This is a genomic window from Actinokineospora sp. NPDC051303, from assembly GCF_055586285.1.
Genome location: NZ_JBVJIN010000035.1, coordinates 1 through 57,671 on the forward strand (window position 1 = coordinate 1; position 57,671 = coordinate 57,671).

The following is a 57,671-nucleotide window of genomic DNA, read 5'->3' on the forward strand; positions in this document are numbered from 1 at the left end:
GTGGGATGCCTTCGGCCTCACACGTGCGGAGCCAGCTTAGCGATCTTCCTTCTCCCCCGAAGAAACCACTCCACCCCATCGAGCACCTGGCAGGGGTGGTTCGGCCTGGCAGGAACGCGGGTTTGTTGTCTCCGGTCCCACAGAGTGTCTGGCTGGGGCGGGTGCGGTTGGCAGGAATGCGGGTTCGCTGCCTTTGCTCCGCCCATCGGGCACGCTGGATGCGGTGGGGCGACACAACGCAGGCCTGCCACACCGCACCCAGGCCGGGGCGCGGCCCTCCCGCCAACCGCAGTCCGACCATGCCAGGCGCCAATTGTGAGCGGAGCGGCAAACCCGCCCACTTGCCGACTAAACCCAACCATCCAGCAGCGCGTGCGGGGTCGGGATGTGGTCTGGGTGGGTGACCGGGTGTGTTGGCGTCCCCGTGAGTGCTTGGGTGAGCTTCGACGGTCAGGTGTTCCGGTCGGTGGCTAGCCAGAAGCCCGCGCCGGAGGTCTTGGCGGTGCGCATTGCCGCTTCTGCTTGGAGTTCCAGCCTGCTCAGGCGGACGTCTTGGCCGGGGGTGAACAGGGCCGCGCCGATGGAGATGGACAGGCCGGTGACCAACTCGCGGCCGTGCTCCGTTTGGACCTGCACGACCAAGCCCGCCACGCGCCTGCGGAGCCAGCGGGCCTTTTCCTCCGCTGCCAGGCGGTCGGCGCCGCGTAGCCAGATTAGGAACTCGTCCGCTGCTCCGCCGCATCTGCTGACCAGGTCGGCTGGGCTGGTGCCGGTGCGGAGGATTTCGGCCACCGCGCGGAGAATGGTGTTTCCGGCCGCGTGGCCGTGGGTGTCGTTGACCCGCTTGAACGCGTCCAAGTCCAAGTAGAGCACGGCTCCTGGCCTGCCCTCGTGGTCTGCCTGCCGCAGCTCTCTCGGCGCCTTGTCCGACCATGACCAGTGGTCGTACAGGCCGGTGATCAAGTCACGCGTCGGGCGACCGCACGTGGTGCACCACGGAACGTGCTCCGGGTCGAATGAGTCGGTGACTGAGGTCGGTGGTGTGTGTTGCTCTTGCACGTACATCGGGCCCCCTTCTTTCGTTCCCCTCCCGAGTTCGGCGAAGAGCACCGGCCGACCCCTCGTCCGGCTGGTGCCCGCCCCCCAAAGTGCCGCGTGGCGCTTCCGTTTCGCAGCGATTCCCTTACACTCTGCAAGCATAGGGCCGGACACCGACGATATCAACCAGACTTGAGAAGCGTTGGGTCCGATGCTAAATTCTGGTTGCTAAACGTTGGGGGGCAACAGGTTTTTGCGAAGCTGGGTATCCGACCTGCGGAAAGGGGGCCTGTGAGCGGCACCGAGCGTCCCAGGTTCTGGCAGCTCCTCGACCGACTCTGCAAGGAACGCGGCTTCGGCAATGTCGCGCTCGCCGCCGCGTTGGGCGAGGTGAACTGCCAGGTCACGCCGCAGTACCTGTCGGCGTTGCGCTCCGGCAAGAAGGACAACCCCAACTACGCGCTGTTGCACGCGCTTGGCCGCGTCCTCGACGTGCACCCGGCCTGGTTCCTCGGCGGCCGTCGCGACCGGGCGCCGGGGTCGGTGACCACCGACAGCTTCGCGGTGCGGCTGCGCGCGCTGTTCGAGGCCATCCGGCCGGCCAACGGCGCGCCCTACAGCATCCGGGAGATCGTGAGCCGGGTCCCCGAGCGGGTCGCGGCGCTGCCCGGCGACGGGTGGACGCTGTCCGCGCCGACGCTGACCGAACTCTACAAGGGCGCCAACGACAATCCCGGGCTGCGGCAGATCCTGGTGATCGCCGTCGTGTTCGGCGTCGAGCCCTGGTACTTCTTCGATGACGACTACGCCCGCCGGGTGGACGCCGAGGCCACCGCGCTGCGGATCTCGACGGTGCTGGAGCTCGACGTCCGGGCCGTGGTGATGCGCAGCCTCGGCGGCGATCTCGCCCGGCAGGTCGACTCCCAGGTGATGGGCACGGTCATGACCCAGATGGCGCGCGCCTTCTTCCCGGAGAAAGCCGACCAGGTGGAGCAGCTGCTCACCGCGGACGACGCCGCTGGGAACAATGCCGCTGGGAACAACGACGAGCCCGGCCAATGACTGACCTGACAGCAGCGATCTGGAAGGCACGAGAGGGATCGCACGGTAATCCTATGAATGGCAAAGAGCGCAAGAAGATCGCGAGAGAGCTGGTCGAGGCTCTGGGCGTGACGAGCGCGATCACCACCGAGCAGCTGTGCTACCGGCTGTGCGAGGTGCTCGGCGAGTGGGAGAATCGGCCGGTCAAGCTGGCCTTCATCGACGTCCGGCCGATGGGGCTCAGCGGGTGCACCTGGATCTCCAAGGACGACACCGGTCCGATGGGCATCGTGGTCTCGCCCGGGCCGAGCTGGGTCTACCGCCTCGGCGTCCTCCTGCACGAGATCGCCCACCGGCTGCTCAAACACGACGCCATCGTGCACACCGGCGACGGCCCGCACCTGTTCGGCAACCTCGACCCGCAGGCCGAACGGCTCATCGCGGGCCGGACCGACTTCACCCGCAAGGAAGAAGACGACGCCGAACGGCTGGCCACCACGCTGCACAAGGCGCTGTTCGCCTGGTCGGCGACCCGCAGCCGCGAGCCGCTGCCGGTGTCCGCGCCGACCGCGCTGCACCGGATAGCCGGATCGCTGGAATAGCGCCGAGTTCGGGGGAGAGAGATGTCGCAGTACGCGACCACGTATCTCTGCGCGGGGGTGGCCTTCGCCACCAGCGCGGTCAAGATCCGCCACGCGTTCCAGGTCCCCCCGGGGACCGAAGCCGCGGGCAAACGCGCGCTGCGCCTGACGATCGCCGTGGTCGCCGCGCTGGCGGGGCTGGTGATGGGCCTGTCCGCGCCGCCGGTCGTGGTCTGGATCAACCGGGTCTCCGGGGTGGCGAACCTGACCGCGCTCATCGTCCACATGGGAATCATCGCGCTGGCCGCGTCGGCGCAGGTGCTTTTCCTGCTGTGGTCGGCCGACATCGCCGATTCCTGGCCGAGGGTGCGTCGGCGGCTGTGGGTGCTGGCCGCGATCGGAATCGCCCTGGTCGTGCTGTTCGCGCTCAGTGACGTGCCGGTCGAACGCCCGGTGGACTACGAGTCGTATTACGCGCGGCAGCCGGTCGTGGCCGTGTACAGCGGCCTTTATCTGATCGCCTACGGGGCCGCGCAGTTCGGGGTGATCAGCCTCGGGTTGAACTGGTCGCGCTCGCACCACGTCGCGGGGCGGCCCTGGTTGCGGCGCGGCCTGCGGATCGTGGCGGTCGGCTCGGCGGGCGGGCTGGGCTTCTCGGTGGCCCGGTTCACGGCCATGGCGGGCCGGTGGTTCGGGCTGGACTTCGACGCGGTCGCGTTGCCACTGTCGCTGGCGTTCGGGCAGATAGGCCTGCTGGCGTTCGTGATCGGCCTGCTGCTGCCGCCGTTCGGGCCGCCGCTGGCGACCGTCCCCAGCCGGATTCGGGTCTATTTCTGGGAATTGCGCGCCTACCGGCTGCTTCGCCCGCTGTGGAACGCGCTGCGCCCGGTCAACCCGGAAGCCGTGCAGCCCTTGGCGCACAAGGAAAGATTCAGCGTGCGGTGGCGGGTGATCCGCCAGGTGATGGAAATCTACGACTGGCTCGCCACACTGCGTCCCCACCACGACCCCGAGGTGGCCCGGGACGCCGAGCGGGCGGGTCGCGCGGCCGGGCTGACCGGGTCCGCGCTGGACGACCTGGTTCTGGCCTGCCAGATCAAGGTTCTGGTGGCCACGAGACCGTGGCTCACCTCCCCGGCCGCCGCCTTGGCCGACCCGCCCGCCGTCGCCGCGGGCGCCACCGAAGCGGTCTATGTCACCGAGGTGTCCCAGCTGGCGCGCCTGGCCGTGGCCTACCGCTCGCCCCTGGTCGAGTCGGTGGCCAGACCGCACCTGCGCCCCGCCGTCGCCAGTCCAGACCCGGTATGACCGCCACCATCGCCCCGGAGAGCCCGATGAGTTCTGTGCCCGGCCCAGTCCCGCGCGTCCAAGGCGAGGTCCGGTGACCCTCGTCGCCTGGGGAATCTTCCTGCTCTGGCTCGTTCTCGCCTTCGGCGTGCCGATGAGCCGGATGCGCCGCCGCACCGGCGGCCGGGACGCGGGCCTGCGCATCTCCGGCCCGCTCCAGTGGTGCGGCGAGGCGGCGTTCGGCGTGATCGGCCTGACCGGGCTGGTCAACCCGGCCCTGGACCTGCTCGGCGCGCTGCCCCGGATCGCCGCGCTCGACCATGTGCCGCTGCGCGTTCTCGGGTTGGCGGTGGCGGCGGTGGGGGTCGCGGCCACGGTGCACGCCCAGTTGTCGATGGGCGCGTCCTGGCGCATCGGCGTGGACCGCGCCGAGCGCACCGACCTGGTCACCACCGGCCCGTTCGCCGTGGTCCGCAACCCGATCTTCGCCGCGATGCTGCTCACCGGACTCGGGTTGTCCTTGGCGCTGCCCAACTTCCTGTCCATCACCGGCCTGCTGTTGTTGTACGCCACCGTGTCCACATTGGTGCGCCGCGTCGAGGAGCCCTATCTGATCAGGGCGCACGGCGCGGACTACCTCGACTACGCGCGCCGGGTGGGCCGGTTCTTCCCCGGCGTCGGCAGGCTGCGGCGGGCGGCCAAGTCGTACCCGGTCGGGTAGTCGACAGCGCGTGCCTTCGGGTGGTGGAGTTGGGCGAAGATCGTCAACGACTGGAGGCTCGATGATGAGTTGGCCGATTCGCTCGTTGCTCGCGGTGGTCGGCGCGGTGGCGCTGCTGGCGCCGACCGCCGTGGCCGCGCCCGCGCAGCCGTCCGTCGGACAGCCGTCGGTCGAGCGGCTGACGACGGAGTGCTCGCCGGACTACGCCCTCGATGACCCGCGCTTCGGCCCCAGGGTGCTGCCCAAGCGGGGAGTCGTCGGCGAACAACTTGTCGGCTACCGGCGCACCGGAAAGCTCACCCCGCGGCGGTTCCTGGAGACCTACTACGACTCGGCGGCCAATGGCGGCCAGGGAAGCTGGCGCTACCCGCCCGCCGACGGCTACCTGCTGTCCCCGGAGGGCACTCCAGTGATCATCCCCACTCAACTCGCCCCGGGACAGCTTCTGGACCGCTACGGCAGCGAATACGGCCAGTTCCTCGCCCCGAAGGGCTCCTCGTACGCCAGCCGGTCCATTCCCCCGCAGAGCCTGGTCAGCACCCCCGCCGCGTACTGCAACTACCGCGCCTACGAGGTTGTTCGGCCGTTCGTCGTGGACTCCGGCCCGATCGCGCCCTGGTTCGCCCAGCCCGGACTGGGCTGGCAGTACCAGCTCAAGGCCGCGCACATCCCCGGCGCGCCGTCGCCGCTGAACGTGAAGTGGCTGCTGGACAACGGTTTCCTCAAGCGGATCATCGGCCCACCGCAGACCACCGCCGCGCGGGACCTGTCCGTGTTCGACCGCGCCCTGTCGCTGGGCTGAGCTAACCTGCCCGCCTGTGACGCTTCCGAATCCAGAGTTCCGGCGGCGGGTGCGCGACCTGGCCGAAAGCCAGTGGGGCGAGCCGGTCGTCGTGGTCTACCTGCACGAGGTCAAGCCCGAGTTCGACGTCCCCGGCAGGCGCAAAGACGGCACAGTCAAGGGTGAACGGCTGGTCCGCCGGTTCTTCTGGAACATCTTTCGCGGCACGGCAGGCGGCGTGGCCAGCGTCGTCCTGTCGGTCGCGGGCGGCGCGGCTGGCCACGTCTTCGGCCGGGACGGCAAGGTGACCGGCCCGGAAAACGCCCAAGCCCTCGCCCTGGTCGACGCCGCCCGGCCAGCCGACGGTCCCTGGCTGGCCTACTCCCCGTCGCACGTCGCCGTGATCGATACCGGCCGCACCTACCTCGACCCGGCGGACAGCCCGACGCCCACTTTCCTGTGGCACGCCGAGAAACCGCACGCGCCCCAGGTCCGTCCCGCCCACCGCCGCCTCACCTGGCCGGACGGCTCTGAGTTCACCTATCACATCAGCGCCGAGGAATCGAGGTTCCTCAAGCAGTCGGCGGGGTAGCGCCGGGCAGGGCCGACAGCGCCCACCGCACCGCCCGCACGACGTCTTCGTCATCCAGATCAGTGGCGTCGCGGAGAGCGGGATCGGCGACGTAGTCGTCCAGGGCATAGAAAACCTGGTCGAGGACGCGGGCCCGGTCCGCGCCGCCCCGGTCGCCGTCGACGCGGGCTCGCTCGCGGGCGGCCAGCCACCGCGGGGAGAACTCCGCCGCCGAGATGGTCCCCGCGCTCAACGCCCGCATCAGCGCCAGTTGCTCGCCCGTCCCGGACCCCGCCGCGACCCGATCCGACCGGGTGCGCGGCGGGTACCGCGCGGCGATCTCGGCGAGGGCGGGGGCCCGCTCGCCCAGGGCCCGCGCCTGACGGCGGAAGCGAGCCCGGTCGCCGTCGATGCCCGCATGGCAGAAGCCGTCCAGAAAACGTGGCCCCGCCGCGGCCAATGCGTATCCCCGGCTGGTGACCGACACCGCGCCCGACCCGTCCGGCAGGACAAGCAATCCCGCTCCGTTGAAGCCGACCGCGTCGGCAGGCGCCCGGGTCGGCTGCTTGCCCGACGCGAGCGTGACCACCCAGAAGAAGCGCGCCCCCGCCGTCCGTGCCCCCGCAGCGCATCGGCTTGCCAACGAGCGGTCCACTCCCGACAGCGCGACGACCGGGACAACCACCTTGGCGTCCGCGAGAAGCCAGTTGTCGCGAAACTCCCCGGCGCCGTCGAGGATTTCCGCGACCGGCGGCTCGGAGAAGTGGTCCCAGTCGCCGTGATGGGATCGGGTCACCCGCACACCGCGCCGCCGAACGGCTTAGGGCGGGACTGGCCGGTTTCGGTGGCGTTGGCGGCGCGGACCTGGAAGCAGTACTTCCGGCCGGGCTCGACATCGACCTGGATCGTCGTGTTCCGGCCCGCGGTCAGCCAGCGGGGCTGCTCGCCCTCGGCCGTGACCAGCACCAGGTAGTCCAGGGGAGCCGAGCCGCGCCAGGTCAGCCGGACCTTGTCGCCCTCGGCGATCGGGTCGTCAAGTTCCACGAGGGCGGACGGCCGCGGCGAGTCGGATGCGGCCGCACTGGACGAGGCCGCGGTGGACGTCGGTGAGCCCGCGGTGGGCGCGGGCGGACCTGCGGGCGCGGTGGACAGCTCAGACGACGGCGTCCAGGTGAGGACGACCACGGCGGCCGCCACCGCGGCGGCCGTGAGCACCCCGGCCGCCACGCGGCGCGCGACCCGCCGGGACTTCGGCCCGCCGGGCGCGCCCGACCGGAAGTCGAAGGCGGCGATGGGGACCCGGCCGGACACCGGGGCTGCCGGGGCGCCGGTCGCGGCTGTCGGCGGGGAGGTCAGCGCGGCGATCTCGGCCATGCGGGTGGCGACGGCGTCGGCGCTGGGCGGTCGATGGGCCGGATCGACGGCCAGCAGCCGAGCGACCACAGTGGACAGTTCGACCGGCACACCGGGCCGGTTGACGGCGGGCACCGGTTCCCGCAAGATGCGCAGCACTCGGTCGCCCGCGCGCTCGCCCAGCCTGCCGGGATGCGGTGAGCCGCCGGTCAGGGCGAAGTGCAGGACCGCGCCGAGGGCGTAGAGGTCGTCGGACTCGCCCGGGGTGTCGGTGCGGATCGCCTCGGGGGAGCGGAACTCGATGGCGTGCAAGGGATCGCGCGGGAAGGCCTGCCGCAGGCTCGGACCGGCGTCGGACAGCAGCGGCTCGCCGGTGGCGCGGAACAGCACATTGTGCGGGGTCACCCCGCCGTGCACGACACCCGCCCGGTGGGCTGCGGCCAGGGCGGTGGCCAACACCCGGCCCAGCGCGACGACCTCCCGCGCGGGCAGCGGACCCGTCTGCCCGACCAGGTCGGCCAGCGAGCGCGCGCACAGTTCCATCCGCAGGATCTGCTTGCCGTCCTGGGTTTCCACGCCGTCGACCGGCAGCAGCGACGGGGCGCCGCGCAACGCGGCCCGCTCCCGCTCGAACGCGGTCCTGGTGCGCCGGTCGAACACCTTCGGGAACACTTTCAGCGCGACGGGAACACCGTCGCACCGTCCTGAGTAGACGGTGGCGACCGGTCCGCCGCCCACTGCCCTGTCGAAAACCGTCATCGCCGTGCCGTCGAATCCGCCATCCGTCTCGCGCGAGTCGGGACCGCGCCGCCGCGGCCGAGCACGAACCGCGGGTCCACGGCCGCGCGCAGCCGCCTCGGCCACGGCAGCGTGGCCAGCCCCCGCCGCACCAGCCCCACCGCGGCCCAGGCCCGGGGGCTCGCGTCGTCGTCGGCGCCCTCCGGTGACCACAGCGCCGCGTCCAGGATATCCGCCAGGTTGGAAAGCCCGGCCACGACAGTGGGTTCGGCGACAGTGGCCAGCACGTCCCGCACCGTCATGCCGGGGGACACCGCCACCCCGTGCGCCCGCAACCGGTCCCGCGCCTCGAACCAGGCGCCCACCACACCGCGCGCCCCCGGTTTGCGCCTGCGCCGTGCGCGCAGCGCGGTCAGCAGCGGCACACCGGCCACCCAGAGGACGAGCAGCCCGAGCACCGTGAACCCGAGCGTGCGCCACGGCACCGACCAACCGGGGCCCGGAGTCCCGGAGTCCGGCGGGGGCGGCCGGAGCGCGGGCTCGACCAGATCAGCCGCTGCGGGCAGCCGCGCCCGAGCGCGGTCGGTCGCCTCGGCCAGTCCGCCGCGCGCCGTCGAGGACGTCGCGGCGCGGGTCGGGTCGAGCGGGACCCAGCCGACGTTCTCGATCGCCACCTCCGGCCACACCAGGGCGTCCCGGTTGTGCACCACCACGCGTTCCCCGGCCGCGTCGGGGGCGCGGTAGCCCACGGCCAGTCGGGCGGGGATGCCCAGGAAGCGCGCGAGAACGACGTAGGCCGCGGCGAACTGCTCGCTCGTGCCGACCTTCTCCTTGAGCAGGAAGTCGCGCAACTGCGGCCACCCGCTGCCGGTCGGGGCGTTCGGACCCTCGGCCAAGCGGTAGTTCTCGCCGAGGAATCGCTCCAGGGCCAGGGCGGTCTGCGCCGACGAGCGAATCCCGCCGACCGCGGCCCGCGCCAGATCGGCGACCTCCGGAGGCACCGCGCCGAGGTCGCCGACCTGCCGCGCGGCGACCGGGTCGACGGCTCCGTTGATCAGGGCTCCCGCGTCGACCGTGGGCTCCCACCACCGCAGTTCATAGGACACCGGGCCGGTCGGCGCGGGCAGGCGCAGCGCGCCGGTGTCCTCGTCGACCAGCAGCCGGGGACCGCTCACCGCCGCGGGCAGCGCCTGGCTCGGCACCCAGGGACCCGCCGCCCCCTCGATCCTGGCGGTGTGCGACGTGGTGGACACCGGGGGCGCCGCCAGCGCCTCGCCCAGCCACCGCTGCCTGCCGTCGGTCGTCCACGTCACGCCGTCGAACCTGTCCAGCGCCAGCAGCCGCCACCGGTCGACCGGAGCCGAGGTGGTGTAGGTGAACACCGGCTCGTCCGGGTGGCGCAGCCTGCTTGCCACCTCGCTGAGCGGGTTGACCACCCGGGTCGGCTGGGGCACGGCCTGCTCGTCGCGCAGCGAGTACGGGGTCCGCTCGGGTGGGACGGTCCCCGCGAGGATCGCGCCGACCAGGGCGACCGGCAGTATCGCGGCTATCAGCGGTCCCGGAGCCTCCGCCGGTCCGGTCGCCAGCAGCAGGACCGCCGCGACGCCCGCGTACGCCAGGCCCGCGGCGATCGCGGCGCCGCCGGTGGCCGCGCCGAACAGCTGGCTCAGGCCGAGCACCGCGGCACTGGGCAGCAGCGCGAGCAGCGGCCGCCGCCGGGCGCCGAGCAGCTCGACGCCCGCCACCGCGGCGGCGAGCACCGCCATCGGGACGAACAGCAGCAGATCCGGCTCCGGCCGGGCGGGCCAGGTCGACCGCAGCGTCACCAGCCAGGACTCCGACACCCCCGCGGCGATGGCGCGGGCGGTCGCCGCCGTGGGCACCCCGGCGACCGTGGTGTCCCGCAGGAGCAGTTCCACCAGGCCGAGCAGCCCGGCGCCGGTGGCCAGCACCGGCCGCCACGGCTGCGACCGGGGAAAGCGCGCGCACAGCTCGGTCACCGCGAAGCACGCCACGACCACGACGGCGATGGGGGCCAGCAACGCGCGGAACCCGAACACCGGCTGGAACAACAGGCCCGCCATGGCCGCCGCGACCAGGACCGCGCCCACCGCGATCCGCCCGCTCACCCCGTGCTCACCGGCCGTCGTCTCCGGGGTCATCCGGCGACCACGCTGTTCCAGCGGCGGACCGCGGCCTCGGCGTCGGCGGCGTGCAGCACGGTCGCCCCCGGCACCCTCGGCCTGCCGACCGGGCCCACGGCGAGGACGACCAGAGCCGAGTAGTGCGGCCGCAGCGCCGCCACCGCCCCGAGATCGGCCGGTGGCGCGGAGGTGACGACGGCCAGGCAGCCGCCGCGGCCCTCGGGCCTGCCCAGCGGCCTCGGCACGGTGTCGCCGCCGCCGTCCGGGCGCAGCAGGGTCAACTCGTCCAGCAGGCGCCGCACCGCGGCCGGGCCAGCGGCCACCGACACGTCCAACCCGGCCGAGGTCAGCAGCCTGCACCGGTGCCCGGCGGCGGCCGACGCCGTCAGCAGCGACGCGGTGAGGTCCACCGCGTCCTCGAACGCCGGGCCGGGGCGGGTGTCGAGCAGCGCGGTGAACCGCGGCTGCTCCGGGTCGACGTAGTCGCGGACCATGAGCCTGCCGGTGCGGGCGCTGGCCTTCCAGTGCAGGTGCCGCACCTCGTCGCCGACGACGTACTCCCGGATCTCCCGCAGATCCAGCGACCCGCGCGGCGAGGACTCCGTGGTGGCGCCCTCGTGGTGGTGGAGCGGGTGCCCGCCCGCGGGCGCGCGCGCCGGGTACCGGCGCGGGTACACCCACAGCGTGGTGGTGTCCCCGGTCCGGACGCGGCCGACCGCGAGGCCCAGCGGGTCGGGGCGTTCGAGGGTGAGCGGCCCGACCTGGTGCGCGCCGCGGACCCCGGTGGGCAGTTCGTAGTGCTGGACGACCTCGGCTCCGGGCGGGAGCGGCCGCACGCGCACCCCGCGCTGGCCCGAGCCGATCCGGTCGCTCGCGGTGAACCCGGGCTGGCTCCGCCCGCCCTCGTTGCGCACGCGGATTCGGGCGAACGCGGGTCGGTCGCGGGCGACCCGGTCCGGGTAGACCTCGCGCACCACCGTGACGCTCGGCTTGCGAGCGACGATCAGCACGGCCGTGAGCACCGCGCCCACGCCCGCGCCGCCCACCGCGCGCAGCACGGGATACCCGGCGAACCAGCCCGCGGCGACGGCCGCGGCCGCCAGGCCCGCGACGGCGGCGCCCCGGCCGGTCAACCGGACCATCAGGCCACCGTGGCGCTCGTCGCGGGCGCCGGGACGGCGGCCAGGACCTCGGCGAGGATCTCGTCGGTCCGCCGCTGGTCGAGTTCGGCGTCGGCGGTGAGGATCAGCCGGTGTTCGAGGACCGGCCCGGCGACCTCCTTGACGTCGTCGGGGGTCACGAAGGCGCGGCCGCGGGTGGCCGCGACGGCCTGGGCGGCGCGGACCAGGGCGATGCTGCCGCGCGGGCTCGCGCCGTGGCGCAGCGCGACGTGCGCGCGGGTCGCGGCCGCCAGCCGGGCCGCGTACTCCACGACCTGGGGGTCGAGGTGGCCAGAGCGGACCTGCGTGATCGCCGCCCGCAGCGTCGGGATGTCCACCACCGGGGACAGCTCGTCCGGGCCGACCCCGGCGCAGTGGCTCATGATCACCAGGACCTCGGTGCCGAGGTCGGGATAGCCGATCGACAGGCGCATCAGGAACCGGTCGAGCTGCGCCTCCGGCAGCCGGTAGGTGCCCGCCATCTCGATCGGGTTCTGCGTGGCGACCACCATGAACGGCGCCGGGACCTCGTGCCGCACGGAGTCGACGGTGACGGTGCGCTCGGCCATCACCTCCAGCAGCGCCGACTGGGTCTTCGGGGTGCCCCGATTGATCTCGTCGGCGAGCACGATGTTGGCGAAGATCCCGCCCCGGTGGAACTCGAACCGCTCGGCGTTCTGGTGGTAGACCTGCACGCCGGTGATGTCGCCGGGCAGGAGGTCCGGGGTGAACTGGATTCGGCTCCAGCTCCCGCCGATGCTGCGCGCCAGACACCGGGCCAGGGTGGTCTTGCCCAGGCCGGGCACGTCCTCGATCAGCAGGTGCCCCTCGGCCAGCAGCGCCGCGACGGCAAGCCGGACGAGGTCCGGCTTGCCCCGCAGCACCCGCGCGACATTGGTCGAGATCGCGTCGTAGACCTCGCTCGCGGCGGTCATCAATTCTCCGTCCACTTTAGACGATTGGAAGTGAAGGTCGTCCCGTTCGGCAGCTCCACCGTCACCCACACGGTGTGGCCGATCCCGTGGTAGTCGAAGGCGTGGAAGCTGGCCGCGCCATCGCTGTCGGTGGTGGTCGAATGGCCTTCGTTCGAGTAGCCCGCCGCGGTCGAGTGGGGAAACGCCTTGACGCGAGTCTTCGGCGGGAAACCGGTCAGGGTGATCCGCATCGGCGCGCAGCCGGGTTCCGAGGCGTAGTCCGCGTCCGGGTCGCAAGGGCGGTCGGCCTTGGCGATGCGGACCTGCGGCGTCGAGACCGGCGTCACCGGGTTGGCCGAGGCGGCGGGCCCCGAGCCGACGGCGTTGGCGGCGCGGACGCTGATGGCGTAGGACACGCCGTTGGCCAGGCCGGTCACCTCGAATCTGGTCGCGCCGCCGCCGAGTTGGCGCGACCCGGACCGGCCGCCGCCGGACCAGGCCACCGTGTACCCGGTGATCGGGGACCCGTTGGCCGCCGCAGGCGACCAGGTCACCGTCGCCGAGCCGGGGCCGGGGGTCGCCGCGACGCCGCCCGGCGCGCCCGGCGGGCTCGCCTCGATCGTCGGCGGGGGAGCCGCGGGCGGGGCGGGCGGCGTCGTCCGGGTCCGCTGGGGCTTGGCCGCGGGCGGCTTGGCGTCCGTGGGCCGCGCGGGCGGCCGAGCGGTGGCGACGGTGGAGGTCGTCCCGGTCGAGGTGGTCGAGGCGGTGTCGGTCGGGGGCGGCGGCGCGACCGGCGGCGGCACCGGGCCGCGCGTCGGGGTGACCTTGCCGTTGACCGGGACGTCGGTGATCCGGCCCTCGCGGTCGAGGACGAGCACGTGGCCGCCCTTGTCGCCCTCGACGTAGACCTTCTGGTCCTCGCCCTTGGTCAGCCTCGGCTGGCCGGTCTCGGCCGGAATCGGCCGGGCGTGCTGGGGGCGGCCGTCGGCGTCGTAGGTCAGCAGTTTCCGGCTGCTCCGGTCGATCAGCGCGACCACCGAGCCGGAGGACACCGGCTCGGTGTACTCGCCCTTGGGCACGTTCACCGCGATGGGCGCGGCCGGGCTGGCGGCGTCGACAGCGGGGGAGACCAGGTGCAGCACGCTCTTCGCCGGGTCGAAGATCGCCACCCGCCCGGCGACGTCGCTCGCGGCAACCGTCGCGGTGTCGGGGATGTCGAGCCCGAGGGGCACGCCCGGGCCGAGACCGCTGTCGGCGACGGTGTGGGCGGTGTTGGTCGCGCTGTCGATGAACAGCGGCGTGTCACCGACGACGGTGAGCGCCCCGGCGTCGTTGCCCGGAATGGCCACCGGGCACCGCACTTCGGTCGCGCCGGGGACGACGTCGCACAGCTGACCGGTGTCCACGCGCCGCAGCCACACCGTTCCCCTGGGGGTGGCCGCGAAATCGGTGACCGGGCCGCCGACGTTCAGCGAGAGCATCGGGTCGCCCAGGCGGGACAGCCTGCCCGCCTTCGGGTAGAGGACATAGGGCCCGCCCTCGGCGCGAATCGAGATGCCGGGGACCTCTTTCGTTTCCGGGTCCAGCGTCTTCTCCACGGTCTGGCTGGGCAGGTCGACCACATGGACCTGCTGGCTGATGACGTAGCCCTTGGTGTCGCCCTGGACCACCTCGCTGCCCGGGTCGGCCGTGACGCCATCGACCTTGGCGTCGACGTTGCCGGTGCCGCCGTCGATGTGGAAGATCGCGCCCAGCGCCGCGTTGTAGACCCAGTGGCCCGGCGGGAGGAACGCCGCGCCCGGGGTGGTCGTCGCCGCGCCGGACACCGCGACCACCACGCCGCTGAGACACCCCACCGCGAGCAGCGCCGTGGGCAGCCGCTTGCGCAGCGGGCCGCTGAGTGCCAGTCGAGATCGTCTCCCCAGATTCACGCGACCAGGGTAGGTCACCGAATACAGAAACGATCCACGCCGGTCTATCCCTGTCGTTTTAGGGCCTGTGCCGGTACTTCGATACAGGCCCTAACGCCGATCTGGCGCCACTGGCAGCTCAAGCTCGAAGATCGCCCCGCCCTCGTCGGCGTTGTAGAGGTTGAGCCTGCCCCCGTGCGCCTGGGCGACCCACCGCACGATCGACAGCCCCAGCCCCGACGACCCGCTGCCGGTGCGGAACCGGTCGAACATCCCCTCCGCGGCCTCGGCGTCGATTCCCGGACCGTGGTCGGCCACGGTGACCCGGCCGTTGGCCACCGTGATGTGCACGATCGCCTGCTCGCCGGGCTTTCGCCCGTACCGCACCGCGTTGTCGAGCAGGTTGCCGACCGCGCGCTGCACCAGGCCCGGGTCGGCCAGCACCGCGGACGCGGCGGCGGTGAGCGTCACCCGCGCGTTCTCGGCCGGGGTCGACTCCACCACGTCGGCCACCAGCTGGTCGAGCCACACCGGCTGCACGGCCAGCCGGTCCACGCCCGCGGCGAGCCGGGCGCGCACGAGGAGGCTGTCGATGATGCCGCCCATCCGCGCGGCGAGCTCCACCGTGCGCGGCAGCAAATCGGCGCGCTCGCCGGGATTGCGCAGCGCGGTCTCGGCGAGCGCCCGCAGCGCCGCGACCGGCGTCCGCAGGTCGTGCGCGGTCTCGGCGAGCAACTGCTCCTGCTGCTCCAGCGCCGAGGCCGCGGGCCGGATCGCCCGCCCGGCCAGGGTGTGGCCCGCGACGGCGACGAGTCCGGTCAGCAGCAGGCAGCCGCCGACGATCCGCCACGCCAGGGTGTTGTGCGCGCGCTGCTCGTCGGCCGCGTCGGCCAGCGCGATCACCGCGCCGACGTACCGCCCGGTCGACCCGCGGATCGGGTCGACCCGAATCCGCACCGGTCTGCCATCGGTCGCCCGAATCCGGCCGTAGCGCAGCCGTTGCTCGCGGACGGCGTCCCGCGCTTCCTGAGCCAACGCGTTCCGGTCCACCGCAACGCATTCGACTCTGCTGAACTTCGCCGGGAACGTCCCGCCGCCCGCGGGGAGCACGGCGAACTGCGGGCACGTGTCGTTGAGCTCGTCGCGGTCGATGCCCTCGGTGCTGACCGCGCCGTCGGCGTCGGTCCTGAGCAGCCTGCTGACCGTCGCGGTGACCCCTTGCAATTGGGCGTCGAGCCGCTGGTCCCGCTGCTCCTGGTCGCTGTCGATCACCAGCCAGGACACGATGACCAGCCCGATGGCGTTCATCGTGGTGAACAGCGCCGTCAGCACCAGCCGCAGCCTGCGGAGGCGGTCCGCGGACGCCCCGGTCACCGGTTCGGCTCCTCGGCGAGCCGGTAGCCGACCCCGCGCACGGTGTGGATCAGCGCGGGCGCGCGCAGCTTCGCCCGCAGCCGCTTGATCACCGCGTCCACCACGTTGGCGACCGGGTCGGCCGAGCCGTCCCAGCAGTGCTCCATCAGCTCGTCGCGGCCGACCGCCTGGCCGACCCGGACGAGCAGCACCTCCAGCACGGCGAACTCCTTGTCGGACAAGGTGAGCAGCACCCCGCCGCGGCGCACCTCCCGCCGCGCGCAGTCGACCACGAGGTCGGCGTGGCGCAGCACCGAAGGCCGTCCCGTGCCCGCGCGCCTGCACAACGCGAACACCCGCGCGGTCATCTCGCCCACGGAGAACGGTTTGACGAGGTAGTCGTCGCCGCCGTGGGCGAACCCGGCGAGCCGGTCGGCGACGCTGTCGCGCGCGGTGAGGAACAGCACCGGCGTCGCCCAGCCACGCTCGCGCAGCCGGTGCACGTAGGAGATCGAGTCGCCGTCGGGCAGCATCCGGTCGAACACCACGCACTGGTACTCGCCGTCGCGCAGCGCGGCGTCGGCGCCCGCGATGTCGGCGGCGGCGGTGACCCCCAGACCCGCCGCGGTGAGTTCGGCGGCAACCGCGACCCGCAGGTCCTCGTCGTCCTCGACCACCAGCACCCGTCCGCCGCGTGTCATCGAATCCTCATGTCCACTGGTCGACCCTGGTGCCCGCGGCGCGCGAGCGCGCCGATCCGCTCGATCGACAGGAGTAAGGGCAATGCGATTTTCGGGGCCATCTTCGCATCTATCTCCGCAGCCGTCTTCGAGGCTGTCTCCGCCGTTGTTCTCCGTGCTCGGCCCGGTCGAGGTGCACGGCGCGGCGGCCGTGCTCAAGGCGCCGAAACCGCGCACCGTGCTGACCACGCTGCTGGTACACGCTAACGCCTGGGTCGACAACGACACGCTGATCGCGGTCACTTGGCCGGAACAGGCCGCCCCCGCGTCGGCGAACGCCAACCTCAAGACCTATGTGTGGCAGCTTCGCCGGGCGCTGCCCCCGGGCCGCGTCGAGCAGCGGCCGGGCGCCTACCGGCTGCGGGTCGAGCCCGGCGAACTCGACATCGATGTCGCCGAGCGCCTCGCCGCCCAGGGCCGCCGCGCCCGCGCGGACGGCGACCTGGAGACCGCGGCCGACCTGTTCGCCGAGGCGCTCGGCCTGTGGCGGGGCAAGCCGTTCGGCGGCCTGAGCCTGGACACCGCGGTCGGCACCCGCGCCTGGCTCGACGCCCTGCACCGGGAACTGCGGTCGGCGCTGGCCGACATCCACGTCGAGCAGGGGCGGGTGAACGAGGCGATCACGGTGTTGCGCGGCCTGGTGGACGAGGACCCGATCTCCGAGAGCGCGTGGGCGCGGTGGGCGGCGGCGCTGGCCAAGGCGGGCAGGCACGGGGAGGCGCTGACGGTGTGCCACCGGGCCCGCGCGGTGCTGGCCAAGGAACTCGGCGTGCCGCCGGGCGTCGAGTTGGCCGCGGCCCACCGTCTCGCCCTGGGGAACCGGGTCGAGGTCCGGACCGTCCCGAACCCCCGAATCGACCTGCCGCGGGCGGGAGTGCGCTGTGGCCGTCCCTGAACACGGCCTCGCCCCGCGGACCAGGACCGTGTGTGTCCACAGAGGACTTTCCGGTGGGTGGGCGGAGAGTGGGTGGGGTGTGACCGCACTGCTGGCGGACGCCGCTCGCGAGGTGCTGGTGATGAGCACCCGCCCCACCGCGGCAGACGGTCCGGTCGAGGCGATTCGCCGCGTCGAGCACCGGAACCCGCGGCGGGCGGTGCGCTACCGGCTGCTGGTGCCCGACGCCGCCCGCACGGCGTCGGGTCTGGTTCCCCGACCCGGCGCGTCCGCCCTGGCCCGCGTGGACGCGCGGACCGTCCGGCACGTGCCCGCGGACGCGCTCGTCGTCGACGGCCGGGTGGCCGTCCTGGCGGGCGCGCCGGGCGAGGTCGCCGCGTTCCGGCTCCCCGGTGTGGTCACCACCGCGGTCGCGTTGTTCGAGCGGGTGTGGCGCACCGCGATTCCGCTGCCCCCAGCCGATTCGCCCCCAGTCGATCCGATCCCGGCCGAGCTGACCGCTCGGCAGCGCGAGTTGCTGACCCTGCTCACCTCGGGCAGCACCGACGAGGCCGCCGCGGCGGGTCTGGGCGTGTCGGTGCGGACGATCCGCCGCATGGTCGCCGACCTGATGAACCGGCTCGACGCCCGCAGCCGGTTCCAGGCCGGGGCCAAGGCCGCCGACCGCGGCTGGCTGCTGACCGACGCGGGCTGAGGACCGTTCGGCTCGCGTGACGCGCCCGCGGGCCGCGGTGACTGCCTGCTACCGTCGATGGCTGTGCGCGTGTTGGTTCTTGAGGACGACGAGAACATGCGACTGGCCGTCAGCGGCTCGCTGCGCGGCGCGGGCTTCGCCGTCGACCTCGCCGCCGACCTCGCGGTCGCCGACGAGGCCCTGTGGGTCAACCGCTACGACTGCGCGGTCTTCGATCGCAGGCTGCCCTCCGGCGACTCCCTGGGCTTCGTCCGCGCCAAACGCGCCGAGGGCCTGACCACACCGGTCCTGTTCCTCACCGCCCTCGACTCGGTCGACGACCGCATCGCGGGTCTCGCCGATGGCGACGACTACCTGGTCAAACCCTTTGACATGGCCGAGTTGGTCGCCCGCGTCCGCAGCCTGTGCAGGCGTTCGGCCACCGGCCGCCCCCCGGTGCTGCGCTGCGGCGACCTCCACCTCGACCCGGCCACCCGCCAGGTCCGCCGCGGCGGAATCCTGCTCACCCTGACGCCGCGCGAGTTCGCCGTCCTGGAACTGCTCATGGCCAACGCGTCCACGCCGGTCCGCCGCGACACCCTGATCGCGGGCGCCTGGGACGAGATGGCCGACCCCACCAGCAACATCCTGGACGTGGTGATCAGGCAGCTACGCCGCAAACTCCGCGAACCCCCGATGATCCACACGGTGCACCGGGTGGGCTACCGCATCGATCCCTGACGATTCCCGCGCTCAGGCACGGCATACCGCGCTGCGGATGGGCGCTGGCTCGCTCTCGTAGACCCGGTCGACGTCGCTGCCCCTGACCGCGAAGCAGTACTTGCGGCCCGGGTCGACCGGGACGGTGAAGCTGGTGCTGGTGCCGACGTATTCCACGCGGGCGCGCTGGTCGTCCTCGGCGTCGATCACCACGGCGTAGTGCAGGCGCTTGCTGCTGTGCCAGGTCAGCTCCACCGTGTCGGCCACTTCCCTGGGCGCGGCCAGAACGAGGTCGACCGGGGGCTCGGACGTCGCGGTCGGCGGCGCGGTCGGCGTCGGCCGCGGCTGGTCGGCGGCGGGCGGCTGCTCGGACTCGGCGTTGAGGGCGACGACGAGCGCGATGGCGGCGAGGGCGGCCACGCCTGCCCCGACCAGCGGTCGGCGCGGCGGCGCGGGAACTCGCGCGTTCGAGTCGGGCGCGTTCGGGCCCACAGCCGGTTCGCGGCCGAAGTCGGGTTCGCCGCTATCGGCGGCGAACCCGAGGCCGATGTCGAACGGGACCGAGGACTCGGTGAGCGGCGGCGGCGCGGTGCCGGTGAACGCCCGTGAGCCAGGCGTCCGCAGGGCGGCCAGGCGGGCCGCGGCCGTCGCGGCGTCGGTGGACCGGCGGGCCGGGTCGGGGGCCAGCAGGCCGGTGATGACGGCGGACAGCGCGGCGGGGACGTGTTTGCCGTCGATGGCCGGAACCGGCTCGCGGAGCACGCGCAGGACGCGCTCCCCGGGCTTCTCGCCCAGCCTGGCCGGGTGCGGAGACTCGCCGGTGAGGGCGAAGTACAAGACGGCGCCGAGGCCGTAGCAGTCGGCGCGTTCGGTGAACTCGCCCGTGCGCAGCGCCTCCGGCGGGCGGTACTCGATCGCGTGCAGCGGGTCCCGGGGGAAAGCGTGCCGCAGGGCGACGCCGAAATCGGCCAGCACCGGCTCGCCCCGCGGGCCGAAAAGCACGTTGAACGGGGTCACCCCGCCATGCACCACGCCCGCGGCGTGCGCGGCGGCCAGCGCCGTCGCGATCTCGTGGCCGAGCGCGACGACATCCGCCACCGGCAGGGCCCCGACGCGGCCGACCACCGCGGCGAGCGACTCCGCGCACAGCGGCATCCGCAGCGCCTGCCTGCCATCGGCGAGGCGGTCGACCGACTCGACCGACAGGATCGACGCCACGGCGGGCAGGGCGGCCCGCTCGCGCGCGAACGCCGCGGCCGTCCGCTTGTCGAAGCCGCGCGGGAAAACCTTGTACACGACCGGTTTTCCCGCGTGCAGCCCGGAGCAGACGGTGGCGACCGGCCCCGCGGTCAGTTCGTACAGCGCGTCGCCGGACATCGGCATGCCCCCTCCCTCGCCCTGGTCGTGAAGACCAGCCTAGGGACGCCGGTACAGCGGCGATACAGCCGCGCGCACCGCGGGCGGGCGGTGTCCGCTGTCATCGAATCCTCATATCTCCTGGGCGATGGTAGGAGCCACATCGCGTATTCGATCGCGTATTTGGAGGTGCACAGTGGACAGCAAAGCGCTCACCCCGGCCCAGCCGGACGAGCCGACGGTGGCCACATCGGCGCGGGTGTGGCGGCCCTCGCTCACCGCGCCCCTGTCGGAGAGCGGCACGGTGCCGCTGCCCGCGTCGGCGGTCCTGGCCCTGGCCGAGCTTCCGCGCGTGCCTCGGGCGAACCTGGTGCGCGGGCCGCGACTGGGCGAGCGGACGCGGCGGGCCACGGCGTTCGCGTTCCGTGGGCGGCGCCACGCGTTGCCCGGCGACAGCCGCAGGGCGCAGGCGCTGCTCACCCGGTTGCGGCCGGGCGCGATGCTGGTTCCCACCCCGGCTGGGGTGGTCATCGGGCACCGGACAGGCGTGACGGCGGTCGTGCGGTCGGGGCGGGTGAGCGTGGACCGGCTGCCCAATCCAGTGGAGTTGCTTTCCTGCGGCCCGAATGTGACGGCGCAGGCGCTGTTCCACTGCTTTCCGGGCAGGCCCCTGCGCGGCTGGCTGACTGTCCACTCAGGACTTACCGCTGTCGACGACCCGCAGCGGGTCCACCACCACATCCTGAGCCAGGCGCGGTCACTGCTCCGCGACGGGGAAACGACCGCGGTCGCGGAGGCCGACCCGGCCATGCTCACCGAACTGGCGCACGTCACCGGCGGCTACCTGGAAACCCGCGAGAGTTGGCGGTTCTGGCAGGCGGGCGCGGTCAGCCAGGCGTGCTTCCGGGTGGAGGGCACACCGCACCCCCACCTCGTCGCCACCCTGCTCACCCGCGCCCCGGGCGTCGCGGCCACCGTGGCGTGGAACGCCCACCCGCGCGGGCAAGGCATTGTCGTGCGACTGGCCGCCACCACCGAAGCCGCGGTCGACAGCGCCGCGCACACCCTCGCGGCCCTGCTGGCCCCGATCCGGCTCGTCCGCCTCGACGGGGCGCACATGGCCGGACTCGCCGCGACGCTGCCGATCGGATATGTGCCCCGCTGACCGTTGCCCCGCTTCCGGTTTCGGCGGCCCGCCAGTTTTCGCGGGCGGGCCGCCAAAGCGCACCGGGTAGCCCTATCCCCGTCGGCGCTGGAGCCCCTAGCGTGTTTCTCAGGCGCGAGTCACTGGAGGCGAGCATGGGCGGTCGCACCAAGTTTCTGCTTGACGAGTCGGACCTGCCGAGCCAGTGGTACAACATCGTCCCCGATTTGCCCGCGCCGCCACCGCCGCCGCTGCACCCGGGAACCAAGGAGCCGGTCGGGCCCGACGACCTGGCGCCGCTTTTCGCGCAAGCGTTGATAGCGCAGGAGATGTCGGGGGAGCGGCACATCGACATCCCCGGCGAGGTCCTCGACGTCTACCGGCTGTGGCGCCCGTCGCCGCTGTTCCGGGCGCACCGCCTTGAGCGCGCGCTGGACACCCCCGCGCGGATTTACTACAAGTACGAGGGCGTCAGCCCGGTCGGCTCGCATAAGGCGAACACCGCTGTCCCACAGGCGTTCTACAACGCGCGGGAGGGCGTGGCCAAGCTGACGACCGAGACCGGCGCTGGCCAGTGGGGCAGCGCCCTCGCGTTCGCCAGCGCCGTTTTCGGTGTGGAGTGCGAGGTCTGGCAGGCCCGCGCGTCCTTCGACCAGAAGCCCTACCGCAAAATGATGATGGAGACCTACGGGGCGACCGTGCACCCAAGCCCGTCCGACCGCACCGCTTTCGGCCGCGCGATCCTCGCCGAACACCCCGACTCCACCGGCAGCCTAGGCATAGCGAGCAGCGAAGCCGTAGCGGCGGCCGTCACCGACCCCGGCGCCCACTACGCGGTGGGCAGCGTGCTCAATCACGTGCTGCTGCACCAAACCGTGATCGGCGAAGAAACCCTCAAGCAGTTCGCGATGGCGGACGACACCCCGGACGTGATCGTCGGCTGCACCGGCGGCGGATCGAACTTCGCAGGCCTGGCCTTCCCCTTCCTCCGAGAAAAACTCGCAGGCCGTATCTCCCCCACGATCCGCGCCGTGGAACCCGCAGCCTGTCCGTCCCTAACCCGAGGCACCTACGCCTACGACTTCGGCGACACAGCGGGCCTGACACCGCTACTCAAGATGCACACCCTGGGCCACAACTTCATCCCCGCCCCCATCCACGCGGGCGGCCTGCGCTACCACGGCATGGCCCCCCTGCTGTCCCACATCCACGACCTGGGCCTGATAGAGGCGGTGGCCATAGGCCAACAGGAATGCTTCGCAGCAGGCATCCGTTTCGCCAGGGCGGAAGGCATCATCCCCGCCCCCGAACCAACCCACGCCCTAGCCGAATGCGTCCGAGAAGCCTTACGCTGCAAGGAAACCGGCGAGGAAAAGGCAATCCTGACCGCACTGTCCGGCCACGCCCACCTGGACCTCCCCGCCTACAGCGCTTACCTCGCAGGCGAAATGCCAGACCACACCCTGCCCAAAGCCGAGATCGACCACACCCTGTCCGACCTACCCGCGCTTTAGCCAGGGCCCATAAGCGGCACTCCCTCCCTCTCTCCACCCACCCTCTCTCCCACCCCGGCGGGTCGGAGGGAAGGCAGTTGGGAGGAGGAAGGGGGCGGGAAGGAAGCCAGCCAGGCAGCGAAAGGAAGCCCAAACAGGCAGCGGAAGGAAGCCGAACCAGGCAGCCGAGTGGGCGGGAGAGCAGGTGGGTGGGCAAGGGCTGCTCCAGGCTCGTGCGGTGGTCCCTCTCACCCCCAGGCTCGTGCGGTCGTCCCCCTCACCCCCAGGCTCGTGCAGTGCTCCCTCTCACCCCCCCAAGCTGCCCGGCCCCTGCCCAGCGCTTGATTGGGTGGAGTGGTTTCTTTGGGGGTGAAGGAAGATCCCTAAACTTGCCGTGGTCGTGGGGCCGAAGGCTCCCCACCCGTCTTTCCCACGACGGGATCTTCCTTCGTAGGGGCCCCAAAGAAACCACTCCACCCAATCAAGCACCCCCCAGAAGCAACCCGCCAGAAGCACCCCCACAAGCCCGTACCACAGCACCCCACTCCAAAGCCGCCAGGCTCAGATTCTGGAACGACTTGGCCCCACCAGTCGCCCCGACACAAGGTGGACCACAGCCGGAGGGACACCCCCATCCGGCAGGTTCCACCGAGAGGGCGCCATGCCAGACCAGAACCCGGCCGAGAACGACCTAGGGCTACCACCCCGCCCACCCAAAAAGAAGACCATCCCGATCGCCATAGCGGTCGTACTGGTCGCAGCAGCCGCAGTCCTCTTCGCCGTCACCAGAAAAGACGACACCGCCGCGAACCGAGTCACCGTCCGCATCGGCACCACAGAAGCGGCAGCCACCTACTGGACCACCTTCAAGCAACTCGCCGACGCGGAAGGAATCACCCTGGAGGTAGTCAACTTCAGCGACTACACCCAGGCCAACCCCGCCCTGTCGCAGCGCCAGATCGACCTCAACCTGTTCCAGCACTTGCTGTTCCTGGCGAACTACAACGTGTCCAACAACGACACCCTCACCCCGATCACCTCGACCTACGTGGTGCCCCTGTCGCTCTACTCCCGCAAGCACACCACCCTGGCCGACATCCCACTCGGCGGCACTGTCGCGATCCCCAACGACCCCACCAACCAGGCGCGCGCGTTGTTGGTGCTGCAACAGGCCGGGCTGGTCAAGCTGACCGGCGGCGGCACGGTCCTGTCCACCCCGGCCGAGGTCGACACCGCGGCGTCGAAGGTCACCGTGACCCCGGTCGACGCCGCGCAGACCGTCGCGGCGCTGCCCTCGGTGGACGCGGCTATCGTGAACAACAACTTCGCGCTCAATGGCGGGCTCGACCCGTCGAAGGCCCTCTTCGGCGACGACCCGGCCAGTCCCGCCGCCGAGCCCTACATCAACGCGATCGTCGCGCGGGCAGCGGACAAGGACAACCCGGCGTATCGCACGGTCGCCCGCCTCTACAAGGACAAGCGGGTCGCGGACCTGGTGCGCGCCGAGTCGAAGGGCACCTCCGTTCTGGTCGACCGGCCGGAGAGCGACCTGACCGCGATCCTGGGCAGGCTCTCCGACACGATCCGCGCCACCCGGCAGTGAGCGGCCCGTGTCCCTGATCGAGTTCAAGAGCGTCACCAAGACCTTCGACGGCGGCGGCCGGGGCGCGGTGCACGCGCTGCGAGAGATCGACCTAGCCATCGACGCGGGCGAGGTTTACGCCATCATCGGCCACTCGGGGGCGGGCAAGAGCACCCTGGTTCGGCTGATCAACGCGCTGGAACGGGTCACCTCGGGCAGTGTGCTGGTTGACGGCACCGATATCAGCACGCTCGGTGAGCGGCGGCTGCGCGAGGTGCGCCTGGGCATCGGGATGATCTTCCAGCAGTTCAACCTGCTGCGCTCGCGCACGGTGTTCGGCAACGTCGCCTACCCGCTGCGGATCGCCCGCTGGCCCAAGAAGGACAGGGAGCGCCGGGTGGCCGAGCTGCTGCGCTTCGTCGGCCTCGCGGACAAGGCGTGGCACTACCCCGACCAGCTCTCCGGCGGGCAGAAGCAGCGGGTCGGCATCGCCCGCGCGCTGGCGACCAACCCGAAGATCCTGCTCGCCGACGAGTCCACCAGCGCGCTGGACCCGGAGACCACCGCCGAGGTGCTGCGCCTGCTCAAGCGGGTGAACACCGAGTTCGGCGTGACCATCGTGGTCATCACCCACGAGATGGAGGTCGTGCGGGAGATCGCGGACCGGGTCGCGGTGCTCGAAGGCGGGCGGGTGATCGAGCACGGCCCCGTCCGGGACGTGTTCGCCGAGCCGAAGCAGCCGACGACGAAGAAGTTCGTGGAGACGGTGGTGCGGGCCCGGCCCGCCGCCGACGACCTGGCCCGGATCCGAGCCAGGCATCCGGGCCGCCTGGTGATCGCGCGGGTGCGCGACGACCAGCGGATCGGGGCCGCGCTGGGGGCCGCGCAAGGCCGCCACGGGGTGCGGTTCGAGATCGTGCACGGCGGCGTCAAGGAACTCGGCGGCGCGTCCTTCGGCAGCCTCACCCTGGAGCTGGTCGGCCCGGACGCGGCCGTGGACGCCCTGATCGCCGACCTGCGCGCGGCCACCGACGTCGAGGAGCTGAGCTGAGTGAAGACCGACTGGGACGTGCTCGGGCCGGTGCTGCTCGACGCCATCGGCCAGACCCTGTGGATGGTGACCGCGACCATCGTCGTCGGCGGCTTCCTCGGCCTGGGCCTCGGCGTCGCGCTCTACACCACCCGACCGGGCGGCCTCCTCGCCAACCGGCCGGTGTTCACCGTGCTCAACGTGCTGGTGAACATCATCCGGCCGATCCCGTTCATCATCTTCGTGACCGCGATCGGCCCGGTGACCATCGCCGTGGTCGGCACCCAGTTGGGCACGGCCGCGGCGACCTTCGCGCTGATCGCCGCCGCCACCTTCGGCATCTCCCGCATTGTCGAGCAGAACCTGGTCACCATCGACCCCGGCGTCATCGAGGCCGCCCGCGCCATGGGCGCCGGGCCGCTGCGGATCATCACCACCCTGCTGGTCCCCGAGGCGCTGGGTCCGCTGATCCTGGGTTACACGTTCGTGTTCGTCGCCGTGGTGGACATGTCGGCGGTGGCGGGCGCGATCGGCGGCGGCGGCCTCGGCGACTTCGCCATCGCCTACGGCTACCAGCGGTTCAACTGGACGGTGACTGCGGTGGCGGTCGCGATCATCATCGTGCTGGTGCAACTCGCCCAGTTCGCGGGCAACCGCCTCGCCCAGCGCGTGCTGCGCCGCTGACCCGACCAGCCCTGTTCCGCCGTTGCCCGTGGTCAGGGACGGGTGGACCGAGCGCAGCCGGTCGCGTGGACCGAGGGCCAGTCCGGGGATATGTCCACGAAGAACTCGGCGTCGGCGCAGTACCACGTCCAGCCGCCCCAGTTGCCGATGTTCTCCAGGGTGAGGTATGCCGGGCCCCGGTAGGGGACCGGCGCGTCGTCGCAGTAGACGGCGGTGATGGTGTCGCCGGTGTAATGGGTGGCCGAGCAGAGCGCGGACGGAACGGCCTCGGCCGTGGCGGCGCCCGCGGGCAGCGCCGAGGCCGCGATCGTCAGCGTCGCGATGACCAGCGCTCTCATGCGTCCTCCAGGTGGTGTCGGTGAGCGGGCTCCCCCGATGCGGGCCCGCACCGATCCTGGGCGCGGCCAGTCTGCCCGCGTGGGGGAACCGGGTTTCTTCACCCGTTCGCGACGAGGCGAGTTCCCACCGTTGCCATGCCGGTTCGCCCGATCGGAGGTCGGGGCGGCTGATGGTGACCAAGCGTAGGGGCGGCGCCGGGAAGGTGTCGGTCCGCTGTGGCACCATCCGGAGGGTGAGCAGCAGACCCGCCGCCGCCCAGCGCCTGAGCGACCTCGCGCGGCTGCGCCGCGTCCGCGACCGGATCGACCGGGAGTACGCGCGGCCGCTGGATGTCGAGGCGCTGGCCCGGGGCGTGAACATGTCCGCAGGGCATCTCAGCCGTCAGTTCCGGCTCGCCTACGGTGAGTCACCGTACGGGTACCTGATGACCCGGCGCATCGAGCGGGCGATGGCGCTGCTGCGGCGCGGCGACCGCAGCGTCACCGAGGTCTGCTTCGAGGTCGGCTGCTCGTCGCTGGGCACCTTCAGCACGCGGTTCACCGAACTGGTCGGCATGCCGCCCAGCGTGTACCGGCGGGAGGCGGCGAGCGCGACCGCCGGGATGCCGTCCTGTGTGTCCAGACAGGTCACCAGACCGGTCAGGAATCGAGAAGCGCCCGCTCCGAGCCGCACATAGCCTGGCCGCCATGGACATCACCATTCACGCGAGCTTCCTCCCGCACGACGACCCGGACGCGGCCCTGGCCTTCTACCGCGACACGCTCGGCTTCGAGGTCCGCAACGACGTCGGCTACGCCGGGATGCGCTGGCTCACCGTCGGCCCGGTCGGCCAGCCCGGCACCTCCATCGTGCTGCACCCGCCCGCCGCGGACCCCGGCGTCACCGAAGACGAGCGCCGCACCATCACCGAGATGATGGCCAAGGGCACCTACGCGGGCATCCTGCTGGCCACCCCCGATCTGGACGACACCTTCGCGCGGCTCCAGGCGAGCACCGCCGAGGTCGTCCAGGAGCCGACCGAGCAGCCCTACGGCGTGCGCGACTGCGCCGTCCGCGACCCCGCGGGCAACCTGATCCGCATCCAGGAACGGCGCTGAGCCCGGTCTGAGAGGGACACACCCGATGAGCAAGGCCACACGGCACGCGGCGGACAGCCATGACCTGATCCGCGTGCGGGGCGCCCGCGAGAACAACCTCAAAGACGTCAGCGTCGAGATCCCCAAGCGCAGGCTGACGGTGTTCACCGGCGTCTCCGGCTCCGGCAAGAGCTCGCTGGTGTTCGGCACGATCGCCGCCGAGTCGCAGCGGATGATCAACGAGACCTACAGCGCGTTCGTGCAGGGGTTCATGCCGACGCTGGCGCGGCCGGAGGTCGACGTGCTCGACGGCCTGACGACCGCGATCATCGTGGACCAGGAGCGGATCGGCGCCAACGCCCGCTCCACCGTCGGCACGGTCACCGACGCCAACGCGATGCTGCGCATCCTGTTCAGCAGGCTCGGGCAGCCGCACATCGGCCCGCCCAACGCGTACTCGTTCAACGTCCCCTCGGTCAAGGCCAGCGGCGCGATCACCGTCGAGCGCGGCGCGGGCAAGACCAAGACCGAGAAGGCGACCTTCACCCGCCTCGGCGGCATGTGCCCGCGCTGCGAGGGCATGGGCAACGTGACCGACTTCGACCTGTCCCAGCTCTATGACGACGGCAAGTCGCTCAACGAGGGCGCGCTCACCGTCCCCGGCTACAGCATGGACGGCTGGTACGGCCGCATCTTCCGCGGCTGCGGCTTCTTCGACCCGGACAAGCCGATCCGCAAGTACACCAAGCGGGAACTGCACGACCTGCTCCACAAGGACCCGACGAAGATCAAGGTCGACGGGATCAACCTGACCTACGAGGGACTGATCCCCAAGATCCAGAAGTCGTTCCTGGCCAAGGACGTCGACGCGCTGCAGCCGCACATCCGGGCGTTCGTGGAGCGGGCCGTCACCTTCACGGTCTGCCCCGACTGCGCCGGGACCCGGCTCAGCGCGGAGGCCCGGTCGTCCAAGGTCGCGGGCATCAACATCGCCGACGCGTGCGCGATGCAGATCAGCGACCTGGCCGACTGGGTGCGCGGCCTTGACGAGCCGTCGGTGGCGCCGCTGCTCGCCGCGCTCGGGCACAGCCTCGACTCGTTCGTGGAGATCGGGCTGGGCTACCTGTCGCTCGACCGCCCTTCGGGCACCCTGTCCGGCGGCGAGGCGCAGCGCACCAAGATGATCCGCCACCTCGGCTCGTCGCTCACCGACGTCACCTATGTCTTCGATGAGCCAACCATCGGCCTGCACCCGCACGACATCGCGCGGATGAACGACCTGCTGCTGGCGTTGCGGGACAAGGGGAACACGGTGCTCATGGTGGAGCACAAGCCGGAGGCGATCGCCATCGCCGACCACGTGGTCGACCTCGGCCCCGGCGCTGGCTCGGCGGGCGGCGAGGTGTGCTTCGAGGGCACCGTCGCCGGGCTGCGGGCCAGCGGCACGATCACCGGCCGCCACCTGGACGACCGCGCCGCTCTCAAGGAGACGGTGCGCGAACCCCAGGGGGCGCTGGAGATCCGCGGCGCCAGCGCCAACAACCTGCGCGACGTCGATGTGGACATTCCGCTGGGCGTGCTGGTGGTGGTGACCGGGGTGGCTGGGTCGGGCAAGAGTTCGCTGATTCACGGTTCGGTCGCCGGGCGCGAGGGCGTGGTGTCGGTCGACCAGACCCAGATCCGCGGCTCGCGCAGGAGCAACCCGGCCACCTACACCGGCCTGCTTGAGCCGATCCGCAAGGCGTTCGCCAAGGCCAACGGCGTGAAGCCCGCGCTGTTCAGCGCCAACTCGGCGGGCGCCTGCCCCACCTGCAACGGCGCGGGCGTCATCTACACCGACCTGGCGATGATGGCGGGTGTGGCGACCGTCTGCGACGAGTGCGAGGGCAAGCGGTTCCAGGCGTCGGTGCTGGAGTACCGCCTCGGCGGTCGGGACATCAGCGAGGTGCTGGCCATGTCGGTCGCCGAGGCAGAGGAGTTCTTCGGCGCGGGCGAGGCGCGCACACCGGCCGCGCACGCCATCCTCGACCGGCTCGCCGACGTCGGCCTCGGCTATCTGCGCCTTGGCCAGCCCCTCACCACCCTTTCCGGCGGCGAGCGGCAGCGGCTCAAGCTGGCCACCCGCATGGGCGAGAAGGGCGGCGTCTACATCCTCGACGAGCCCACCACCGGCCTGCACCTCGCCGACGTCGAGCAGTTGCTCGGCTTGCTCGACCGCTTGGTCGACTCCGGCAAGTCGGTCATCGTCATCGAGCACCACCAGGCCGTCATGGCCCACGCCGACTGGATCATCGACCTCGGCCCCGGCGCGGGCCACGACGGCGGCAGCGTCGTCTTCGAGGGAGTCCCCGCCGACCTCGTCGCCGCCCGCTCCACCCTCACCGGCGAACACCTCGCGGACTACGTCGGCGCGATAAAGCGCGCTGGTTGACGCGGTCCCTCAGGCCCGCCGCGCGGCGGGCTAACCTGCCGGACATGGACGACACGGCAGCGGACCCGCCTGGGCTGGCCGCGCGGTGGGACGACGCGTACGGCCACGGCGACGTCACGCGCAGTTGGTATCAGGCCGAGCCCAGCGGGTCGCTGCGGATGTTCGAGCGCTGCGGGGTCGAGCCAGCCGACAGCGTGGTCGACGTCGGCGCCGGGGCGTCCACCCTGGTCGACGCGCTGCTCGCCCGCGGGCACGGCGACGTGACGGTGCTCGACATCTCGGCGGTCGGGCTGGACACCGCGCGGCGGCGGCTCGGCGCGGCCGCCGACGGGGTCCACTGGCTCGTGCGCGACCTGCTCGCGTGGCGGCCGGAGCGCGCCTACCGGGTGTGGCACGACCGTGCGGTGTTCCACTTCCTCACCACCGACGAGGCGCGCGGCCAGTACCTCCGGGTTCTGCGCGCGGCGACCGCGCCCGGCTCGGTCACGGTGTTCGCCACGTTCGCGCCGGACGGCCCACAACGCTGCTCGGGGCTTCCCGTCGCCCGGTACAGCGCGGCGGAATTGGCCGCGGTGCTCGGCGAGCGCTGGCTGCCCGTCGCCGATGACCGCGAACGGCACAGCACCCCGTCCGGCGCGGTGCAGCCCTTCACCTGGGCCGCGTTCCGCCGCGCCTGAACCGGTTTTCCGCTCTGTCGCTTGTGGACGGTCAGGTGCGCTGTTCCCGGCGCAGGAACTCCCGGAGCCTGCGCCCCTGCCGGGTGCGCACGGTCAGCGGCTCCTCGTGCCGGGGCGGGGGAATGTCGCGGGGGACCGGCGGCAGCGTCTCCATGATCTCGCGGGCGCGGTCCCGGGCGGCGTCGGAGGCGGTGGTGGGCGATCCCGCGTGGAACGGCGGCTGCGGGTCGTACTGGACGATGAGTTGGATCGCCTCCGCGGTGACCTGGTCGGTGACGCGGGCGACGAGGGCCAGGGCCATGTCGATGCCCGCGGAGACACCCGCCGAGGTGATGATCCGGTGCCGTTCCTGGAAAACCACCCGGTCGGGGAGGTAGCGGACGCCGTATTTCTGCAACTGCTGGGCCGCGACCCAGTGGGTGGTGGCGTCAAGGCCCTCGTACAGAATGTCCGCGGCGCACAGGATCAGGGCGCCGGTGCAGACCGACGTCGTCCAGAGGGTCGTGGGGTGGACCGCGGCGAGCCAGCGCACCAGGCCCTCTTCCGGGTTGCGCGCGTCCGGGCCGCCGGGGACGACGAGGATGTCGCAGGAATCGATGTCGTCCAGCGCGGCGTCCGCGGTGATCGCCAGAACCTGGCTGTCCGCGCGGACCGGCCCCGGTCGGGCCGCGGCGAAAACCACCTCGGCTCCGGGCATGAGGCGCAGCACCTCGTAGGGGCCGACGGCGTCGAGCGCGGTGAAACCGGGATAAAGCGGGATCACGATACGCATGTGAGTCCTTCCCTGGCCTCGCGGCACGCCGCGGCTTTTCGGCCGCGGGCAGAACTGAACGCTGGGACAAGACAACGACACCACGATCCGCCGCGGACCGTCCATGCCACGATGCGGTGATAGTGAGGTTCACGCGATGGGAGGAGGTTGATCCGTAATTCTGGTGCGGGTGTCCGCGGTGGTCTAGGCAGGAAATGAGGACGGACGAGTTTCTCGCACTGCCGGAGGAGGACTGACATGACCGCGGGCACCACGACGCAAGCCGCGACCGTCGACGGGGCGAAACAGGCCACGAGGACACGCAAGTCCATCGATGCGATGACCCAGACCGAGTTGGACAAACTGGTCCGCGCGTGGCGGGGGATTGCGAAACTGGACCCGGAGAACGACAAGTCCTTCTTCACACTGAGCGGCTATCACGGCGAGCCCTTCCGCGGCGCGGGATGGGGCGACAGCGCCTATTGGGGCGGCTACTGCAACCACGGCAACGTCCTTTTCCCCACCTGGCACCGGGTGTACCTGCTGAAACTGGAGGAGGCGCTGCGCGCCGTCGAGGGCTGCGCGGACGTGACGCTTCCCTACTGGGACGAGACCAGCAAGCGCTCCCGCGAACACGGGATTCCGAAGGTGCTCACCGACAAGAAATACAAGTTCTCCGACACCGGCGAGACCGTGGACAACCCGCTGTATTCCTACGTCTTGCAGAAGAACATCGTCGACCACCGCAGCATGAAGCCCGACGCGAACTACAGCAAACCGGCTGGATACGAGACCGTGCGCTATCCGCTTTCCGGTCTGGTGGGCACCCCGGAAGATCGGGAGAAGACCGAACAGCACAACAAGAAATACGAGAAAGACGCCGTCAACCTGTTGAACAAGAACATCGTGACCTGGCTGACCGCGGTGCCCATGGCCGACGGCAAACCCATCCACTCCGGCCTGGTGTACGAGAAATACCGCAAATGCCTGAAAGCGCCCAACTACACGGTCTTCTCCAACACCACCTCCGCCGCGGCCTGGAATGACAACAACGATCCCGTCGTCCCCCTGGAAAGCCCGCACAACGCCATCCACCTCGCGGTCGGCGGGTTCGACGTGCCGAAACAGAAGAACTTCTCACCGATCCGCGGCGCCAACGGCGACATGGGCGAGAACGAGACGGCGAGCTTCGACCCGATTTTCTACCTGCACCACTGCTTCATCGACCTGGTGTTCTGGCTGTGGCAGGAGAAGCACAAGGCCACCGACAAGCTGGAGATCATCCCCGGCTTTCCGGGCACCAACTCCGTGGACGAACAGGGCCCCACCCCCGGCACACCGCCCAACTCCTGGCTCAACGACACCTCGCCGCTGGACCCGTTCAAGAAGCCCAACGGCGAGTGGTACACCGCCAAGGACTGCGTCCACATCGAGAAACAGCTCGGGTACAAGTACGACTACAAGGGCGAGCTGCTGGATCCCGACGTCGCCACCGCCACCCCCTCGGGCCAGGCCATCTACGTCACCGGCATCGACCGGACCAAGATCAGGGGCTCCTTCCTCATCTCGGCCTTCGCCGAACTCGACGGCGAACAGCAGCTCATCGACACCGAGCCGGTCCTGAGCCGCTGGCACGTCGAAGGATGCGCGAACTGCCAGACCCACCTGCGCTCGTCGGCCACCTTCCCCCTCCCCGCTGAACTGGTCGGCGCGGACGGCGCCCGAGCACTGACCGCGGACGCCGACGTCACGCTGAAAGTCCACATCACCACCCACACCTCTACCGACGCCGAAGCCCCCCAGACTCTGACCCCCGCCTTGGGCGCCCTCGCCACCCCGCTCACCTACACCGCCGACAGCGGAGCGGAAACCGAGGCCCCGTTCTTCGCCGAAGTCCGCGCTGTTCCTCCAGCGGGCGGGTGAGCCCAGGTTCTTGGCGCGGCCCCGACCGGACGTTCCTGGTCGGGGCCCGCGGACGTGTCCCCACCGCAGCGGAGAAGGCCGAACCCGGCGAGAGTCCCGGTCGTTCTCGGCTGAACGTCCTTTGTGCCCCCTCGCCGTCGAGCGAACAGTCGGTGCTCTCCCGTATAACCGGCGCATGACACTGCACTGGAAACTCGTGATCGACACCTCGGACGCGCCGGTCCTCGCCGACTTCTGGGCCGCCGCGCTCGGCTACGAGGTGGAAGACCCCAGCGCCCTGATCGCCAACCTCCTCGCCGCGGGCCACCTCGACAAGACCGCCGTCGCCGAACACCGCGGCCGCCAGACCTTCCGCGGCTTCGCCGCCATCCGCCACCCAGACGACCCCTTCGACCCGGTCACCGGCGTCGGCCAGGGCCGCAGGCTCCTGTTCCAGGACGTCCCGGAGCCCAAGACGACCAAGAACCGCCTGCACATCGACATCCACAGCGATCCCGAAGCCCTCCCCGCCCTCGTAGACCGCCTTGAGTCACTCGGCGCGACCCGAGTCCAGGAAATCGACAAGGGCCCAGCAGGCCACTGGTGGGTAATGCGCGACCCGGAAGGCAACGAGTTCTGCGCCGCCTAGCCGCCGTTCGGTCAACCCCCTCAGACGCGCGTTCTGCCGCTGTTCACGGATGTGCTCGTCACGGGCTAGGAACAGCTCGCATGCCGAGGCAAGCCTGACCGCGGTCAAGCGCCCGCTCCGCGAAGTCCTTGTCCCGCGACCATGCCGGACAGCCTGGCGAGGCGAGCTACCCGCGCGCGGTGTCGCAGGCCAAACACCGGTCCTCGGTGAGCGGTATGACGGTTTCCACCTCGACTACGCGGACGTCGATCTCGCCGATCTGGCGTGGGACACGTCGGTGTGCTCTGGCAACACCTTGTGCCACAAGGAGAACTACCCGAGGCCGCGGTAGATGAAAGGCACGTGGGACGGTGGCGGCGTGCTGTCGGTGTGGTCGGCCAGGCCACCGGCGGGTCGGGTAGCGGGCATCAACCCGCCCGCCATCCCAGCTCCGGGCTCCGGTGGTCGCTGGGCCGGGTGCCACGCAGCCGCTTGAACGCCACGCTCAGCGCGAAAGCGTTGGCGTAGCCCACCTTTCGCGCGATCGTGCCCACTGTGTGGTCGGTTGTGCGCAGCAGGTCCGCGGCCAGGGTGATCCGCCAGTCCGCGAGATAGGACATCGGCGGTTCGCCGACCAGCGCGGTGAACCGCCGGGCGAGCGCGGCCCGGGACACCCCCACCTTGGCCGCCAGGTCCGCCACGGTCCACGGGTGAGCTGGGGTGTCGTGCAGCAGCCGCAGCGCGGTGCCCGCGATCGGGTCGTCCAGCGCGCGGCACCACGCCGGGGCGTCGGCCTCCGGGTTGTCGAACCAATTGCGCAGCGCGGAAACCAGCATCAGGTCCAGCAGCCGGTCCAGCACTAGTTGCTGTCCCGGCCGGTCCCTGGCTACCTCCTCGGCCACCGCCTCCACCGACGGATAGGGACTGCCTGCGGCGGGGACCACCAGCACGGCGGGCAGGGCCCGCAGGAGCCGCTCGCTGAGCTCGCCCCGGCGCTCGAAGGCTCCACTGACCAGCACGGCCGCTTCGTCGGCCGGTGTTCCACACGTCCTGGCGGGCTCGACGCCCTCGGCCCCCGGGCAGTAGTCGGCGCTGGTCACCACCAGCGAAGGGGTGGTCGCGGGGTCGTCGGCCACCGTGTAGGGCGCGTCACCGCGCACGACGGCGATGTCGCCGACACCGATGGGCACCGGCTCGTGCTCGTCCGGGACGATCCAGGCCCGGCCGCGCAGCATCGTGGCCAGGGTCAGCGGGGCTCCGCTGGCCATCCGCAGCGCCCACGGCGGCCGCACGACCGCCTGCCGGAAGACCGCGCCGCGCGCCCGTACCTCCGCCAACAGTTCCGACACGGCATCCACGTCACCATCATAGACGTCCGGACATCAATCGGAGTGCCCTAGCCATGGAACGTCTCGGTTCGCGCGGGTTGACTGGAACCATGTCTGAAAACCCCATCCTCGTCACCGGGGCGACCGGCAAGTCCGGCCGCCGCGTCGTCAGCCAACTGCGGGCCAAGGGGCTGCCGGTTCGCGCGGCCGCCCGCCACGGTGAGCACGTCTTCGACTGGACCGACAGCGACACCTGGGACGCCGCGCTGGAGGGCGCGAGTTCCGCCTACATCGTGCAACTGGACGGCACGAATCTGGTGCGATCGTTTGTCGAGCGGGCGGTGAAGCACGGGTTGCGGCGTCTCGTCCTGGCCTCCGGCCGCGGAATCGACAATCCGGACTACGCGACGGACAGCAACGGCATCCTCGACGGCATCCTCGACGCCGAGGCCGCCGTCCGGGAGAGCGGTCTGGAGTGGACGATCAGCAGGCCGGGCTGGTTCGCGCAGAACTTCAGCGAGGGCTTCTTCGCCGACGCCATCCGCGCGGGCGAGCTGCGGCTGCCCGCGGGCGAGGGCGCCGCCAGCTTCATCGACGCCTATGACATCGCCGCGGTGGTGGTCGCCGCGCTCACCGAGGACAAGCACTCGGGCCAGATCTACGAGCTGTCCGGCCCTCGCGCGGTGCCGCTGGCCGAGGCGGTCGCCACGATCTCCGGGGCCGCGGGCCGCGAGATCCGCTACGTGCCCCTGTCGGTCGAGGAGTACGTCGCGGAACTCGTCGCGCAGGGATTGTCGCCAGAAGACGCCAACGCCTTCGCCGACATGGTCGAGCCCCTGCGGAAGGGCACGGACGAGTACCTCTCCGACGGCGTGCAGCGCGCCCTCGGCCGCCCGCCGCGGACCTTCGCCGAGTTCGCCAAGGCCACGGCGGAAGAAGGCGGTTGGGCTGTGTGACCGCGTCGTGGTTCCCGACCGGGTGATCGCAGGCGGCTCTGGCGCCTCCCGTGCCGGGAGGCGCCACGCCGTCGGCTTCGCCGACCACGCCTCGCGGCCCTTGCCGCCCATGTGTCTGTCGCAGTCCTGCACGTAAGCCAGCACGACACCGGGCAGCACGGCGTGCCGCGTCCCCATCAGAGACCAGCCGATGAGCACGAGCCAGCAGGACAGCACCGCGCACACGGCGGCGGCGATGACCGTGGCGGCCAGGGCGCGGACCATGAACCCTTAGACCGCATCTCATTTGGGGTTGTTGGGGGTCAAAAGATCCAGTTTGACGGCTCGGCGGTAGCAGATCACCGCGCAGGCCAGTTGGGCGAAGCCCAGGAAGTGGGCGGCCTTGCGCTCGTAGCGACGCGCCAGGCGACGGAAGCGGGAAACCCACTCCAGGGTCCGTTCGATGACGTACCGGTGGCGTCCCAGCCGCTTGGCCGACTCGATGCCCCGGCGGGCGATCCGGGCGATGATGCCCCGTCGGCGCAGCGCCTTTCGGCAGGTCGCATAGTCGTAGCCCTTGTCCGCGTGCAGCTTGCGCGGCCGACGCCGAGGCCGTCCGACCGACCCGGCGACCGGCGCGACCTCATCGACCACCGCCTCGAACGTCAAGTGGTCGCCTGCGGTTGGCCCCGGAGACGACCACGGACAGCGGGAGACCACCGCGCTCGCTCATCGCGTGAATCTTCGAGCCCGGCTTGCCTCGGTCGACCGGGCTGGGACCGGTCAGGTCCCCCCTTTTACCGCCCTGACCTGCATGGCGTCCACCGACGCCCGTGACCAGTCGATCGCACCGGCACAACCGAGCAGATCCAGCATCATCTGGTGCAGCCGGGTGAACACTTCCGCCTCGACCCACTCGGTGAACCGGCGATGCGCGGTCGCGGCACTGACCCCGAACGAGGCAGGCAGCGCAGACCAGGCACAACCGGTTTGCAGCACGTACAGGACCGCGGCCAGCACCGCACGGTCGTCCAACCGGCGTCGACCTCCGCCCTGGTGGCGTTGCGGCGCATCGGGCAACAGCGAGTACGCCAGCAGCCACAACGGCTCCGGGCACCACTTCTCCACATCCGTCATCGTTGATCAACGATATCGCCCACCCAGCAACACACCCAAATGAGATGCGGTCTTAGGTCAGCGGCTCGACAAGCAGCTCGTACCCGTTCACACCGACTCCTCGTCGCGGGCGGCGGCCACGTCGAGCCCGAACGCGCGGAGCAGGTGCTCCGGCCGCAGCACCTCCTGCGGCGGGCCGTGCGCCAGGACGCGGCGCATCAGCAGCACCGCGTCGTCGGCGAGGCCGGGCAGCGCGTGCAGGTCGTGGGTGGACACCAGCACCGTGGCGCCGTTCGCGGCCAGTTCCCGCAGCAGCCGGGTGATCGTGGCCTCCGACCGCTTGTCCACGCTCGCGAACGGCTCGTCCAGCAGCAGCACACGAGCCTCCTGCGCGATGCCCCGCGCGACGAACGCGCGTTTGCGCTGCCCGCCGGAGAGCCTGCCGATCTGCCGGTCGGTGAGGCCGACTTTGTCCAGCGCCCGGTCGAAGGCCTCGTGGTCCGCGCGGCGCGGGCGGCGGGTGAAGCCGCACCGGCCGTGCCGCCCCGTCATGACCACGTCCCGCACCGACACGGGGAACGCCCAGTCCACCGCTTCGCTCTGCGGCACGTAGCCGATCACGCCCGCCCGCCGGGCCGCCCACGGCGACCCGCCCGCGACGCGCACGTCACCCCGGTCCGGCCGCACCAGCCCGATGATCGCCTTGAACAGGGTCGACTTCCCCGATCCGTTCACGCCCACGAGCCCGCACACCCGGCCGGGCGCCAACGCCAGGGTGACGCCGTCGAGCGCGAGCACGTCGCCGTAGTGGACGGTCACGTCCAGCATCTCGACCGCGCTCACCCGAGGTTCCCCGTCAGGGCCGCGGCGATGGTCCGCGCGTCGTGCCGGATCAGGTCGAGGTAGGTGGGCACGGGACCACCCGGCTCGGACAGCGAGTCCACGTAGAGCACGCCGCCGAACGCGGCCCCGGTCGCCGCGGCGACCTGTCGCATCGCCGCGTCGGAGACGGTGGACTCGCAGAACACCGCGGGCACCGCGGCGGCCCGCACAAAGTCGATCACCCGCGTTTGCCCGCAGGCACCGCTTTCAGCGCCGCGACCAACCCTCCCACAGGCGGTGGCCAACACCGCACACAAGATAACCGCGTAGGCGACGCGGAGGAGTTTCGGCAGGATCGGACCATAAAGTGCGACGCGAGCGCCATCTCGGTCGTCTCGGTGGCCCACGTGCTCCAGCTGACGTTGTCGGGTCAGTGCCCGCAGGTGGCGGTGCGGTGCGCGCAGGAGCCGATGAAGGTTCGGGCGGCCATCCGGATCGCCGTCGATTTCACTCTCGGATTGCCGCGGTAAACATCACTCGACGCTGGGTGGAGTAGGCTGCATGGTTCTTGCCCGGTCGCCAAGCCACCCTCTCAAGTATCGAGTGACGCACGAAGTCGACGGATGGTCCGCAGAACCTCCTCGCGGTGCTTCGCGGACTTTATCCACGCAGGCAAACGCGCCAGCATGCTCATACTGCCGGGACACGCGCGACGCTCACGCAGCCGCGCGGCAATGTAACCCTCCAGTAGATCCAGATGGGACTCGTTGAAAGCCCACAGCGTGTGATGACCGCAGCACTCCGCCTGCAACCACAACGGCACACCGAAATACGGATCGACCGGCCCTCCCCACATCGAGGAACCAGGCGCCCACGCCGCCGAGTAGCTACAGCCCGCACACACCAGACGGCGCGGCCACGACTTGACGTACTGGGATTTCCCGGGCCGCGGCGCGTCCACCGCGCGAGCTTCACAACGTGGGCACACAACGTGAATATCCTGTGCTGTCAAGAAATACAGCCGGATCAACGGGTCTTCAAACCGCCCTTGATCATTTTCCCGTCGCGTGCTCACCTCGCCATCCTCCCAGAAGACGACACCGAGTTCACCCGGATATCACGTCGGCTCCTCGCCGCCAGCACATGGCTCAAGATGAGGCATCACGGTTGCGACGAACCCAACGCAAACCGCCGGTCGCACGGCAGGCCGCGCACGCGCAGAGGAAAGCCATCCCCGAGCGGCTCGGCTTAATGCTCGACGGCGGTTTCCTACCTCAACTGCCTCTACACCCAGGCGACCTGGCACACCGAACCGCGCGCGCCTGGATGGGTGACCCTCACCGAACCACGGGCAAGCTGCGGGAATGCAGAATCCGCGGACAAACTCGGCCGGAGATGTCGCGCATTGAGTGAGCACCTCGACTTCCATCTCGGTGCCGGGCCGTGAGTTCGCTGGTTCGGTGGGGTGACCGGGGTCGGCCACCCCTGCCGAGTTCGCCCGTTTTGCCCGCCGCCAGGTGCTGTCCGCGGGCACCCGGGACACCTTAAGAAGCGGCCGTCGCCGAACTGCTGACTTAGTGGCGCGGTCGGGGAACCGGGTTCGTGGCGCTGCCCGGCCCCCGGCGGAAACAGGTTGGCCCTGGCGGGAGCCCACCAGCCGCCGGTTGGTGGGCTACATCTTCACCGGCGGGCATCCCGCGCATGGCGGGCGTCGCAGGGTGGCGCTGGCGGCGTTGGCGCCGCCGCCGATCATCGCGCCGATGCCGAACGGGACCACCCGGCCGAGCACGATGATTCCCTGCCTGGTGCCGTACCTGGTGACGAAGTTCCTGCCCAGGACGCTGTTGATCTGGCGCAGCGTCGCCGTGGGCACCTTGCCGATGATGGTCTCGGAGCCGGACTAACCGAGCAGGACCCCCATGACGAGCGTCCGCCTGCGTTCGATCTCATCAATCCGCACCCGGTGGACCTCGGCGATCGAGAGCACGAACAGGGTGCTCAGTTGGAGCGAGGAAAGAACTCGCCCGCTGACAGCGCCAGCGCGACCTCGATGCCGACAGCGGGCGTGGCCGCCGCAGCCCCGGTGCCCGCCAAGGCGCTGACGTATGTATCGAACTTCTGGACGTTGGCTCAGCAGGTTGCCCCATGCTTCAACGGCGACGGCAAGCTGGACCAGATGCTTGACCACCGCTACCCATGACCCTGTCGACCGCCGCGGAGCAAAACTCGCCTCGGCAGTGGCTGAGTAACCACTGACTCGGCGGGCCCCTGACGCCGATGCCGTTTGCCAGATTGGCAAGTTAATTTGACGATCGGTCGAGGTTGGTTAGTGTCGAATCATGATCGAAGAACGCGTGGAAGTGGACTATGAGGCGTGGCGGCGCAGCCGCTGGGACGAGATCGCCGGACAGTTGGGGAAGGCCGGGGTGGTCCGGCTCGCGACGATCACCGGGCAGGCCCAGACGGTCGAGGGCGTGCCCGGGCGGTGGGACGCGAGCGGCCCGGCTGGGTTGACGTTCACCGCGGCCGGCGCGGACGGGGTGTCGGTGGACGGTCGTCCGGTGGACGGCACCGTCACGGTGGCCGGGGGTACCAGTCTGCGGTTGTCAGGTGGGCGCACCCTGGCCGTCTCCGGGGGTGGGGGGATGTACGGGTTGGTCGTATGGGATCCCGCCGTCGCCTCACTGGCGAGGTTGCGGGAGATCGCGGTGTATCCGGTGAATCCGGCCTATGTGGTCGATGCGGAGTACCGGAGGACGCCAGGGCGGGAAGTGGAGATCGAGCGACTGACCGATCCGCCCAGCAAGCACGTCCTGCAGGCACCTGCCGATCTGGTGTTCGACCTGGCGGGGCGGCAGCGCTCTCTGACGGTGATCGAAACGTTCCCCGGCAACCTGCTGGTGGTGTTCACCGATTCCACCAGTGGCGCCGAGACTCCGGAGATCGGCAGGTGGCTGGTGTTGCCGCCGGTGGAGGGCGACACCGTCCGAATCGATTTCAACCAGGCCGTGCTTCCCCTGCACGTCTTCTCCCGCGCTTTCCCGTGCCCGCTGGCGCCGGAAGGCAACCACTTGCCCGTGCCCGTGCCCGCGGGTGAGCGCGGACCTGTTTACGGAGAACCGAAAGGAACACGCGAAGCTATGAGCACCGATATCAAAGACACCGCTATCCGCTACCTGCGACGGCTGGAAGCGAGTGACTACGCCGGGATGCGCGCACTGTGCACGGACGCCGCGACCGTCTGGCACAACGACGGCAAGGGGGAGCAGACCATTGACGAGAACCTAGCGATGCTCAAGGACGGCCCTGGAGCGGGAACGTCGCTGCGTTACTACATCACCCGCCAGTTCGCCGAGTCGGACGAGGTGCTCCAGCAGCACATCCTGCGCATCACCAACGCCGACGGGCCGGTCGGCGAGGTGCAGGCGGCGATGTACTTCCGCTTCAAGGACGGACTCATCGACCGCATCGAGGAGTACGCCAACTTCATTCCGGCCGCCAGCTGACGCCGAGGTGGAATGTCAGCGGCCACCCGCTTGCGCAGAATAGACGAGAACGCCGAGATCGTCGTGTTGGAGAAAGGTGAGTACGTTTCGTTCGCCAACCGCGGGCTGCCCTAGTGCATCGGTGAACGGTCGGCGCTGCCGCCGCAGAGTCCGGACGGGCTGAGGGAGAGGTTCGCGCTCGACGTGCGAGTACGCCAGGAAATGCTGGCGATCGACCGAACAGCCCGCACGGTCACGGTGCGAGATCACCGGTCCGGTGTGGACTACCTTCAAGGCTGGGATTACCTCGTCCCCAGCATGGGGGCGGAGGCGGCGGCGCCTTCCGTGCCTGGAACGGGCGCATGTACTGCGGGATGTCGCCGACGCCGATGCCATCGCTCGGGCAGCCGAGCAAGCCCGCACCTTCGCGGTGATCGGCGCCGGGTTCATCGGGCTGGAGATGGCCGAGAACCCTCACACCAAAGACCTGTCGGTCGCACTGGTCGAGCAGGCAGGACAGGTGCTTCCCCCGCTGGATCCGGAGATGGCGCGGCCAGTGGCGGCACACCTGCGTGCCCGCGGTGTCGCGGCTGGCACGACGGTTCTCGACGTCCGGACACCGGGACGGCTCGTGCCGAGGCTATGAGCTATCCGATTTCCTGGGGCGAGCCCGGATATGGGCACGCTCGCCCTGTTTGCCGAACAGGCTGAGGAACTCGACGGACTCGGTGCAGGCGGCGCCGAACCAGTGGGAGTGTGCGTGTCGAACTCGGCCACTTCGCCGGGAGCCAGTACGAGATCGTGCTCACCGAGCACCAACCGCAGGTGTCCGTTGAGGACATACAGCCACTCGTAGCCTTCGTGGGTCTGCGGGGCGGGTTCTTTCGGGCGGGCCGTGGCCGAGAGGACGAACTTGCACGCCTGGATCCCACCGGGGCGCCGGGTGAGGGGCAGGACTGTCATCCCGCCGTGGCACCTGATCGGCCGCAGGTGCAGGCGTGGGTCGCCAGTGGGTGGGGCACGGACCAGCTCGTCGAGCGTGACGCCAGGTGCGTTGGCCAGCGGCGGCAACTGTTCCCGGGTCGGGCGGCGGCTGCCCGACTCCAGCCGGGACAGAGTGCTCACCGAATTGCCGGTGGCCGCGGGCAGCTCGACCAGTGTCGTACCCCAATCTCGGCGCAGCGCGCGTAGCTGGAGTCCCACGGCGGCGAGTGCTTTCTCGAAGTCGACCATAGCGGGTGAGATTGCCATTTCAGCAAGTGAAATTGCATGCGAGGGCGTGGGGTGCGATGGTGGCCGTGGAGGTGGTCCACAGTGACCGAAGAGCTGGAAGACAGCTACGACGTGGTGGTCGTTGGCGGGGGTGCCGCGGGCCTGGGTGCGGCGTTGACGCTGGCCCGGGTGCGGCGGTCGGTGGTGGTGATCGACGGGGGCGCGCCACGTAACGCTCCGGCGACCGGGGTGCATGGGCTGCTGGCGCTGGACGGGCTACCGCCCGCCCAGCTGCTGGCACGGGGCCGCGAGGAGGTGCGCGGCTACGGGGGCGAGGTGGTGTCCGGTGTGGTCGACACCGTGACCCGGCGGGGCGAGGTATTCGTGGCGACGCTCGCCGACGGCAGGGCCGTCCGCGGACGGCGGTTGCTGGCGGCCACGGGGCTGACCGACAAACTGCCGGACATCCCGGGACTGTGGCAGCGATGGGGGCGCGATGTGCTGCACTGCCCGTACTGCCACGGTTGGGAGGTCCGCGACCAGGCGATCGGCGTGCTGGCTACGGGGCCGATGTCCGTGCACCAGGCGCTGCTGTTCCGCCAGCTCAGCGACGATGTCATGTTCTTCGCTCGTGGCAGTGCGCCGACCGGGGAACAGGCGGGCCAACTGGTCGCGCGGGGCATCCACGTGGTGGAAGGCGACGTAGCCGCTCTGGAGGTCGCCGACGACCGCCTGGTCGGTGTCCGGTTGGCCGACGGCACGGTTGTCGAACGCGAGGTGGTCGCCGTCTCGCCGAGGATGGTGGCACGCGCAGGCTTCCTCGCCGACCTTGGGCTGCACCCGACGGCGCATCCCATGGGCGAGTACGTCGAAGTGGACGCTGCCGGGCGGACCAAGATTCCCGGCGTGTGGGCAGCGGGCAACATCACCGACCTGGCCGCCCAGGTCGGCGCCGCCGCTGCGGCCGGGGCGGCCGCGGCCACACAGATCAACGCCGACCTGGTGGCCGAGGACACCCGCCTCGCGGCTGGCGCCCTAGAGAGGATCCAGTACTGAGGAGTACCACTTCGAACTCGACATCACTGCACTCCACCCTGCTCAAGGTCGTTCCGCCGCGCGCTGACCTGGGGAGATTCGTGTCTACCCAGGTCAGCGCGACGCGTTGGAGCGAGCTTAAGCGTGTTACACCTCGTTTCAGCGAGTTCCGATCGCCACGAAATCGCCATTTGATCTTGCGTCCACCCGTGCGCGCGTGGCTGGCGTCGCTAGGCGGGGCATTACGCTGAGTTGATGTTGGGTGAAGTGTGTCCGGGTGCGTTCGAACGTTTGCGTGCTGCTCACGCGGGGCTCTCGGAGTTGGCCGCAGTGTGGTCGGGCGTGTTGGAGGATGGTCTCACCGACATCATGGTGACGTGCGGCCAGAATGGACGTGGTGTCATCTCGGCGTATGCGTCGTGGCCGGACGGAGCGCGAGAATCATTGACGGCGTGCTTCGGGTCGGTGGTCGAGGATTTGTGGGGATGCCTGGACTCGCTGGTGGAGGAGTCGGTCGAGATGTTCTCGGTGCGGCGTCGGCGTCGGGATCCTGGTCGGGAGAGGTTCTTTCCGCTGGCCGATTCGGCGGAGGGTTTGGCGGCGTTGTTGGAGGAGTCGTGTCTAGATGGTGTGTTGGCGACTCAGCATCAGCTTGTTCTGGCGTGTCAGCCGTATCTTGGGGATAGTCCCGACTTACGTATCCGGCACTTGAGGGATGGTCTGCGGCAGTTGCTGGCGTGGACTGACTCACTCGCCCGAGGCGAGTCCGCGGGTGCCTGGCTGACTGTGGTGCGCCCGCAAGTGTTCGTCGATCCACCTGCGGTCGTGGTGTCGGTAGATTCTGAGCCTTCGGGTGTGTTGGACGATGAGCGAATCATCGCTCATTTCGAGGTGTCCGGCTACGGCGAAGACTCGACCCTTTCAGCCAATGCGGACAGCCACGTCGACCTGTGTTTCGCCGATAGGTTCGAGCCGACCGATCAAGCCGACACTTTGCACCGCCGCCTTCGGCGGGTGATGGACGCTGTCGCGCGCATCCTGATTATGTTCGAGTCGTACGCGGCGCAGGTTCCGGGCGCGCGGTCAGTCAGGCCGGGCCCAGGACCCGCGGATGTGTGGGCGCCCGCCGCCGAATCGCCGCGGTTGTGGACCGAGAAAGAGCTGGAGGGTTTGGCCGAGTCCGACTTCGGCGTCGGGGTGGTGACGCACAGCGATCATCTCGTGATGGTGGTCCGAACCGAGCACGGTGTTTTCGAGCGTCGTGTTCCGGCGGCGATCTCGCTTAACCCGCACGTGGCCCGCGGGACTGCCGCCGAGCGGGTGACCCAGGACGCGCCGACGACCTGGGGGCTGCCGGACTTCGTCCTGTCGCCCGCGGTGGAGCGCAAGGGTGCTGGTGTCCGTGAGATCAGCGATGGCCTCGTCGTGGTCGGGGACCGCGGTGTCGTGGTGCAGGTCAAGAGCCGCGACACCGAGCCGGGTGACGCCGCGAAGGAGATGTCGTGGTTGACGAAGAAGATCACGGGTGCGGCCCGCCAGGTCGATGGTTCGGTGCGGAGGCTGTCGACAAAGACGACCAGCATGATCAATGGGCGGGGGTGGACCGTCGTGGTCGAGGGTTCCGGCATCTCCTGGCTCGGCGTGGTCATCATCGACCACCCCTGTCCGCCGGTGGAGTACGAGGTTCCGGCGCTCAACTCACGAACTCCGACGGCGGTACTGCTTAGACGGGACTGGGAGTTCCTGTACAGCCAACTCAAGTCCTCACACGCGGTCATCGGCTATCTGGAACGCGTGGCCGGTGACCCGCCGACAACGCTGGGCAACACGCCGACGCGATACTACGAACTCGCCGCCGCCGACGCCCGAGCCGAAGCCAACCCGATCGACTCAAGCCTGCTCGGTGAGGGCACACCAGTGTCCGTACCTCTGCTTCCCGCGGCACCCGCGGGGAGCGACGACGAGACCGCGCACGGCATGGTGCGGATTATCTGCGAGGACATCGCCAACGCCGACATCGACCCAGCCAATGAAAGCCACGTACTCAACGTGCTCGCCGCCGTCGACGCGATCCCCATCGGCTACCGCACCGACCTCGGCCGGATGTTGCTGGATGCCCTGCGCCACAGTGATCCCGAGCGCACATTGTGGAGGGCACGCGTTTTCCGCCCCGAGCGGCCAAGCGCTCAACTCGGATTCGTCGTCTGCAGCGAGTCCAACGAGTTCACCCGCAACGCCTTCCATTCGTGGTTGCTGCTGCGTCACCACGAACACGGAACGTTCCGCGGTGACCTGGACACGCTCACCAGCATCGGCGTCCTGCTCACACCCCGCACCGATGGCCTCCGCGCTTGGGACACCACCACCCTCTCGATCACCGGCGACCCGGGACTCAGCCAGGACGAACTCGACGCGAGCCGTCAACTGTGGAACTCCTCCTCGACCCACCCGGGCGGTGCCTGAGGACTGTCGGTCCCATCCGTGATGATGGCGTGATGGTGAACTCCGGTGCGATCGGACTCCCCGCCGTCCAGGCGTTGATGGACGAACTTGACGCCGCCTCCAGTCTGCTGTGGCGGTCAGTGGACCTGCTCGCGAGCTACCGATCGGCCGCCCGCGACGCGGACCCTCTGTTGGCGTGCCTGTCCATCGGCGTGGAGAAGACCACGAAGCTGACTCTCGGGATGGCGTCGGTCGAGGACACCGGCCGATGGCCAGACAAGACCACGATGCAAAACACATTGCGCCACCGCGTTGTCCTGCTCGACCAGAAGTGCCGAGACCACATGACACAGCACGCCGACCGATCCTCCGTGTCGCCACTCTTCCGAAGGCTGCTGCACGAGGTCTCCCAAGACCACGTGCTGGCCGCGGTCATGCGGACGCTGGACCGGTACGGCAGCGAAGGCAGGTTCTACAACCTCGACGCGTTGGCAGAGAGTCCTCAAGCAAACGAGTCGCCGCGAGAACTCTGGAACGTCACCGACCTCCTCGTCTGGGAGAGCGATCCGGCTCTCTTGGCCGTCGTGGGCCAACCCGGATCCGACCAGGCCAGGACACGGGTCAACGAGATCATCCAAGCGTCGATCACGCGCTGGTGGGAACTGTACTTCCGCGCGTGGATCACCGGCGTCATCGGCGCCGATGCGCGACAGTGGTCGGCATACCTCGATCCCAAACGATGAACCGATGTGACGGGCCGGTCGCTGATGTGCGGCAGCAGGATCGAAGCGATATGGCTGTAGTTGTGGATCACCTCACCCTTGGTGAACCCACACGGGTACAACGGCTTGTCCAGGTTCGAGATCGTCAACCGGCGGGACTCGACTCGCACGGTCACCTGGCCCGCCGCCTCCACCGGTGTGTCCTCGTAGTCGGACCGAGGTCGCGGACTTCGGTGATGAGGTCCATGGCGTGTTGCGAACCCTCGTAGGGGCGATGAGGACTTGCCGCTCGGTCACCAGTGTCCGCGGAGGAACTTCGCACTGCGGACCAGTTGGGCGATCTGTTCCGGTTGTCTCCTCGAACTCTCCGGGATCTCGCCGCGGCCGGACTCATTCCCCATCACCGGATCGGCAAACATTACAGGTTCAGTCGCGATGACATCGCGGAGATTCTTCACATGACGAAGCAAACGTCGAGATCCCGGCGTTCAGGATCTCGCGCGGCGTGAACGAGACCTCAACCGTTCCGCCACAAAACCGCATCAAGAAGGAGAGTGAAAGACGATGGCGCACGCAGAACCGGCCAATGGAGGCTGGCGGGCTCGGTACAAACGGCCCGATGGGACGTGGGGCAGCAAGTCAGGGTTCACCTCGCCGAAGGCCGCGAAGGAGTGGGGTGACGACCAGGAGGCGCTGATCCGGCGGAACCTGTGGATAGATCCCAGGGACGCCGAGACGCTGTTCGGCGACTTCGCCGAGGAGTACCTCGCGGTGATCCGCACCCGACTCGGCGAGGGCACGGCGGCGAAGTATCGGGCGCATCTGGACAACCAGTTGCTGCCGCAGTGGTCCGCGTGGCCGTTGATCGGAATCTTCAACGGCTACGTCGAGATCGAGAAGTGGGTGTCGGAGTTGCACGAGGACTATGCCGAGTCCACCGTGGCGTCGATCTTCGCGACGTTCTCGACCTTCCTCAAGGCAGCCGTGAAGGCGCGGATCATCCCGGCCAGCCCTTGCAGCGGTGTCCGGGTCACCTCCGGTGAGTACGCGCCCGAGCGACTGGTGGCCTCACCGGTGCAGGCACTGCGGGCGGCGATGCGGTTGTACGAAGGCGGACTCGGCCTGAGTGGGTTCACCCTGTGCCTGGCCGACCTCTACACCGGAGCCCGGTGGAGCGAACTGGCCGGGCAGCAGCGACACGAGTACGACGAGTCGAAGAAGGCGATCTGCATCCAGGCGCCGCTGAAAGAGGTGGGCGGGATCCTCAAGAAGTACGGCACCCCGCTGACCGAGATAGAGGAAGCGCCGACGCGGCCCGCAGGACGCCGCCGAGGGACCGCGGCACGGAAAGGACGGACCAAGACACCCGCGGGGACTCGCTGGGTGCAGTTGCCGCCGAGCATCGCGGTGTTCTACGAGATGCTGATGAACAGCCACCGCCACGCGTTCATTTTCACCAGCCCGGAAGGACGACCGTGGCGCCGCGCGAACTTCCGCCAGCGGTTCTGGCGGACCGCGTGGGACGGGGTGAGTCCGGACACTCCCGAGGCCGAGGATCACCTCCCGGCGATCCTTCCCTGGTTCACCTTCCACGAAGGCCGCCACACCCACGCCACCTGGCTCACCGAGGACGGCATCCCCGAAGTCGCCCCGCAGAGCACGGCTCGGCTACAAGATGAAGGGCATCGCCCGGGTCTACGACCATGTGACCGACGTCATGCGCAAGCAGATCCTCGACGCACTGGAGGCCCGATGGGCGAACAGCCTGCTCGCCCTGACGGCTACCGAACGTGCCCGGCTGACCGAGTGGTTCCCGCACCTGGAACCGGTGACCATGAGGCTCATGATCGAGAAGGGGGACGGTAAGAATGACGCCGTCCCCAGTTTGACCCCATTCGATCACTGAAGCCCTGCCCCTCACGAGGAGGGACAGGGCTTCTGACCAGCACAAACTGGCTGGTGGGCGATACTGGGATTGAACCAGTGACCCCTACCGTGTCAAGGTTGATCCATACGCGGTGGACGTGCGGCGATGGAAACAAATACTGGTCAGCGAGCCTCGTTCTTCCTCGTTGAGACGGATTTAGACGCGTTCTGGCGGGTTCTGATCTCCCCAAGATCTCCCACGCGATCTTGGATTGAGGAGCTTACTTACTGCAAGCATTTTTGGAAGGGATGACTCTAAGTTGTCGTTGTCCGCCAGCGGCTATGCGCAGGTTCGAATCCCCGGGCCGAGTCGTTCAGCAATCACACCAGACGCTATGATTCGCGACCTGCTGATTCGCGCTGTTGTCCCGTTGGTGATGGAGCGACGGGCGAAGCGGGGTGCCAAGTAAAGCGGGGAGTCTGTTCGCGGGTTGCGGGTGAGATCTCACCGCGCGGTGAGGCAGAGGGCAAGCCGACGGCCCACGAGGTCATGTTGGAGTACTTCCAGCGCGAGCAGGCTCGCGGGCGGACCCGACCGGGCGCCGAGTTGGACCAGATCGCGGCACGAACAACTACGGCCGCACGGTGCTGCGACAGTGGCGCAACGACAGCTGCATCCCACCGTCGCCATCTCGCGAAGGAGATGGTGTTTGACCTGCTGTTGCCGGTTCATCTTGGAACACTGCGACGAATTCGGTGTCACTCAACGGTCCCATGTCCTCGGGCGTGTGTCTCCGGGTACTACGAGTGGCGCTGTAGCCCGCTCGGGTCAAGCTGGCGGAAAGGAGTACCAGCCGATCTCCGGGATCACGACGATTCGCGTCGTTCATTGCTGCTGGAACACTGATCTGGAAACCTTCTCAACGGTGCAGCCTGTTTACGGCGCCCACTTGTGCGGGGATGAAGATCAGGGGTTCAGGCGGGGCTGGCGAATTAAATCAAGGGTTCTCACGTCTTTGTAGGTGTGTGAATATCTCTTTCGCTTCTCGTGATGCGGCTTCGGCTTCTTGGTGTCGGTTGGCAGCGCGCAGTGGATGGGTCATTCGTTCGAGGGTGTTGGCGACGTGGCGGAGGTAGCCGTGGGCGCGGCGGAGGGTGAGGGCTCGCTGGTATTGGTCGATTGATTCTTCGTGGTGGTTGGCGTGGTATTCGATGTAGCCGAGGGTCTCTCTGGTCGATGCTTCGCCTTCGGGGTTGGGGTGTAGGGCGAGGGCGGTTTCGCAGAGGGAGCGGGCCTGGTCGAGGTGGCCGACTCGGGCGGTGAACCACGCGGCGGTGTTGAGGGCGTGGACGTGGCCAGTGGGGTCGTCGAGTTGTTGGTGCAGGCGTAGGTTTTCCCGGGCGTGGTGCAGAGCGGTGGTGTCCTCGCCTTGTCGTCCCCAGGTCCAGGCGAGGGCCCGGTGGGTGCGGGCGAGTTGGTGCGAGTCGCCGATGTGTTCGGCCAGTTCGGCGGCTTGCAGCAGGTGTATCAGGGCTTTGTCGTCTTGGTGGGCGCGGGCGAGTGCGTCGCCGAGGCGTCGGTGGGCGGTGACGAGGTCCGGGCCGTGGGTGGCCGCCCGTAGTGCGCGCTGCCAGGTGCGGATGTCGGCGTCGGTGTGGTCGCGTCGGTGGTGGTAGGTGGTCAGGGTCCGTGCCAGGTGCCAGACGATGTCGCCCCACCCGTGTTCGGCCGCGGCGTCGATGGCGGCGAGCAGACATTGGTGTTCCCCGTCGAACCAGGCCAGTGCCGCGGCCACGTCGGCGGGGGCTGTGGGCCCGCAACATTGGGAGAGTAGGGGCAGGGTCGCGGGTGGGCCTGTTGGGTGCAGACTCCGGTCGGCGGCGTGGGCGGTGTGCAGATAGTGGTCGATCACGCGGCGGGTGGCATCGGTGTCGTGGATGCGGACGTGCGAGCGGATCAGGTCGTGGATGCGGTAGCGCCCGGTGGGGTCTCGTTCCACCAGGGACACCTGTTCCAGGGCACGCAGTTCGGAGACCGTCCCGGTGAGGCTGAGCGCGGCGTCCAAGCCGATGTCCGGGCCGGGTGCGGCGGCGAGGAGGCCGAGGACGCGCACCTGGGTCTCGGTCAGTGCTCGCAGTGACCAGGACAGGACGGCGGGAAGACTGGTTGTGGGGTCCTCGTCGTCGAATTGGGCGAATTCGTCGACGATCCGGGCCAGTGGCATGTCGGGGTTCAGGTGGGCGCGACCGGCCACGATGGCCAGGGCGAGGGGCAGTCCGCCGCAGCGGTCCATGATCCGCCGCACGGCCACCGGGGCCGCGCCGACCCGGTCGGGCCCGAGTCGGGCGACGAGCAGTCGTTGGGATTCGCCGTCGTTGAGCGTGCCGAGTCGTAGGTGTCGGGCGTTGTGGAGGTTGACCAGCGCGGTGAGTTGACGGCGGCTGGTCACCAGGACAGTGCTGGTGGATCCCCCGGGCAGCAACGGTTCCACCTGCGCGGCGTTGGTGGCGTTGTCGAGGACCACCAGCAGTCGCTTGTCCGCGGTCAGACTTCGGTAGAGCGCGGCCTGGGCGTGCGGGTCGGCAGGCGGCGTGTCCGCGCCGAGCGCGTGGAGGAACCCGTGCACCGCGACCGCGGGGGACATCGGCGGGTCGGGGGAAAAGCCGCGCAAGTCGACGAACAGTTGGCCGTCGGGGAATCGGTGCCGGTTGGAGTGGGCCCAGTGCAACGCCAACCAGGTCTTGCCGATGCCACCGGGCCCGGCCAGCGCGTAAATCCCCTCAGCGTTGCCCAACGTGCCCAACTCTTCTGCCCGTCCGACAAAGCACGCTGGCGGCGCGGGCAACTCCCGTGGCGGTGGTCGTTCGCCCGCGACGACGACCGCACCGATCTGCACGACGGTCCCCGCCACATGGCCGGTGACAGTGTTGCTCACCCTGATCTCCTTGGGCATACCACCCAGAATGCACCAGCGAGCCGAGGAAACGGGTCTGTTTGCCTGTCACATCTTACCGAGCGATGCTCGTGGGGTGCGTGTGCCCTGACCTGCGGAACACGCCTCTGATTGGTCCCGTGGGTACGGTTGACCATCGTTGGGAGCCGTTGGGATGCGCCTGAGCTAATCCAACTGCTACATTTTGCTCCCCATAAGAGCTGCTCCCAGGTAGCTGATCGAGCGCGACAGTTGCCGTCCGCTCATGCCGATGTCGCATGCAGCTATCCGAGCGGTAGAGAACCGTGCCTCCAGGCTCACCCCCGTACGTTTCTGTCACGAGTCGGCAGACGGCCGGGATGATCGGTGCGTGGCATGGACCAACGAGGTATCCGGCTGGGTCGATGGTTCCGTGGTCCAAGTCGGGGTGCTGGTAGGAGACGTCCGCGTGAGCGCGGCGCGGTCGGTTCGGTCCGCCTACTTGTCGCAGGTGCAAGCACTCGCACCGGACAGGATCGAGGGCAGAAACTACGAGTTGGCAGTCCTGACCGCGTTCTGTTCCTCGGAGTCGACCGCGCAGGACTACGCGCAGGACTATTTGTGGTGGCAGGCGGAGGCATGGTCGGGCAAGTCCGCATTGTTGCCGTGGTTCGTCCTGCATCCACCGACGAACATCCGTGTGGTGTCGTTCTTCATCACCTCCCGGGTGTCCGGCCAGAACGATCGGCACGGCTTCGTGGACAATGTTCTGGACCAGCTCCACGACTTTGCCGAGCGCCCTCCTCACACCGATCTCACCGACGCCACCCGGGAGCCCTACCTGCAGACGGCGCCGCCAGGCTGGCGAGTGCTCAGCATCTTCGGGGAACGCCGTGACGTGGTGCCGATCGGAGCCTGGCTTTTGTAGGAGCGGCACCAGTACTTGAGCCAAGACAACACGGAAGTCTTCGTCACGCCGCGGTCCGATCTCCAAGCCAAGGTCGGTCCTGAGACCCGCGTGATACCGGGAATCTGCGTTGACGGCTGGGACTGGCAGGTTGATGCGATCGACCTTGAGGGCGGCTCCGAGATCTGGAGGGTCCTCGGGCCGGGCGAGCCAAATCCCTCCGACGACGAGTGGGCAGCCGAGATCGCGCGGCGTCAGGGCGATGGTTCGAGGTAGCCGATCAGCGGCACGGCTGCACACGGTGCGGCAAGGGACGCCTCAACCAGCGCGGCTGTCATACTGGTGGCGTGGCCGACACCGCGATCACCCTCCCGCTCGACGAGCTGGAGCGTGCGGCCCATCTGCTGTCCTGGCCGACTCCAAGACCGGACGCTGCGATCCTGGTACAGGAGCCCTACTTCCGTAGCATGGCTCCAATAGGAAGTGGCAAATCGCTTCTTTTCGCGCGAATCGTCAGGGAGCTAAGCCGTCAACGCTTTGCCTCGATCATCATGGCGGGCGACTACAACCTTCTTCATCTGGCGCATGATGCCAGCAAGCAATACCCGGCTTGGACAGCGCTTGCAGAGCGAGTCACATCTTGGCCCAACGGCCACTCGCAGGTTCCGCCCGCTTTCCTTCGTGCGCAACCGGCTACTCGGGCCGTTGACAATGGCGAGCTTCGACACTGGCTCTCGGCCGTGTCCGGCCAAACACAGGTGGAGCATCAGTTCGGCACAGTACCAACCGCTCCCCGCATTTCGATCTTCGTTAGGCGGACTTCCATTATCGGCGCTTGGTCGCCACCGCGAACGATCCGAGAGTTCGTTCTCAGCTACCTGATGCGCCTTAAGGACCTCCTGCTTGCGGCCGGTCTTGACATTCGGCTCCGACTGCTTTTTCGTGCAGTCCAGGTTCGAGTCTGGGCGAACGCCCGAAAGGCCTGTTCGCCCGGTAAACTGATCACTTCCGCGTGCCACCCTACGCGGGGTCCTAACTACGCAGATGACCTCAGTTCTGGTTATCCGCGGTAGCCACGCACTCGCGCAACTCGCTTGTCGGCTCCGCACGACGTGTAGGAGCCATCATGGAGACGGAAGTACTCAAGGCCTTGTTGGTACCGGGTACGTTCGGTGCCTCGCTCGCTGGGATCTTGGTCATACTCCTCAAGTTCGGGCCGCTTGCGCTGCGCACCGTATTGAGGGAGTACACCCGACGTACCCTCGTCCGCCGGGCACTCGACGGGAAGACTGAGAAAGAACGACAGCGAGCCCGCGACCTCTTGCTCCGCCTCGAAACGGATCAACTTGGCGAGGCACAACCATCTGGCGACAATGATGATAGATCGTCGCCTCAGATTGGACCGCCAGACAGCGGGCCATAGTGCTCGGCCGTGTCTGCAGTCTGCCCTGCGAATCCAGTGGCGCGCTCGCGCCACACCAGCGCCTACCGCAGGCAGTTCGCGAACCCTTGACAGGGCTACATGCAGACGGTCCCGCGCGTGACCAGCAATTTTCGAGCGGCATGCTGGTGTGCGAGGGCAGCTTCCAGGTTGACGTCCCCGGCGGTGACGCCTAATGGCCACCGACGAGCACTGCTCTGCACCACAGTCACCGACGAAGCCGACGGCCATCATCCGGGCCATCACCGTAATCATGGGCACGGTCGTGAGCCTCACGTTCATGTTCGGCTTCGGTAACCTGCTCACCCTCGCCCTTCGACTCGGTGTACCTGTATAGGTCGCGTCGCTAATCGCACCCGCAGTCGACCTGTAGATCCTCGGGCTCCTTCTGGCCACGCGGCACTTGGCGCTCACCGGCGCACCCCGGGACGTGCTGCGACCGGCTCGCCGAGATCAGACCTGCCGCATCGCCGCTTGCGAGCCCGCCGGGTTGGGTTGCCGGTTCACGACCTGGAGCCTGGCCACAGTGGTCGACTACCTCGCCGAACGCGCATGGATCAGGCGGACACCGAGATCGGCTTCGCCGTCTTTGGCATCTTTGGCGTACCAGGACAGTGTGTTGCGGACGTGGTCGTCGCGTGCGCCGGGAGCGGCCCCCAAACAGGAGTGGCAACAGCGCTCGGCATTGGGGCGACCCTGGCCACATGCTCACGGTGCGACGTCGAGCTTCGCCAGTTCTTCCCTGAGCGCGGTCACGACCTCCGGAGAATCAATGAGCAAAGGGATGATCAGTTCCACGTGTCCGCGTCGCATCGCCTCTATGAGAAATGAATGCCGTTGTGACGAGGCGCAACGCTTCGCCATTGTCGTCAAGACCTGAACGCAACAGTAGGAATCTTCGATCCGTTTCGCGATTCTCATTGCTCGATCGGACAGTCCAAGCTCTTGGACGGCTTCGGCCAGAAGTGCGAGTACGCGTCCTTGACCCACCGGGCCATTGGCGAGATATGATGTTGTCTCGCACCTGCGGAGGTAGTGGGAGGCCCGATCGTGGTCACCCGATTTTGCCGAGGTACGCATGAGCGTGACCATGGCCTCACCTTGGACAAACGGGTCGCAAATAAGATCAGCAAGGCTTTCTCCATGGTTCAGATCGCCGACGGAACTCTCAAGATGGACGCCGCAAAGCAGGACATAGTCCCGGTCGATGCGTTCCTCTGTAGTTTCAACGAGGCCGTACACCTCATTGAACAACTTCTCTCTATTATCTCCACCGCTCGAGTTGATTATTCGATCAGCAAAATGTTTCAAGGTATCCGCTCGGACTTGCATGGGGCGAATTAGTCGACTCGTTCGCAGCGCTTCATCGAAGTCGACCGGTTCAACATGTCTCGCGAGGTTTGCAACCGCCTTTGGTGGAACGCTATATCTAACGTCAGGGCCGAGACAGTCGCGTTGAACGGCAGCGAGAAATTCCCGCGCAAAGCGATCCGCATCTCCCGTATGCAACGATTCACGAAAGACGGTCGAGCAGACATTGACCCTCGACCAGGGTGTCATACTTTTCGTCAGCGTGTCGAACATCGTGCGGCACCGCCGCGCGGCAAGTTGGGAAGCGAGGCCCTCGAGATCCTCAAGATCACGGCCGTGGCGGACAGCCAGCGGAACAAGCTTATCCAATATGACAGCGGCATTTTCTTTCTTACCTTCATCCAGATTGCGAAGCAAGGTTTGCGCTAGTTCTTTCACCTGATTACGCTTGTAGGTATAGGAATGCACCCCTAATGCCGTCTCCCAATAATCCAGAAATCCGGAATCAGACGTGAAGTCATCGACGTCTATCTCATCAGTGACGGGCACCCCATCCCGGTAAGTAATGGCTTGACGCAAGGCTTTCACGACGTTTGACGCACGGGCAGGGGTACCCACTGTGGCCAGATGGATTTCTTCGACCAATTCAGTGGCTCGATCTACAGGACCGACCCGGCAGGCGACTCGAGCTGCAGCTACCAGCGCATCCATTCGTATTTCCTGTCGAACAGACGTCGCCAGAGTGCGCGCCATCTCGAACGAATCGACTTCAGCGACCAACTCGACCAGCGTGTCGTCGGGGGCAACTTCCAATATGAGGTTCGCTACTATGCCGCGCATCCATGCAAGGATTCCAGGATGGCTCGAGTCGTCCAGTACGGCAGCTAACTCAAGGAGGATTTCGACTACGAAGCGGGCGTGACTGGCTTCCTGTAGCAACACGGCCAGTTGCTCGACTAACACCTCCGCGTGATGCGGCTTAGCAAGGGATTGGGCGATCTTGATGCCACCTACCAAGACACGGGCGCGCGCCTCCGGCGTCAGATCCTGATCCGCGTTGTTGAAGGTTCTCAGAAGACTGTTTTCGGCGCGATCATTGAGTCCCGCACCCAGCAGTACCCTCGCCAACGCGAGGCCGGCCAGTGCGCGCGGATACGAGCGGAGGATCTGAGCACGCAGGGCCTCGGCGGCATCCGGGTCCTGCTGCGCCGTGAGGAGCGCTTCGGCGGCATTTCGGCCGTCGTCGTCCGGTAGGTCCTCAGCAAGCCGTCGCGCGAGAACGCGGTCGCCTGTCACCACTGCTCTTTCCACCACGCCAAGCACCACTGGCACCCGGCAGGCGTCGAGGCGGATCATCGACGCGATCTTCGCCGCCCGAGGTAGGGCCCCGGCTCTAACGGTCAGATCCACCAGTGACGAAAGCACGCGCGCCTGATCGTATGGGCTGACCGACCAAGCGCACAAGGAGATCATCTGATCGACGGCCGTCCTGGTCGGTTGGACGGCTATCATGCCGAGAAGAGCCTCCGCTCGGGCTAGCGGATCGTCAAAGTGCGACAACAGGCTGTTCGCACGTTCGGTTTCGCCTAACGCTGCCCACAATCCCGGCAACCCAGGGGGAACATCACGGACGCGTTCGACCAAGTGGTCGGCATGGAAGCTGAGTCGAGCCATGGTGACGATATCGGCTCGGCCCGCCGCGACCATCTCCTTGGCTTGGTGGGTCTGACCGATAGCGACTGCTATCGCTCCTGTCCGGCGCATCCACTCGTGGCGACGGTGGTCGGTGGCCAAGCCGACGAATCGGTCCAGGTCACCCGTTTGTTGAAGCAGCCGGGGGTAGCCTTCGAGAAGATAGTCAGGTGTGCCGTCGTGCCATCCGGCGAGTTGATATGCATCTGCCCACTGGTGCAAGCGTGCGACGTAGGAGGACAAGCCTACGGGACCGATGAAGTCCTCGGCGTTCGTCTGCAGTTTCTCGTGACCGAGTACGTATGCGGCCTCTTTCGCTCCCGGTCGGACGGACCTGGGGATGAAGGTCCGGCCAGCGACGCTTCCGAGCAGCCTCGCAGTGGTGCGCTTGGTCCAGCCTGTCAGCTCGGCGAGGTCTGACACCGTCAGACCACTGCGGGCGGCGGTCAGGAGTCCGAGGAGGTCTCGCTCCTGGTGTGTCCCACCGAGCAGTCTGTCGAGTTCACGCTGCATATCCCCACGTACAACATCTGCCCAGTGCGAGGGGTTCAGTTGGAGGTGGTCTTCGCGGTGCACGTTGAGTGGGTGGTGGTCAGGTACGTCTGGGGGATGTTCCGGATTGGGGCGAGTCGACACAACCAGCCGCAAGCCCTCCGGGGGCTCGGAGGGAAGGAGCGCCGCGATGCTGTGCGCCCCGGGGTCAGTTGTGACGCTGCGGTCCTCGTCGAGGCC

Annotated in this window: 49 protein-coding genes and 4 pseudogenes (1 of these 53 running past the window's edge); 32 read left to right on the plus strand and 21 right to left on the minus strand. The window is 69.2% G+C overall.

Going from position 1 to position 57,671, the window contains the following annotated elements; genetic code table 11:
* Positions 1-450: 450 nt before the first annotated feature.
* Entirely contained in the window at positions 451-963 is a 513-nt protein-coding gene (locus ACZ6SD_RS23615; protein WP_465319153.1) for a GGDEF domain-containing protein, read from the minus strand.
* A 366-nt stretch (positions 964-1,329) separates the two neighbouring features.
* Here ACZ6SD_RS23615 and ACZ6SD_RS23620 point away from each other — a divergent pair, with 366 nt between their 5' ends.
* From ACZ6SD_RS23620 to ACZ6SD_RS23645, 6 genes are all read left to right on the plus strand, one after another.
* Positions 1,330-2,100: a helix-turn-helix domain-containing protein gene (locus tag ACZ6SD_RS23620; RefSeq protein ID WP_465319154.1), complete on the plus strand. Its 771-nt coding sequence runs from the start codon at positions 1,330-1,332 to the stop codon at positions 2,098-2,100.
* Between the two features lie 53 nt (positions 2,101-2,153).
* The gene (locus ACZ6SD_RS23625) at positions 2,154-2,681 is read left to right on the plus strand and encodes a hypothetical protein (RefSeq protein ID WP_465319155.1); all 528 of its coding nucleotides are present in this window, start codon (positions 2,154-2,156) and stop codon (positions 2,679-2,681) included.
* 21 nt (positions 2,682-2,702) lie between these two features.
* Positions 2,703-3,968, plus strand: a complete 1,266-nt coding sequence (locus ACZ6SD_RS23630) for an MAB_1171c family putative transporter (RefSeq protein ID WP_465319156.1) — start codon at positions 2,703-2,705, stop codon at positions 3,966-3,968.
* 73 nt (positions 3,969-4,041) lie between these two features.
* On the plus strand, positions 4,042-4,668 hold the full coding sequence (locus ACZ6SD_RS23635) for a methyltransferase family protein (RefSeq protein WP_465319157.1): 627 nt from the start codon (positions 4,042-4,044) through the stop codon (positions 4,666-4,668).
* Between the two features lie 64 nt (positions 4,669-4,732).
* Positions 4,733-5,470: a TNT domain-containing protein gene (locus tag ACZ6SD_RS23640; protein ID WP_465319158.1), complete on the plus strand. Its 738-nt coding sequence runs from the start codon at positions 4,733-4,735 to the stop codon at positions 5,468-5,470.
* 16 nt (positions 5,471-5,486) lie between these two features.
* Positions 5,487-6,041, plus strand: a complete 555-nt coding sequence (locus tag ACZ6SD_RS23645; protein WP_465319159.1) for a hypothetical protein — start codon at positions 5,487-5,489, stop codon at positions 6,039-6,041.
* Here ACZ6SD_RS23645 and ACZ6SD_RS23650 read toward each other — a convergent pair.
* The 8 genes from ACZ6SD_RS23650 to ACZ6SD_RS23685 all read right to left on the minus strand — a co-directional run bounded on the left by ACZ6SD_RS23650 (position 6,022) and on the right by ACZ6SD_RS23685 (position 16,293).
* Positions 6,022-6,816 (minus strand): colicin immunity domain-containing protein, encoded by a 795-nt coding sequence (locus ACZ6SD_RS23650; protein WP_465319160.1) that lies wholly within the window; start codon positions 6,814-6,816, stop codon positions 6,022-6,024. The genes ACZ6SD_RS23645 and ACZ6SD_RS23650 overlap by 20 nt on opposite strands.
* A complete protein-coding gene (locus tag ACZ6SD_RS23655) occupies positions 6,813-8,132 on the minus strand; it encodes a serine/threonine protein kinase (protein ID WP_465319161.1) in 1,320 nt (439 codons plus the stop codon). Before ACZ6SD_RS23655 ends, ACZ6SD_RS23650 begins: the two co-directional genes overlap by 4 nt.
* Positions 8,129-10,273, minus strand: coding sequence for a transglutaminase TgpA family protein (locus tag ACZ6SD_RS23660; RefSeq protein ID WP_465319162.1), 2,145 nt, complete (start codon positions 10,271-10,273; stop codon positions 8,129-8,131). The genes ACZ6SD_RS23655 and ACZ6SD_RS23660 overlap by 4 nt, the downstream gene beginning before the upstream one ends.
* Positions 10,270-11,397, minus strand: a complete 1,128-nt coding sequence (locus tag ACZ6SD_RS23665) for a DUF58 domain-containing protein (protein WP_465319163.1) — start codon at positions 11,395-11,397, stop codon at positions 10,270-10,272. The genes ACZ6SD_RS23660 and ACZ6SD_RS23665 overlap by 4 nt, the downstream gene beginning before the upstream one ends.
* Entirely contained in the window at positions 11,397-12,350 is a 954-nt protein-coding gene (locus tag ACZ6SD_RS23670) for an AAA family ATPase (protein WP_465319164.1), read from the minus strand. The genes ACZ6SD_RS23665 and ACZ6SD_RS23670 overlap by 1 nt, the downstream gene beginning before the upstream one ends.
* Entirely contained in the window at positions 12,350-14,260 is a 1,911-nt protein-coding gene (locus ACZ6SD_RS23675) for a fibronectin type III domain-containing protein (RefSeq protein WP_465319165.1), read from the minus strand. The genes ACZ6SD_RS23670 and ACZ6SD_RS23675 overlap by 1 nt, the downstream gene beginning before the upstream one ends.
* A gap of 90 nt (positions 14,261-14,350) precedes the next feature.
* Positions 14,351-15,613, minus strand: coding sequence for a sensor histidine kinase (locus tag ACZ6SD_RS23680; RefSeq protein ID WP_465319166.1), 1,263 nt, complete (start codon positions 15,611-15,613; stop codon positions 14,351-14,353).
* Positions 15,610-16,293 carry a response regulator transcription factor gene (locus ACZ6SD_RS23685; RefSeq protein WP_465319167.1) on the minus strand — a complete coding sequence of 228 codons (684 nt, stop codon included), beginning with the start codon at positions 16,291-16,293 and terminating at the stop codon, positions 15,610-15,612. The genes ACZ6SD_RS23680 and ACZ6SD_RS23685 overlap by 4 nt, the downstream gene beginning before the upstream one ends.
* A gap of 154 nt (positions 16,294-16,447) precedes the next feature.
* On the opposite strand from ACZ6SD_RS23685, the gene ACZ6SD_RS23690 reads away from it, so the two are divergent.
* The 3 genes from ACZ6SD_RS23690 (at position 16,448) to ACZ6SD_RS23700 (ending at position 18,641) form a co-directional block, all read left to right on the plus strand.
* Positions 16,448-17,227 (plus strand): AfsR/SARP family transcriptional regulator, encoded by a 780-nt coding sequence (locus tag ACZ6SD_RS23690; RefSeq protein ID WP_465319206.1) that lies wholly within the window; start codon positions 16,448-16,450, stop codon positions 17,225-17,227.
* Positions 17,228-17,306: 79 nt separating this feature from the next.
* Complete coding sequence (locus tag ACZ6SD_RS23695) at positions 17,307-17,921, plus strand: helix-turn-helix transcriptional regulator (RefSeq protein ID WP_465319168.1); 615 nt, start codon at positions 17,307-17,309, stop codon at positions 17,919-17,921.
* Between the two features lie 63 nt (positions 17,922-17,984).
* Positions 17,985-18,641, plus strand: a complete 657-nt coding sequence (locus ACZ6SD_RS23700) for a response regulator transcription factor (RefSeq protein ID WP_465319169.1) — start codon at positions 17,985-17,987, stop codon at positions 18,639-18,641.
* Between the two features lie 12 nt (positions 18,642-18,653).
* Here the strand turns inward: ACZ6SD_RS23700 and ACZ6SD_RS23705 are convergent, their stop codons facing one another.
* On the minus strand, positions 18,654-20,003 hold the full coding sequence (locus ACZ6SD_RS23705; protein ID WP_465319170.1) for a protein kinase domain-containing protein: 1,350 nt from the start codon (positions 20,001-20,003) through the stop codon (positions 18,654-18,656).
* A 169-nt stretch (positions 20,004-20,172) separates the two neighbouring features.
* Between ACZ6SD_RS23705 and ACZ6SD_RS23710 the strand changes: the two genes are divergently transcribed.
* From ACZ6SD_RS23710 to ACZ6SD_RS23730, 5 genes are all read left to right on the plus strand, one after another.
* A complete protein-coding gene (locus ACZ6SD_RS23710; RefSeq protein ID WP_465319171.1) occupies positions 20,173-21,141 on the plus strand; it encodes a hypothetical protein in 969 nt (322 codons plus the stop codon).
* A 134-nt stretch (positions 21,142-21,275) separates the two neighbouring features.
* On the plus strand, positions 21,276-22,634 hold the full coding sequence (locus tag ACZ6SD_RS23715) for a TrpB-like pyridoxal phosphate-dependent enzyme (RefSeq protein ID WP_465319172.1): 1,359 nt from the start codon (positions 21,276-21,278) through the stop codon (positions 22,632-22,634).
* Positions 22,635-23,274: 640 nt separating this feature from the next.
* The gene (locus ACZ6SD_RS23720; RefSeq protein WP_465319173.1) at positions 23,275-24,216 is read left to right on the plus strand and encodes a MetQ/NlpA family ABC transporter substrate-binding protein; all 942 of its coding nucleotides are present in this window, start codon (positions 23,275-23,277) and stop codon (positions 24,214-24,216) included.
* A 7-nt stretch (positions 24,217-24,223) separates the two neighbouring features.
* Positions 24,224-25,246 (plus strand): methionine ABC transporter ATP-binding protein, encoded by a 1,023-nt coding sequence (locus ACZ6SD_RS23725; protein ID WP_465319174.1) that lies wholly within the window; start codon positions 24,224-24,226, stop codon positions 25,244-25,246.
* Entirely contained in the window at positions 25,247-25,909 is a 663-nt protein-coding gene (locus tag ACZ6SD_RS23730) for a methionine ABC transporter permease (protein ID WP_465319175.1), read from the plus strand.
* A gap of 32 nt (positions 25,910-25,941) precedes the next feature.
* On the opposite strand, the gene ACZ6SD_RS23735 is transcribed toward ACZ6SD_RS23730, so the two are convergent.
* Positions 25,942-26,247, minus strand: a complete 306-nt coding sequence (locus ACZ6SD_RS23735; RefSeq protein WP_465319176.1) for a hypothetical protein — start codon at positions 26,245-26,247, stop codon at positions 25,942-25,944.
* A gap of 233 nt (positions 26,248-26,480) precedes the next feature.
* Here ACZ6SD_RS23735 and ACZ6SD_RS23740 point away from each other — a divergent pair, with 233 nt between their 5' ends.
* Genes ACZ6SD_RS23740 through ACZ6SD_RS23755 form a run of 4 tightly spaced genes read left to right on the plus strand, consistent with a single transcriptional unit; the run spans position 26,481 to position 30,432 of the window.
* Positions 26,481-26,924 (plus strand): helix-turn-helix transcriptional regulator, encoded by a 444-nt coding sequence (locus tag ACZ6SD_RS23740; protein WP_465319177.1) that lies wholly within the window; start codon positions 26,481-26,483, stop codon positions 26,922-26,924.
* Positions 26,925-26,934: 10 nt separating this feature from the next.
* Positions 26,935-27,345: a VOC family protein gene (locus tag ACZ6SD_RS23745; RefSeq protein WP_465319178.1), complete on the plus strand. Its 411-nt coding sequence runs from the start codon at positions 26,935-26,937 to the stop codon at positions 27,343-27,345.
* A 25-nt stretch (positions 27,346-27,370) separates the two neighbouring features.
* Entirely contained in the window at positions 27,371-29,755 is a 2,385-nt protein-coding gene (locus tag ACZ6SD_RS23750; protein ID WP_465319179.1) for an ATP-binding cassette domain-containing protein, read from the plus strand.
* Between the two features lie 44 nt (positions 29,756-29,799).
* Positions 29,800-30,432, plus strand: a complete 633-nt coding sequence (locus tag ACZ6SD_RS23755; protein WP_465319180.1) for a class I SAM-dependent methyltransferase — start codon at positions 29,800-29,802, stop codon at positions 30,430-30,432.
* 31 nt (positions 30,433-30,463) lie between these two features.
* On the opposite strand, the gene ACZ6SD_RS23760 is transcribed toward ACZ6SD_RS23755, so the two are convergent.
* On the minus strand, positions 30,464-31,204 hold the full coding sequence (locus ACZ6SD_RS23760; protein WP_465319181.1) for a DJ-1/PfpI family protein: 741 nt from the start codon (positions 31,202-31,204) through the stop codon (positions 30,464-30,466).
* A 237-nt stretch (positions 31,205-31,441) separates the two neighbouring features.
* On the opposite strand from ACZ6SD_RS23760, the gene ACZ6SD_RS23765 reads away from it, so the two are divergent.
* Positions 31,442-33,106: a tyrosinase family protein gene (locus tag ACZ6SD_RS23765; protein ID WP_465319182.1), complete on the plus strand. Its 1,665-nt coding sequence runs from the start codon at positions 31,442-31,444 to the stop codon at positions 33,104-33,106.
* Between the two features lie 175 nt (positions 33,107-33,281).
* Entirely contained in the window at positions 33,282-33,734 is a 453-nt protein-coding gene (locus ACZ6SD_RS23770) for a VOC family protein (RefSeq protein WP_465319183.1), read from the plus strand.
* 407 nt (positions 33,735-34,141) lie between these two features.
* On the opposite strand, the gene ACZ6SD_RS23775 is transcribed toward ACZ6SD_RS23770, so the two are convergent.
* Entirely contained in the window at positions 34,142-35,071 is a 930-nt protein-coding gene (locus ACZ6SD_RS23775; protein ID WP_465319184.1) for an AraC family transcriptional regulator, read from the minus strand.
* Between the two features lie 80 nt (positions 35,072-35,151).
* Between ACZ6SD_RS23775 and ACZ6SD_RS23780 the strand changes: the two genes are divergently transcribed.
* Entirely contained in the window at positions 35,152-35,997 is an 846-nt protein-coding gene (locus ACZ6SD_RS23780) for an NAD(P)H-binding protein (protein WP_465319185.1), read from the plus strand.
* A gap of 129 nt (positions 35,998-36,126) precedes the next feature.
* Here the strand turns inward: ACZ6SD_RS23780 and ACZ6SD_RS23785 are convergent.
* The 5 genes and pseudogenes from ACZ6SD_RS23785 to ACZ6SD_RS23805 form a co-directional block, all read right to left on the minus strand.
* Positions 36,127-36,261 (minus strand): annotated as a pseudogene (locus ACZ6SD_RS23785) (metal ABC transporter permease); the annotation flags it as partial.
* Positions 36,262-36,279: 18 nt separating this feature from the next.
* Positions 36,280-37,113: pseudogene (locus ACZ6SD_RS23790) on the minus strand (IS5 family transposase).
* Positions 37,114-37,200: 87 nt separating this feature from the next.
* Positions 37,201-37,920 (minus strand): metal ABC transporter ATP-binding protein, encoded by a 720-nt coding sequence (locus ACZ6SD_RS23795; RefSeq protein WP_465319207.1) that lies wholly within the window; start codon positions 37,918-37,920, stop codon positions 37,201-37,203.
* Positions 37,921-37,931: 11 nt separating this feature from the next.
* A pseudogene (locus ACZ6SD_RS23800) lies at positions 37,932-38,162 on the minus strand (metal ABC transporter solute-binding protein, Zn/Mn family); the annotation flags it as partial.
* A gap of 1,424 nt (positions 38,163-39,586) precedes the next feature.
* Entirely contained in the window at positions 39,587-39,787 is a 201-nt protein-coding gene (locus ACZ6SD_RS23805) for a hypothetical protein (protein ID WP_465319186.1), read from the minus strand.
* 129 nt (positions 39,788-39,916) lie between these two features.
* Here ACZ6SD_RS23805 and ACZ6SD_RS23810 point away from each other — a divergent pair, with 129 nt between their 5' ends.
* The 3 genes from ACZ6SD_RS23810 to ACZ6SD_RS23820 all read left to right on the plus strand — a co-directional run bounded on the left by ACZ6SD_RS23810 (position 39,917) and on the right by ACZ6SD_RS23820 (position 42,045).
* Entirely contained in the window at positions 39,917-40,114 is a 198-nt protein-coding gene (locus ACZ6SD_RS23810; protein ID WP_465319187.1) for a hypothetical protein, read from the plus strand.
* 139 nt (positions 40,115-40,253) lie between these two features.
* Positions 40,254-41,420, plus strand: coding sequence for a DUF1684 domain-containing protein (locus ACZ6SD_RS23815; protein WP_465319188.1), 1,167 nt, complete (start codon positions 40,254-40,256; stop codon positions 41,418-41,420).
* A 256-nt stretch (positions 41,421-41,676) separates the two neighbouring features.
* Positions 41,677-42,045 (plus strand): FAD-dependent oxidoreductase, encoded by a 369-nt coding sequence (locus ACZ6SD_RS23820; RefSeq protein WP_465319189.1) that lies wholly within the window; start codon positions 41,677-41,679, stop codon positions 42,043-42,045.
* On the opposite strand, the pseudogene ACZ6SD_RS23825 reads toward ACZ6SD_RS23820, so the two are convergent.
* Positions 42,040-42,632 (minus strand): annotated as a pseudogene (locus ACZ6SD_RS23825) (helix-turn-helix domain-containing protein). The gene ACZ6SD_RS23820 and the pseudogene ACZ6SD_RS23825 sit on opposite strands and share 6 nt — an antisense overlap.
* An 81-nt stretch (positions 42,633-42,713) precedes the next feature.
* On the opposite strand from ACZ6SD_RS23825, the gene ACZ6SD_RS23830 reads away from it, so the two are divergent.
* The 5 genes from ACZ6SD_RS23830 to ACZ6SD_RS23850 all read left to right on the plus strand — a co-directional run bounded on the left by ACZ6SD_RS23830 (position 42,714) and on the right by ACZ6SD_RS23850 (position 48,676).
* Positions 42,714-43,667, plus strand: a complete 954-nt coding sequence (locus ACZ6SD_RS23830) for an NAD(P)/FAD-dependent oxidoreductase (RefSeq protein ID WP_465319190.1) — start codon at positions 42,714-42,716, stop codon at positions 43,665-43,667.
* 234 nt (positions 43,668-43,901) lie between these two features.
* Positions 43,902-46,109, plus strand: a complete 2,208-nt coding sequence (locus tag ACZ6SD_RS23835) for a hypothetical protein (RefSeq protein ID WP_465319191.1) — start codon at positions 43,902-43,904, stop codon at positions 46,107-46,109.
* Between the two features lie 32 nt (positions 46,110-46,141).
* Entirely contained in the window at positions 46,142-46,831 is a 690-nt protein-coding gene (locus ACZ6SD_RS23840) for a hypothetical protein (RefSeq protein ID WP_465319192.1), read from the plus strand.
* A 278-nt stretch (positions 46,832-47,109) separates the two neighbouring features.
* Positions 47,110-47,319: a helix-turn-helix domain-containing protein gene (locus tag ACZ6SD_RS23845; RefSeq protein ID WP_465319193.1), complete on the plus strand. Its 210-nt coding sequence runs from the start codon at positions 47,110-47,112 to the stop codon at positions 47,317-47,319.
* A 55-nt stretch (positions 47,320-47,374) separates the two neighbouring features.
* Positions 47,375-48,676, plus strand: coding sequence for a tyrosine-type recombinase/integrase (locus ACZ6SD_RS23850; protein WP_465319194.1), 1,302 nt, complete (start codon positions 47,375-47,377; stop codon positions 48,674-48,676).
* A gap of 998 nt (positions 48,677-49,674) precedes the next feature.
* Here the strand turns inward: ACZ6SD_RS23850 and ACZ6SD_RS23855 are convergent.
* The gene (locus tag ACZ6SD_RS23855) at positions 49,675-51,612 is read right to left on the minus strand and encodes an ATP-binding protein (RefSeq protein WP_465319195.1); all 1,938 of its coding nucleotides are present in this window, start codon (positions 51,610-51,612) and stop codon (positions 49,675-49,677) included.
* A 367-nt stretch (positions 51,613-51,979) separates the two neighbouring features.
* Here ACZ6SD_RS23855 and ACZ6SD_RS23860 point away from each other — a divergent pair, with 367 nt between their 5' ends.
* The 3 genes from ACZ6SD_RS23860 to ACZ6SD_RS23870 all read left to right on the plus strand — a co-directional run bounded on the left by ACZ6SD_RS23860 (position 51,980) and on the right by ACZ6SD_RS23870 (position 54,273).
* A complete protein-coding gene (locus tag ACZ6SD_RS23860; RefSeq protein ID WP_465319196.1) occupies positions 51,980-52,516 on the plus strand; it encodes a hypothetical protein in 537 nt (178 codons plus the stop codon).
* Between the two features lie 15 nt (positions 52,517-52,531).
* Entirely contained in the window at positions 52,532-52,771 is a 240-nt protein-coding gene (locus tag ACZ6SD_RS23865; protein ID WP_465319197.1) for a hypothetical protein, read from the plus strand.
* Positions 52,772-54,111: 1,340 nt separating this feature from the next.
* Complete coding sequence (locus tag ACZ6SD_RS23870) at positions 54,112-54,273, plus strand: hypothetical protein (RefSeq protein ID WP_465319198.1); 162 nt, start codon at positions 54,112-54,114, stop codon at positions 54,271-54,273.
* A 371-nt stretch (positions 54,274-54,644) separates the two neighbouring features.
* On the opposite strand, the gene ACZ6SD_RS23875 is transcribed toward ACZ6SD_RS23870, so the two are convergent.
* Positions 54,645-57,671 carry the 3' portion of a hypothetical protein gene (locus tag ACZ6SD_RS23875; protein ID WP_465319199.1) on the minus strand. The gene runs 516 nt beyond the window's last position, so only the last 3,027 of its 3,543 coding nucleotides appear in the window; its start codon lies off the right edge, out of view — the gene reads right to left on this strand; it ends in the stop codon at positions 54,645-54,647.

Bases quoted from the DNA above. Each gene is read 5' to 3' on its own strand.
- ACZ6SD_RS23625 (WP_465319155.1), top strand. From the start codon at position 2,154: ATGAATGGCAAAGAGCGCAAGAAGATCGCGAGAGAGCTGGTCGAGGCT.
- ACZ6SD_RS23630 (WP_465319156.1), top strand. From the start codon at position 2,703: ATGTCGCAGTACGCGACCACGTATCTCTGCGCGGGGGTGGCCTTCGCC.
- ACZ6SD_RS23640 (WP_465319158.1), top strand. From the start codon at position 4,733: ATGAGTTGGCCGATTCGCTCGTTGCTCGCGGTGGTCGGCGCGGTGGCG.
- ACZ6SD_RS23655 (WP_465319161.1), bottom strand. From the start codon at position 8,132: ATGACGGTTTTCGACAGGGCAGTGGGCGGCGGACCGGTCGCCACCGTC.
- ACZ6SD_RS23660 (WP_465319162.1), bottom strand. From the start codon at position 10,273: ATGACCCCGGAGACGACGGCCGGTGAGCACGGGGTGAGCGGGCGGATC.
- ACZ6SD_RS23665 (WP_465319163.1), bottom strand. From the start codon at position 11,397: ATGGTCCGGTTGACCGGCCGGGGCGCCGCCGTCGCGGGCCTGGCGGCC.
- ACZ6SD_RS23670 (WP_465319164.1), bottom strand. From the start codon at position 12,350: ATGACCGCCGCGAGCGAGGTCTACGACGCGATCTCGACCAATGTCGCG.
- ACZ6SD_RS23685 (WP_465319167.1), bottom strand. From the start codon at position 16,293: ATGACACGCGGCGGACGGGTGCTGGTGGTCGAGGACGACGAGGACCTG.
- ACZ6SD_RS23705 (WP_465319170.1), bottom strand. From the start codon at position 20,003: ATGCCGATGTCCGGCGACGCGCTGTACGAACTGACCGCGGGGCCGGTC.
- ACZ6SD_RS23715 (WP_465319172.1), top strand. From the start codon at position 21,276: ATGGGCGGTCGCACCAAGTTTCTGCTTGACGAGTCGGACCTGCCGAGC.
- ACZ6SD_RS23720 (WP_465319173.1), top strand. From the start codon at position 23,275: ATGCCAGACCAGAACCCGGCCGAGAACGACCTAGGGCTACCACCCCGC.
- ACZ6SD_RS23735 (WP_465319176.1), bottom strand. From the start codon at position 26,247: ATGAGAGCGCTGGTCATCGCGACGCTGACGATCGCGGCCTCGGCGCTG.
- ACZ6SD_RS23745 (WP_465319178.1), top strand. From the start codon at position 26,935: ATGGACATCACCATTCACGCGAGCTTCCTCCCGCACGACGACCCGGAC.
- ACZ6SD_RS23750 (WP_465319179.1), top strand. From the start codon at position 27,371: ATGAGCAAGGCCACACGGCACGCGGCGGACAGCCATGACCTGATCCGC.
- ACZ6SD_RS23755 (WP_465319180.1), top strand. From the start codon at position 29,800: ATGGACGACACGGCAGCGGACCCGCCTGGGCTGGCCGCGCGGTGGGAC.
- ACZ6SD_RS23760 (WP_465319181.1), bottom strand. From the start codon at position 31,204: ATGCGTATCGTGATCCCGCTTTATCCCGGTTTCACCGCGCTCGACGCC.
- ACZ6SD_RS23765 (WP_465319182.1), top strand. From the start codon at position 31,442: ATGACCGCGGGCACCACGACGCAAGCCGCGACCGTCGACGGGGCGAAA.
- ACZ6SD_RS23770 (WP_465319183.1), top strand. From the start codon at position 33,282: ATGACACTGCACTGGAAACTCGTGATCGACACCTCGGACGCGCCGGTC.
- ACZ6SD_RS23780 (WP_465319185.1), top strand. From the start codon at position 35,152: ATGTCTGAAAACCCCATCCTCGTCACCGGGGCGACCGGCAAGTCCGGC.
- ACZ6SD_RS23795 (WP_465319207.1), bottom strand. From the start codon at position 37,920: ATGCTGGACGTGACCGTCCACTACGGCGACGTGCTCGCGCTCGACGGC.
- ACZ6SD_RS23815 (WP_465319188.1), top strand. From the start codon at position 40,254: ATGATCGAAGAACGCGTGGAAGTGGACTATGAGGCGTGGCGGCGCAGC.
- ACZ6SD_RS23835 (WP_465319191.1), top strand. From the start codon at position 43,902: ATGTTGGGTGAAGTGTGTCCGGGTGCGTTCGAACGTTTGCGTGCTGCT.
- ACZ6SD_RS23840 (WP_465319192.1), top strand. From the start codon at position 46,142: ATGGTGAACTCCGGTGCGATCGGACTCCCCGCCGTCCAGGCGTTGATG.
- ACZ6SD_RS23850 (WP_465319194.1), top strand. From the start codon at position 47,375: ATGGCGCACGCAGAACCGGCCAATGGAGGCTGGCGGGCTCGGTACAAA.
- ACZ6SD_RS23870 (WP_465319198.1), top strand. From the start codon at position 54,112: ATGGCCACCGACGAGCACTGCTCTGCACCACAGTCACCGACGAAGCCG.